Origin of the sequence: Neobacillus sp. 114 (assembly GCF_030127045.1) — a bacterium.
Classification (GTDB): Bacteria; Bacillota; Bacilli; order Bacillales; family Cytobacillaceae; genus Neobacillus; species Neobacillus rhizophilus.
Map to the genome: position 1 here is coordinate 302,501 of NZ_CP126144.1, position 57,671 is coordinate 360,171.

Below are 57,671 nucleotides of genomic sequence, written 5' to 3' on the forward strand. Positions count from 1 at the left end.
TAGGACGCTGCCGGGCAAGCAAAAAGACAACCTGAAAATGGTTGTCTTTTTTTGTTGGCAGTGATGCACAAGAACCGTCCCCATGTTTCAAAACCCGGTATATAAACTAAAAACCTCCCCCCAATTCCACTTTTCGTAGTAACTGCTTGGTAAAGTGATGTTTTTTATCCATTTCGTTTCTTTTATCTTACCCGTCCGTGAAACAAACGCGTCTGCTGTCTTCCGGTCAGTCCTTATCCAAATTAGCCTTCCTTTTTCAAATGTTGGTACAAAGTCACCAGTATTTTTAGGGGGTAAGCTAATTTGCTTTTGTTTCCCCGAATAAAGATTCACCTCATACAGCTGGGGCAAAGGACGTTCATCCAGCCTGCCCTCTTTGCTTTCCACTGACCGGGAAACCACCGTCACTCTATCACTTTTCCAATCGAAATCCCGATCGGCATAACCTTTGGGTGTTAATACTTCTTTTTGATAAACAGGGGTCTTTATCAGTCGCGTCTGTTTATTGTAGGTTGCTTCCCTACCGATTCCGCCAATATAAGCGAGAGGCCCTCCGGCGGGTGCCCACTGCATCCATTCCGCATAATTCAGCATCTCATCCACTTTTTTAAAAACCGCCCCGTCAGCAGACAGAAGACAAAGTGTATTCGCATCTGCCGACATGGAAGCAGTCGGAATTAATAAAAAGCTAATCCAGCCCTTATCAGATGACCACTTAAACGAGCTTGTGCTGACAAAGTATTCATCCTCCCCAACTGGTATTGTAAACAGGTTCTTTAAAATCGGCCTTTGCCTGTCCACCTCTAACATAACCCTTGATAAATTAATATCAGAATGAAGCTGTTCACTTTTTTTGGCGGAGATCAATAAACCATCCCCGTTAGGAAGCCAAGAAAAGTTCTCCACGCCTTGAGCCAGCGTCGAAGCCACCAAGGATTTAGAAGGTTTAGTATCTACTACATAAAGAGTCCTGTTGATAAGATAAGCAAGTTTATTATTCCGGCCGGACCATTGAAAGTTTCTGTTAACTTTTGAAGCCATCTTAAAATGTTTATTAGTATGAAGATTACAGAGCCATAGCTCGCCATCATAAACGATATTTCCATCCTGTTTAACGGCCTTTAAATAGGCAAGCCATTGTCCGTCATAGGACCACTTTGGGTACCTTACATATTCACCTTTAGTTAACCGTCCTTCTTTATTGTTGATTTTTATCCATAAATCATCATGGCGAATAAAAGCTGCCTTTTCCTGAACAGTGGCGAAAGCATTACTTAGGAATGTAAAAGTAAGCAAAATGGCAAGCAGAACGGTTCTAATCACGAAATCACCCCATTTAACCTGATGCAAAGGGCCGGTTCCAGACTCCTGAAAATTACGACTTCTTGCACCGGTTTTTTTAAGATAAAAAAATGGCTGAGTGGAAGTTGAGATATCCATTATTCCCCTTCTTAAAAGACCATCATAAGGTCTTGAAGACCAAAATGGCTCACGCCAAGTGAAAAAATGGTCTTCATAAGGTCAATGAGGACCAAAATGGTTCACGCCAAGGAGGAAAATGGTCCTCATAAGGTCAATGAAGACCAAAATGGCTCATGCCAAGGAGGAAAATGGTCCTCATAAGGTCAATGAAGACCAAAATGGCTCATGCCAAAGAGGAAAATGGTCTTCATAAGGTCAATGAAGACCAAAATGGCTCACGCCAAGGAGGAAAATGGTCTTCATAAGGTCAATGAAGACCAAGATGCCTCATACCAAGGAGGAAAATGGTCTTCATAGAATCAATGAATATCAAAACGGTTCATGCCAAAGGGAAAAATGGTCTTTCATCAGCCCTTCTTTGGGAAGTGTTTTTTATTGTCTTGAATGGTTCTTTTGCTTCAACTTCACGGCTTTTTAAACGAAAGAACCGTCCCCATGCTTCCCCATGTTTCAATATTTTCCCCCAAAAATAGTAAATCCTGCGATTCTTTGTAAAGAATAAGGATAGGCGGGGTGAAGTGATGCACAAGAACCGTCCCCATGCTTCACTGGAGGTGGAATGATGGCATGGTTTGATTGGCTTGATGAGTATAAATTGACGAGTATTTTTTTTGCTGCTGTGATTGCTTGGTTGGGTGTGTTTGTGATTAATCGGGTTATTCATAAGTTTTTTCAGCAGACGCATTTTATTGAGGAGCGGAAAGAGGAGACGATTGCGAGTATGGTCCGCTCCTTTACTAGGTATTTTGCGACGATTGGGGTTATTTTCTACGCTCTATCTCAATATGTCGATAACTTTGGGAGATTTCTGGCCGGGGCGGGGGTAGTCGGGGTTATTGTTGGTATTGGTGCGCAAAGCCTGATTAGAGACCTCCTCTCGGGGACCTTTTTAATTTATGAAAAACAGCTTCATAAAGGGGATTTTATCACTGTTAATAATACCTTTAGCGGTAATGTTGAGGAAATCGGCCTGCGGTTTATTAAAATCCGTGAGTGGAGCGGGAAGTTGTTAACGATCAGCAATGGGGAAATCAAACAAATTCATAATTATAATATTGAACAAATGCGCGTGATTGAAAACGTGGTGATCAGCTATCGGGAGAACCCCGAAGAGGTTTTATCGGTCTTGGAGCTGGCCTGTGAAAAAATAAATGAAGTTAATCAAGACTGCTTAAAGATGGACGGAGAAAATTGTATTGTAGAGCCCTTTAGTGTTTTTGGCATTACGGCTATCAACGCTAACTATCATGGGATTGAGTATACCATCACCGGACTGGTTGATGACGCTTTTTATTGGGAAGCCGGTATTAAGGCAAGAAGGATTATAGCCCAAACACTTTTTGACCACGACATCATGCTTGCGGAAGATACGCTGTTCATTAAACAGGCAGCGAATCGGCTTGCCAGGGAAAAAGCGAACGTCCCTTCTGACTGACCTTGATTTGATGAATATGTTAAAGTAGGGGAAGCACCGTTTAGGAGGGCATTCGTATGTTGGAAAATAGTTTTTTTATGGTGGCAATTATCCTCATCATTAATATTGTATATGTGTCTTTTTTTACTATAAGGATGATTCTAACTTTAAAAGGGCAGAGGTATTTGGCTGCGTTCCTTAGCATGATTGAGGTAGTCATTTATGTGATGGGGCTGGGCCTGGTTTTAAAAAATCTAAATGAGATTCAGAACCTGATAGCCTATGCAGTCGGTTATGGGATTGGCGTTATTGTCGGTATGAAAATTGAAGAGAAGCTAGCTCTCGGCTATATTACCGTCAATGTCATCACAGCAGAATATGATAAGAATTTACCGAAGCTGTTAAGGGAAAATGGCTATGGCGTGACCGACTGGGAGGCGCATGGGCTGGAAGGAAACCGGATGGCACTGCAGATTCTTACGCCAAGAAAGTTTGAGTTAAAATTATATGATACGATTAAAAATATTGACCCAAAAGCCTTCATCATTGCCTATGAGCCCAAAACCATTCATGGCGGTTTCTGGGTCAAATCCGTGAAACGAGGTAAATTATTTAAATGAGCAAAAAGAAAATGCAATTTGAGGTTCAGGATAATGAGAGTATTGAGGAGTGTTTAAATCGGATAAAGGAGCAGGGGTATACGCCTGTAAGCCGAATAGAGAAACCTATTTTTCAAGAGGTCAAGAAAGGCAATGAAACCGTTTACGAACCAGCAGGGAGAAAAATTATCTTTGAAGCAAGAATTATTGAGTAAAACACGAACATTATAGTAGTATTTAAAAATAATGTTCGATTATTGGTTGACAGCCTACTAAAATGCTTGGTAAGATAAGTTTAGAAATTATGAAATTATTCTTACCCTCATATATCCATGGGAATATGGCCCATAAGTCTCTACCCAATAACCGTAAATTATTGGACTATGAGGGAAAGTCAATATGTTCGGCACATAAGGGGCATCCCCCTTAGATTTGTGTTCTTGATTTTCCATGCCCGGACAAATGGCTTTCTCTTCTAGAGATACCATTTGTTCCGGGTATTTTATTTTTCTAAAAAAGTTTTATAGGGGGACCAGCGGAATGAAGAACTTGGTCGGCGTAATTATGGGAAGCAAGTCGGACTGGGAAACTATGAAGCATGCATGCGATATTTTGGAAGAGCTTGAAATCTCATATGAGAAGAAAGTCGTTTCTGCACATCGGACACCAGATTTGATGTTTTCATACGCAGAAGATGCCAGACAAAAAGGCTTAAAGGTAATTATCGCTGGAGCAGGTGGGGCAGCGCATTTGCCGGGGATGGTGGCTGCGAAAACAACCCTTCCTGTCATCGGTGTTCCTGTCCAGACAAAGGCTTTAAACGGACTCGACTCCTTGCTGTCAATTGTGCAAATGCCGGGCGGCGTACCGGTTGCGACAGTCGCGATTGGCAAGGCTGGTGCAATGAATGCCGGGCTTTTGGCGGCACAAATTCTCGCTGCCACTGACGTGGAGTTAGCGGACAGATTGGAAGCAAGACGGGAAGCTACTAAAAACGCAGTGTTAGAAAGCAGTGATGAACTTGAATAATAAAGTTATTTTACCAGGGGCGACAATCGGTATCATCGGCGGCGGCCAGCTTGGCAGAATGATGGCATTGGCAGCCAAGGCTCAAGGCTTTAGGATCGCCGTTTTAGAACCGACAGCGGACTCTCCTTGCGGGCAAGTGGCGGATGTGGAAGTCATCGGCGCTTATGATGACCGCGAGGCAATCAGCCGGTTAGCTGCGGTAAGTGACGTGATCACGTATGAATTTGAAAATATTGATGCAGATACATTAAGCTGGCTTTGCGAACAGGCCTATGTTCCGCAGGGACCAAAGCTATTGACCATCACCCAGAACCGGATTACTGAAAAGGCGGCGATTCGGCAGGCTGGGGTGGAAGTCGCTCCATATGAAGAGATTTACAGTATGGAAGATTTATTTTTAAAAATTGAGGCCATTGGTTATCCTGCTGTATTGAAAACGGCAAGAGGCGGCTATGACGGGAAAGGCCAGTTGGTTATAAAGGACCACAGTGACTTGGAAAAAGGGGCAGCCCTTATCAATCATGGTGATTGTGTGCTGGAGAAATGGGTGCCATTTGAAAAAGAAATTTCCGTGATTGTGACGCGCAGACTGGATGGGGAAACAGCGATTTTACCAGTAGCAGAAAACATTCACGTAGACAATATCTTGCATCAGACGATTGTCCCGGCGCGGATTTCGGAGGCAACACAGGCTTTGGCGATTCAAAAGGCAAAGCAGATTGCCGACTACCTAGGATTGGCAGGAACGCTGGCGGTGGAGATGTTCGTGACTGCTGACGGTGAAATTTATATTAACGAATTGGCGCCGCGGCCGCACAATTCCGGGCACTACTCCATTGAGGCCTGCGAAACATCGCAATTTGAGCAGCATATACGGGCAATCTGCAGCTGGCCATTAGGGAGCACTAAGCTATTAAAACCAGTTGTTATGGTCAACCTATTAGGGGAGCATCTTGAAAGCTTATATCAAGAAATACCGGCCATGAACGATTGGAAGGTTCACTTGTACGGAAAAAAAGAACCAAAGGTGAAGCGAAAAATGGGCCATGTTACTATCTTGCGTGATAATGTAGAAGATGCCCTTGTTGAAATCCAAAAGAGCAGCATTTGGGCGGCTGCCACAGTGAAGATCGGAGGATAAAAGATGATTGATCGTTATACTAGACCAGAAATGGGAGCCATTTGGACGGAGGAGAACCGCTATAACGCTTGGCTTGAGGTGGAAATTCTCGCATGTGAAGCGTGGGCCGAGTTAGGCGAGATTCCAAAAGAGGATGTTCAAAAGCTGCGCGAAAATGCTTCCTTTAATATTGACCGGATTAAGGAAATTGAGGAAGAAACAAGGCATGATGTTGTTGCCTTTACCCGTGCCGTATCTGAAACACTAGGCGAAGAGCGTAAATGGGTGCATTACGGCTTAACTTCTACAGATGTTGTTGATACAGCCCTCTCCTATGTTTTAAAGCAGGCCAATGCGATTTTATTAAAAGACATAGAAAACTTTATTGAGATTTTGCGAAATAAGGCAATCGAACATAAATATACGGTTATGATGGGCCGGACGCACGGCGTACATGCGGAGCCAACAACGTTTGGCTTAAAGCTTGCCCTTTGGTATGAAGAAATGAAGCGGAATCTTGAGCGTTTTAAGCAGGCTTCCCAAGGTGTGGAGTTTGGGAAAATCTCCGGTGCTGTTGGAACGTATGCCAACATCGACCCGTTTGTCGAACAGTACGTTTGTGAAAAATTAGGAATTCAACGAGCGCCGATTTCTACACAGACCTTGCAGCGTGATCGTCATGCTTATTACATGTCGACGCTTGCGTTAATTGCCACTTCTATTGAAAAATTTGCCGTAGAAGTCCGCGGCTTACAAAAAAGTGAAACGCGTGAGGTAGAAGAGTTTTTTGCAAAAGGACAAAAAGGGTCATCTGCGATGCCGCATAAGCGTAACCCGATTGGTTCCGAGAACATGACAGGGATGGCCCGCGTCATTCGTGGCTACATGATGACGGCTTATGAGAATGTTCCGTTATGGCATGAGCGCGATATCTCCCATTCTTCGGCTGAGCGGATTATTCTGCCGGATGCAACAATTGCATTGAATTACATGCTAAACCGCTTCGGCAATATTATTAAGAATTTGACGGTTTATCCGGAAAACATGAAGCGCAACATGGATCGCACGCTTGGCTTGATTTACTCCCAGCGCGTGCTGTTAGCACTGATTGATAAAGGCTTATCCCGCGAAGCGGCTTACGACACGGTCCAGCCAAAGGCAATGGAAGCATGGGAAAAACAGGTTCCCTTCCGCAGCTTAGTCGAAGCGGAAGAAAAAATCACCTCTAAGCTGTCTGCTGACGAAATTGCTGATTGCTTTGATTACAGCTATCATCTCCAGCATGTAGATACCATTTTTGATCGATTAGGATTAAATGTTTAAGGCGACAAGTTAACGCGAAAAAAAATTAAACAGGGGCATCACTAACATGGTTATGCCCCTTTACTTATTCCGAAGATTCCCAATATTGAAAATAAGGAGCGATCCATGATGAAAGAAATGCTATATGAAGGAAAAGCGAAGCGTATCTACACAACGGACGACCCGCAAATTGTCTTAATCGAATATAAAGACTCTGCCACCGCCTTTAACGGCCAAAAAAAGGCAGACATTACTGGCAAAGGCCGTTTGAATAACGAGATTACTAGTTCGCTATTTTTAAAGCTTAAAGAACAAGGAATAGACTCGCATTTCATCAAACGCGTATCCGAAACAGAGCAATTAGTTAAAAAGGTCTCCATAATCCCGCTTGAGGTCGTCGTCCGCAATACAGCTGCAGGATCCTTCTCAAAACGTTTGGGAGTCGAAGAAGGCCGCCCTCTATCAGCGCCGATCGTGGAATTTTATTTAAAAAACGATGACTTGGGTGACCCGCTCGTCACAAAAAGCCACATCCTCGAACTGAAAGCCGCGACTGCTGATGAAATCGGTATTTTACGTGATAAAGCACTGCAAATAAATGAAGTGTTAATAAACTTTTTCGATAATCTTGGTGTTAATCTTATCGACTTCAAGCTTGAATTTGGCAAAGACCAAGAAGGGCAAATTTTATTAGCCGACGAAATTTCTCCTGACACCTGCCGCCTGTGGGACCAGAAGACGAACGAAAAGCTTGATAAAGACGTATTCCGCCGCGATTTAGGAAGCTTAACCGAAGCCTATGAAACTATTCTTAAAAGACTTGGAGGACATCAGCATGTATAAAGTTAAGGTATTCGTCACATTAAGAGAGAGCGTATTGGACCCGCAGGGAAAGGCCGTTACCCATTCCCTCCACTCATTAAATTATCCAGAAGTAGCGGATGTCCGCATCGGTAAATACATGGAACTAACACTTGAAAAATCAGAACGCGATATCGATGAAGTCATCAACGAAATTTGCAGCAAGCTGCTCGCCAATCCGGTTATCGAAGACTACCGATACGAAGTAGAGGAGTGTGTCGCACAGTGAAATTTGCGGTCATCGTTTTTCCGGGATCCAACTGTGATATCGATATGTACCATGCTGTAAAAGATGAACTCGGTGAGGAAGTCGAATACGTTTGGCATGATACAGACAACTTAGATGAATTTGACGGAATCCTCCTCCCAGGCGGTTTCTCCTATGGGGATTACCTCCGCACAGGTGCGATTGCCCGCTTCAGCAAGGTCATGAAGGAAGTCATCAAAGCGGCCGAGGCCGGCAAGCCGGTAATGGGTGTATGCAACGGATTTCAAATACTCTTAGAAGCAGGCCTGCTGCCAGGGGCAATGAGACGAAACGAAAGTCTTTCATTTATATGCAAACCAGTCGAATTAAAGGTAGAAAATAACGAATCAATATTTACAGGTGAATACGCACAAGGGCAAACCATCACCATTCCAGTCGCCCACGGCGAAGGAAATTATTATTGCGACGAAGCAACACTCGAACAATTAAAGGCAAACAACCAAATCGTCTTTACCTATCAACAAAACCCGAACGGAAGCCTCGCTGATATCGCAGGAATCATCAATGAAAAAGGAAACGTGCTCGGAATGATGCCGCACCCTGAACGCGCTGTTGACAGCTTGCTCGGAAGCGCGGACGGTCTGAAAATGTTCCAATCAATCGTAAAGGCTTGGAGGGAAGCACATGTTGTTAAAGCTTGAACCAAATCCAGAACAGATTAAGCAAGAGAAACTATATCAGCAAATGGGTTTATCCGATGGGGAATTTGCCTTGGTTGAAAATATCCTGGGCAGGACACCGAATTATACCGAAACAGGCCTGTTCTCTGTCATGTGGTCTGAGCACTGCAGCTACAAAACCTCAAAGCCTGTATTGAAAAAGTTCCCAATCAGTGGCCCAAAGGTTCTTCAAGGTCCTGGCGAGGGTGCAGGTATCGTTGACATTGGCGATGGTCAGGCGGTTGTATTTAAGATTGAAAGCCACAACCATCCATCCGCGATTGAACCGTACCAGGGTGCGGCAACCGGAGTCGGGGGGATTATCCGTGATGTATTTTCGATGGGCGCACGTCCAATTGCCCTATTAAACTCGCTTCGTTTTGGCGAGCTGGATTCTTCCTCCAGAGTCAAATACCTTTTTAAAGAAGTCGTTGCCGGGATTGCCGGTTATGGAAACTGTATCGGAATCCCTACTGTTGGCGGCGAAATCCAATTCGAAGATTGTTATGAGGGCAACCCGCTCGTTAACGCAATGTGTGTCGGCCTAATTGATCATAAGGATATTAAAAAAGGCCAAGCGCACGGTGCCGGAAATACCGTTATGTATGTCGGCGCGAAAACAGGCCGCGATGGCATTCACGGGGCAACATTTGCCTCTGTAGAATTGACGGAGGAATCCGACAAAGACCGTCCAGCCGTACAAGTCGGCGACCCATTTATGGAAAAACTTCTTCTAGAAGCATGTCTTGAGTTGATCCAATCAGATGCACTTGTCGGCATTCAAGATATGGGTGCAGCCGGTCTTACCAGTTCTTCAGCGGAAATGGCCAGCAAAGCTGGAATGGGAATCGAGATGAACCTCGATCTTGTGCCACAGCGGGAAACAGGAATGACAGCTTACGAAATGATGCTTTCAGAATCACAGGAACGGATGCTGGTAGTGGTGAAAAAAGGCCGCGAACAGGAAATCGTCGAGCTTTTTGAAAAATATGATTTAGAGGCTGTTGCAATTGGAAAGGTAACGGATGACAAGAAACTTCGCTTGATTCATCACGGTGAAGTGGTAGCCGACGTTCCGGTCGATTCCTTAGCGGAGGACGCGCCTGTTTACAACATGCCATCCATGGAGCCTGCATATTTTGCAGAATTCCAGGCGATGGAGAACGAAATTCCACAAGTAGAAAACTTAAAAGAAACACTGGTAAAACTATTAAGCCAGCCAACTGTAGCCAGCAAGGAATGGGTTTATCAACAATACGATTATATGGTTCGCACCAATACAGTCATCGCTCCAGGCTCAGACGCTTCCGTAGTAAGAATCCGCGGTACCCGCAAAGCACTAGCGATGACAACAGACTGTAATTCCCGCTTCGTCTATTTAGACCCGGAAACAGGCGGGCAAATTGCTGTGGCGGAAGCAGCAAGAAATATCATCTGTTCTGGCGCGGAACCACTAGCGATTACCGATAACCTTAATTTCGGTAATCCGGAAAAGCCGGAAGTATTTTGGCAGATTGAAAAAGCGGCGGACGGTATCAGTGAGGCCTGCCGAGTGTTAGAGACACCAGTTATCGGTGGAAACGTCTCTTTATATAACGAAACAAGCGGTACTGCGATTTATCCGACACCTGTTATTGGGATGGTTGGACTCGTCGAAGACCTTGACCATATTACAACCCAGCACTTTAAAACCAGCGGTGACCTGATTTATTTAGTTGGTGAAACGAAGGGCGAATTTGGCGGCAGCGAGTTGCAAAAGCTCCTTAACAATGGCCGGATTTTTGGAAAGGCACCGGAATTAAATATTCAAATCGAAAAAAACAGACAACAGCAAGTTCTTGCGGCGATTCGTGCCGGAGTGGTTCAGTCTGCTCATGACTTGTCAGAAGGCGGCCTTTCAGTCGCTTTAGCAGAATGTCTGTTTGAAAATCCACAGCTTGGGGCGAGAGTGAATGTCGCTGGAAACCTAGTTTCTGCCTTATTCAGTGAAACGCAGTCCCGTTTCCTTTTATCTGTGAAAAAGGAACACCAAGCTGAGTTTGAAAGTTTAGTAGAAGCTGCCTTGATTGGCGAAGTGAATAATTCAGGAACAATGAGCGTGGTATCTGGAGAGCAAACAGTCCTTGAGTCGTCTGTGGAAGAATTAAAAGCTGCCTGGAAGGGGGCAATCCCATGCTTGCTGAAATCAAGGGATTAAACGAGGAGTGCGGAGTCTTTGGCGTTTGGGGCCATAAGGATGCAGCCCAGCTGACTTATTACGCGCTGCATGCCCTGCAGCACCGTGGCCAGGAAGGAACCGGCATTGTCGTTAATGACGGTAATACACTGAAAGTGGTCAAGGGCGAAGGACTGGTTACAGAAATTTTTACTGCTGATAGAATGGCAGAGTTAACTGGCAACACAGCGATTGGTCATGTCCGCTATGCAACAGCGGGAGGAGGGGGCTACGAGAATGTCCAGCCCCTCCTGTTTCATTCGCAAACAGGGAGTCTGGCACTTGCCCATAATGGCAATCTAGTAAATGCGAATTCTTTAAAACATCAGCTCGAAGCCCAGGGCAGCATTTTTCAAACGAGCTCAGATACAGAGGTTCTCGCCCACTTAATCAGAAGAAGCGGATTTCCGAACATGAACGACAAGGTGAAAAACGCTCTTTCGATGCTAAAAGGAGCCTATGCGTATTTGATTTTGACCGAAACCGAATTAATGGTGGCACTTGATCCGCATGGATTACGGCCGCTTTCGCTTGGCTGCCTTGGCGATGCTTATGTGGTCGCTTCGGAAACATGTGCGTTTGACGTAATTGGCGCCGAATATATTCGCGATGTTGAGCCAGGAGAGCTATTAATCATCAATGAAAATGGAATCAAGTCAGAAATGTTTTCGGTCAGTTCAACAAAAGCGATTTGTACGATGGAATATGTTTATTTTTCAAGACCGGACAGCAACATCCAAGGAATAAATGTCCATACGGCCCGCAAAAACATGGGCAAGCGATTGGCCATGGAGGCGCCGATAGAAGCAGATGTGGTGACTGGTGTCCCAGATTCCAGCATTTCAGCCGCGATTGGCTATGCGGAAGAATCGGGCATTCCTTACGAAATGGGCTTAATTAAAAATAAATATGTCGGCCGGACCTTTATCCAGCCGTCCCAGTCGCTCCGTGAGCAAGGGGTAAAAATGAAGCTGTCGGCTGTCCGGGGGGTAGTCGAAGGGAAGCGTGTCGTCATGGTCGATGACTCGATTGTCCGCGGAACAACGAGCAGAAGAATTGTCAAAATGCTAAAGGAAGCAGGGGCGACCGAGGTGCATGTTGTCATCAGCTCACCGCCAATCAAAAACCCATGCTACTACGGAATCGATACATCCTCAAAGGAAGAATTAATTGCTTCGGATAAATCGGTTGAGGAAATCAGACAGCTGATTGGCGCAGATTCCTTAACGTTCTTAAGCCTTGAAGGGATGCTTGTCTCCCTTGGTCAGTCGGAAGGAACAAACGGATTTTGCCTTGGCTGTTTTACCGGAAATTATCCGACTGAAATCTATCCAGATACACTTCAATACTACTACCAAAAGGGGTGACAGCTGTGGCTAATGCATACAAACAAGCTGGTGTTGATATCGAAGCAGGCTATGAAGCCGTAGCAAGAATGAAAAAGCATGTCCAAAAAACAGCCCGGGCCGGCGTCTTGGGCGGCCTCGGCGGTTTTGGCGGAATGTTTGACTTATCGACCCTAAACTTAAAAGAGCCGGTCTTGGTGTCAGGAACGGACGGGGTAGGAACTAAACTAAAGATTGCTTTTGCGATGGACCGACACGATACAATCGGCATTGATGCCGTGGCAATGTGCGTCAATGATATTGTCGTCCAAGGTGCAGAGCCATTGTATTTCCTTGATTACATTGCAACGGGCAAAGCGCTCCCTGAAAAGATTGAAGCAATTGTCAAAGGGATTGCCGATGGCTGCGAGAAGGCCGGCTGTGCCTTAATTGGCGGAGAGACAGCGGAAATGCCGGGACTCTACCGCGGAAATGAGTATGACCTGGCAGGTTTTGCGGTCGGAGCGTGTGAAAAGTCCAACTTGATTACCGGTGAATCGATTAAGGCAGGCGACGTCCTGATTGGTCTTGCGTCAAGCGGTATCCATAGCAATGGCTATTCCTTAGTACGGAAGGTATTTAACGATTGGTCATTGATTGAATTTGTGAATGAACTTGGCTGCACCTTGGGAGAAGAATTGCTGAAACCGACAAAAATCTATGTAAAGCCAATTTTATCAGCATTGAAAAAATTCAACATCAAAGGAATGGCCCACATCACTGGCGGCGGATTTATCGAGAATATCCCAAGGATGCTCACCCAAGGACTAGGGGCGGAGCTCGATGAGAAAAACTGGAATATTCCATATGTGTTTAAGCTGATCTCCGAGCTTGGACAAATTGACTATAAAGAGATGTATAATATTTTTAATATGGGAATTGGTATGGTAATAGCGGTGAATAAGGAAGATGCTGCGGATGTACTGGAACACTTCCGTCAAAGTGGCGAAACCCCTTATGAAATCGGAGTAGTAACTGATAGCGAAGGCATCAAAATTAATGGCAGGGGTGGACGTCGATGAAAAATATCGCAATTTTTGCATCCGGAAGCGGAAGTAATTTTCAAGCGATTGTCGACGCTGTCCAAGCGAAGCAGCTCTCTGCAAACATCTCCCTGCTTGTTTGCGACCAACCGGGTGCTTATGTGATTGAACGGGCGCGGGAGGCTGAAATCTCTACATTCGTTTTTAACGCCAAAGACTATCCAAACAAGGAAGCTTATGAAGCAGAAATCGTCATGTTATTGAAAAATAAACAAGTCGATTTGATTGTGCTGGCAGGCTATATGAGGCTGGTTGGCTCTACCTTGTTAAGTGAATATGAAGGACGGATTATCAATATCCATCCTTCATTGCTTCCTGACTTCCCGGGCAAGGATGCGATTGGCCAGGCATTAGCTGCACACGCCAAATGGAGCGGCGTGACCATCCATTTTGTCGATGAAGGAATGGATACAGGGCCGGTCATTGTCCGGGAACGGGTACGAATTGAGGAAAATGAAACGAGAGAAAGCCTACAGTGGAAGATTCAGGAGATTGAACACAAGCTATACCCATCCATTCTGCAGATGTTATTGACAAAAGGAGATGCATTACAAAATGAAAAAGCGCGCGCTAATTAGTGTATCAGACAAAAACGGGGTAAGCGAATTTGCAAAGGAATTGATCAATCTAGGATTTGAGATTGTTTCGACTGGCGGGACGAAAAAAATGCTCCAGGATCAGGGGCTGCCTGTTCTTAGTGTAACGGACGTTACCGGATTTCCGGAAATTTTGGAAGGCCGTGTTAAAACATTAAATCCATTTATTCACGGCGGCTTGCTGGCGAAACATGGCGAAGCAGACCATCAAAAGCAGCTAGAAGAGCATCACATCGATCCAATTCAGGTTGTTTGTGTCAATCTTTATCCATTCCAGCAGACAATTGAAAAGCCGGATGTGACGGTTGATGATGCGATTGAGAACATCGATATCGGCGGACCAGCAATGCTTCGCGCTTCTGCAAAAAACCATCAATATGTTACCGTGGTTGTCGATCCTGTTGACTATGAAACCGTGCTTGCAGAATTAAAAGCCAGCGGGGGAACAACGCTTGAAACAAGAAGAAAGCTTGCGGCTAAGGTATTCCGTCATACTGCCGCTTATGATGCGTTAATTGCGGAATATATGACTAACCTTGCGCAGGAAGAAAATCCGGAGAAATTAACGGTTACCTATGAATTAAAGCAATCGCTTCGTTACGGAGAAAACCCTCATCAAAAGGCTTCTTTTTACAAAAAGCCGCTTGGTTCCAAATTCTCGATTGCTTATGCCGACCAGCTTCATGGCAAAGAGCTTTCCTATAATAACATCAACGATGCTGATGCAGCGCTGCAAATCGTGAAAGAGTTCACCGAACCAGCGGCAGTTGCAGTTAAGCATATGAATCCGTGCGGAGTCGGCACGGGAAAAACTGTATTCGAAGCCTTTGAAAAGGCGTTTGCTGCGGACCCCGTTTCCATTTTCGGCGGAATTATTGCCTTAAACCAGGAAGTGGATGCAGAGACAGCCCGCAAGCTCCATGAAATTTTTCTGGAAATTATTATTGCCCCTTCTTTCTCGAAGGAAGCATTAGAAGTTTTAACCTCTAAAAAGAACTTGCGTCTTTTAACCATTCCATTTGAATTGGGGCAAAAAGCAGAACGGAAAATGACCACGATTGAAGGCGGACTGCTTGTACAGGATCAGGACCGATATAGTCTGGAAGATGCGAACATCACAATTCCAACGAAGAGACAGCCGACAGACGCTGAGTGGGCTGCGTTAAAGCTGGGCTGGAAGGTTGTTAAACATGTGAAATCCAATGCTATTGTCGTTTCTGACAAGGACATGACGCTTGGAATCGGTGCTGGACAGATGAACCGTGTCGGCTCTGCAGAAATTGCCCTTAAGCAGGCAGGTGCAAAGGCTGAAGGTGCGGCGCTTGCTTCCGATGCTTTCTTCCCAATGGACGATACCGTCGAAGCTGCAGCAAAAGCAGGGATTACAGCGATTATTCAGCCGGGCGGCTCCATCCGTGATGCGGATTCAATTAAAAAAGCGGACGAATATGGAATTGCCATGGTGTTTACTGGCGTCAGACATTTTAAACATTAATCGGGGTGAAGAACAGTGAAGATTATGGTAATTGGCCGCGGTGGTAGAGAGCATGCGATTTGCCGGAAAGCGAGCGAAAGCCTGCAGGTGGAGAAAGTGTTTGCTGCCCCCGGCAATGCTGGCATGACAGATGTGGCAGAACTTGTTGCGATTGAGGAATCCAGCCACGAACAACTGATCCAGTTCGCCAAGGAACAGGGCGTCGCTTTGACGATAATCGGTCCAGAGGTGCCGCTTCTTGAGGGATTGGCCGACAAGTTTTCTGAGGCAGGGCTAAGGGTATTTGGACCGCGTCAGGCGGCGGCTGAAATCGAAGGAAGCAAGTCATTCGCCAAGGAATTAATGGAGAAGTACCAAATTCCAACGGCTGATTATGCTGTCTTTACTTCTTATGACGAGGCCCGTCAGTATGTTGAAGAGAAGGGTGCTCCAATTGTCATAAAGGCGGATGGGCTGGCAGCAGGGAAAGGTGTTACCGTGGCCATGACCATGGAGGAAGCACTGGAAAGCCTCAAAAGCATGCTATTGGATAAACAGTTCGGCGCTGCTTCTGCCCGGGTAGTAGTTGAGGAATTTTTGGACGGAGAAGAATTTTCCTTAATGGCTTTCGTCAATGGCGAGGTAGTGGTTCCTCTTGAAATCGCCCAGGATCATAAACGGGCTTTTGACGGCGATAAAGGACCGAACACCGGCGGGATGGGTGCCTATTCACCGGTGCCGCAAATTGGCGCAGAAATTGTTCAGACAGCAGTTGAAACTATCCTGAAACCAGCGGCCAAAGCCATGGTTCAAGAAGGTAGAAGCTTCTGCGGGATTTTATATGCAGGTCTGATTAAAACGGAGAACGGTCCGAAGGTAATTGAGTTCAATGCCCGTTTTGGCGATCCGGAAACTCAGGTAATTTTACCGCGCTTGAGATCAGACTTAGTTCAAGTGGTGAATGAATTGTTGGATGGTGGCACTCCTGTTCTTGAGTGGGATGAAGAGGCTATGCTTGGAGTGGTGGTCGCTTCCAAAGGATATCCTGGGGATTACGTAAAAGGTGCTGTTTTGGAGGGCTTGGGCGAACTAGATCCTGAGAAGGTTTATGTATTTCATGCTGGAACCGCTAAAAAGGAAGCCGGTGAGTTTGTGACAACTGGAGGCCGCGTTCTTTTGGTTGGTGCTAAGGCTGGGAATTTGGCAGAAGCCCAGGAAAAAGTTTATGCTGAGCTTGAAAAATTAACGCCGGATGGTGTTTTTTACCGGAGGGATATAGGTTTTAAGGCTATCGCGCACGTCTTCTAGATTCAAGGGCTGCCGCACTTGCGGACAGCCCTTTTTTAAAACTTTACTAATTTAAAAATCAGGTCGGATTATACGGCATGGCATCCCCGGTCAACCCTTCAACCCCATCAGCGGCATCAATGTTTCCATCAACAGATCCGCCGAGTTTCCCTTCATCGACCATGCACTGACACTTTTCAAATAATGCCGTCATCGGACAGTAGCGGACAATTCCTTCCGCCACCTTCATGGCCCCGCAAAGAGCGACGAACAAGTAGGAATCTCTCCATGGCTGCTTCACCAATTTAGCAGTGCACCAAGAAAGCAAGGTAAGTCCAACGGTAATACGGATTAGGGCGTTTAAAATCCCTATGTTTGGTGTTATTTTCATTTTTGTTCACTCCTTCACAAAAATTTTACAATATTTATCATTTTCTTTACTGCTTTAAATTACAAAATATGATAGTATAATAACTAAGAAATTTGTAAGGGTTTTCTTTATTGTAAAATCAACCAATTTATAAATAGATACGTTTCATTTTAGGGAGGGATTTTGTATGCTGGAACAGCGCTACCGCTGGAAAAACAGACAATTACGCATGCATGTATCCGTTTTGGATGGGACAACAGCCCCCACCATTCTGTTAAAAAACGCCTTATACTTAAATCAGACGTTTAAGAAATGGATGCGTGCCAATATTTGGATATATGACGATCGGATTGTTTATGTTGGCGAGAACCTGCCTGCCAACACAGAAAACTGTGAAATCATTGATTGTACGGAACAAATCCTTGTTCCTGGTTATATTGAACCGCATGCCCATCCGTTTCAATTATATAATCCCCATACTCTTGCGGCCTATGCATCACAGTTTGGAACGACGACATTAATAAATGACAATATGGCCCTGGCTTTGAATTTGCCAAAAAGGGAAGCGTTTTCATTATTGCGCGATTTCCGCTCGATTCCATCCACGATGTTCTGGTGGTGCCGGTTTGATTCGCAAACAGAAATTTTGTATGAGGAAGAAACTTTTTCACACAGTAAGATTAAGTCCTGGCTAGAGCACGACGCGGTCCTTCAGGGCGGGGAGCTGACGGGTTGGCCTAAGCTTTTAAACGGCGATGATATGATGCTTCATTGGATTCAAGAAGCAAAACGGATGCGCAAGAAAATTGAGGGCCATTTTCCGGGCGCTTCGGAAAAAACCTTGGCAAAGATGATGCTTTTGGGGGCTGATTGTGACCATGAGGCAATGACGGGTGAGGAAATATATAACCGCCTCATGCAGGGCTATATGGTTTCCCTCCGCTATTCGTCAATTCGCCCTGATCTGCCTAAAATTCTTGATGACATGAAACGGATGGGAATTGACGCATATGATAGATTAATATTTAATACGGACGGGGCTACTTCGACTTTTTACGAGCAGGGAATAACCGATGCCATGATTCGAATTGCAATTGAAAAAGATGTTCCGGTTATTGATGCCTATAATATGGCCTCAGTTAATATTGCTAGATACTACGGTATCGACCACCTTCTCGGGAACATTGCCACAGGCAGGGTAGCAAATATTAACTTCTTATCAAGCGGTGAAAATCCGACACCGGTTTCTGTACTGGCTAAAGGAAAATGGGTAAAACGGAATGGAATGAAGGTTGAGGATGCCTACCCTTCTGTTGATTGGTCACAGTACGGTTTAAAGCCGATGGAATTAGACTGGGAATTAACAATGGACGACTTGCAATTTTCCATGCCGTTCGGAATCAAAATGGAGAATTCTGTTATCACGAAACCATATTCCATCGCCATTGATGTTTCAGGAGATGAATTGACAACTGATCATGATGAGTGTTTCTTTACCTTGATTGACCGCAAAGGAAAATGGCGGATTAACACGATGTTAAAGGGATTTGCCAATAATTTATCTGCACTGGCGAGTTCTTTTTCCAATACAGGCGATATCATTTTAATTGGAAAAAACAAGCAGGATATGCTTATGGCATTTAATAGAATGAAAGAATTGGACGGAGGAATCGTCCTGGTCGAAGACGGGGAGGTTATTTGCGAGCTGCAGCTGCCATTGGCTGGAATTATGTCAAATCTTCCGATGGAGGAGTTAATGGTCCAGGAGAAACGTCTGCTTGAGGAATTGAAAAATCGAGGCTACAGCTTTTCCGATCCGATTTATAGCTTGTTGTTTTTCTCAACCACTCATTTGCCGTATATTCGGATTACCCAGCAGGGGATGTATGATGTGATGAACAAAACAGTACTCTTTCCATCGATAATGCGTTAAACTATAATTAAGTTAATGATTTAACGCACGAAAGTAACTGGATGTATGGAGAGGAAACAGGGGTGTTGACTGGATGAAAAAATGGGCTGTTGCAGCAGCAGCGCTTCTTTTACTGTTCTCCGGATGCAGTAAGAAAGAAGAAACGGTAAAACCACTGGAACCAAAAGAAAAAGTGGTTGACAAGGTAGTGGAAAAAGAAGAAAAGAAGGAAGAAGCCGCCTACTATTTTCCTCTTACTGGCGTAAAATCAGAAACGAAAACAGATGGAAGAGCAGTCGCAGTCATGATTAATAATCACCCAAAAGCTAGGCCGCAATCAGGCTTGTCTAAGGCGGATATTGTTTATGAGCTTATTGCAGAAGGGGATATGACCCGTTTCTTAGCTGTCTTTCAAAGTGAAAAGCCGGCAAATATAGGTCCGGTAAGAAGTTCACGAGCCTATTATATTGAACTGGCAAAAGGTCTAAACGCTCTTTATATCGCCCACGGGTACAGTGAAGAAGCAAGGCAGATGCTTGAGAGCAACTATGTTGATAACTTAAATGGAATGCAATATGATGGTACATTGTTTAAGCGGTCCAGTGCCCGCCAAGCACCGCATAACTCGTACATTACGTACGAAAACATTTTAAAAGGTGTTGAACAAAAGCACTATACGATGGACAAAACACCACCAAGCTTTACATTTTTAAAAGAGGACGAAAAGAGTAAGGTCACAGGAAATGAAGCAAAATCTGTCATGATTTCCTACTCAAGAGGAGGCATCTCTGATTCGACCTTTACGTTTGATCCCCAGTCAGGTAAGTACAAACGCTTTTCTGGCGGTGAACAGACCGTGGATTTAGAAAATAATGAGCCAGTCCTACTGGATAATATTTTTATCATCGAAGCAGTTCACCAGGTTTATGATTCGGCAGGCCACCTGAAAGTGGATTTAAAATCCGGAGGCAAAGCCTACCTGCTGCAAATGGGAAAAGTAAACGAAGTGAATTGGGAGAACAAGGACGGACGAATTGTTCCGGTGAAGGATGGGCAAGAGGTTCCTCTCGTTCCAGGAAAAACGTGGGTCAATGTAGTGCCGGCTAAACCTGGCCTTTCTCAAAGCGTCTCATTTGATGTACAATGACTTATACGGTAAAGGGGAAATTATATGCAAATTAATAAACTACGTGGTAAAGAGCTAGACCAATTGTTTACAGCCATTCTTTCATTGAAGGATTTGGAGGAATGCTATCGTTTTTTTGATGATTTATGTACAATTAACGAAATTCAAGCTTTAGCCCAGCGCCTGGATGTAGCCAGAATGCTCCGTGAAGGAAACACGTACCACAAAATTGAATCGGAAACCGGAGCAAGCACAGCGACCATTTCACGCGTAAAACGATGCTTGAACTTTGGAAACGACACCTATGAAATGGTCTTAGAGCGGATAAAGGAAGAAAATAGCCAGGCATAACCTAAATATCAAAAGACCGGAGTGAGAGACTTTCCGGTTTTTTTCTTTTTTAGCTAATAGGAAAGTATAAATTCAACTACGTCTCTGTCTTCGTTCTATCGGACTCGCCAATCGGCGAGTTTTCATTTATCGTTCCGGTATTTTCCAAAAATAGTTTCATTGTATTGTTTTTGTATCGAATGCTCTAGTGCTATAATGGTTTAATGGAATTATGAATTGGGGGCCTAAATAGATGTATGATGTTCACGCGTGGCGCCACGTGTTTAAACTTGACCCAAATAAAGAAATATCCGATAAACAGCTTGAAAAAATTTGTGAATCTGGCACGGATGCTGTGATTGTTGGCGGAACGGACGGAGTCACACTTGAAAATGTTCTTGATTTGATGGCTAGAATCCGTCGTTATACTGTGCCTTGTGTACTTGAAATTTCAAACATCGAAACGGTAACCCCCGGCTTCGATCTTTATTTTATCCCAACCGTCCTAAATGGTACCGATACAAAATGGATTACCGGCCTCCATCATCAAGCGGTGAAGGAGTTTGGCGAAATTATGGATTGGGGAGAAATAGTCATGGAGGGCTACTGCATCCTTAATAGAGATTGCAAAGCAGCTAAACTTGCCTCCGCCAATGCCCAATTGACCATTGCTGATGTTAAGGGCTATGCGATGATGGCGGAAAAAATGTTTAATCTGCCCATTTTTTATCTAGAATACAGTGGCAAATACGGCGACGTGCAATTGGTTGCTGATGTGAAAAAGGTTCTTAATAACACGAAGCTGTTTTATGGCGGCGGCATTTCAACTCCTGAACAGGCTGCAGAAATGGCCAAGCACGCGGATGTAATTGTAGTAGGAAACGCTATTTATGATAACTTTGACCTAGCATTAGAAACCGTGAAGAGTGTCCGTTAAAATTTGCTTAAGGGCACAGAATCCGTTATGATAAAAATAAGAACAAACGTTTGTATTTGGTGGTGGATAGATTGCAATATTTAACTGATAAACTGCTAAACGGCTTGAACCCGGAACAGCAAAAGGCTGTAAAAGCCACGGACGGACCGCTGTTGATCATGGCCGGGGCCGGAAGCGGCAAGACAAGAGTGTTAACACATCGTATTGCTTATTTAATTGTGGAAAAACGGGTTAATCCCTATAATATTTTGGCTATTACATTTACGAACAAAGCTGCCCGAGAGATGAAAGAACGGATTGCGAAAATGATGGGCGGCGCTGCAGAAGAAATTTGGATTTCTACCTTTCACTCGATGTGTGTCCGCATTTTACGCCGTGACATTGACCGCATCGGGTTTAACCGAAATTTTACGATTTTGGATTCAAGCGACCAGCAATCCGTCATTAAAGGGATTTTAAAGGAAAAGAACATTGATCCAAAGAAATTTGACCCGCGGGCGATTTTGGGTTCCATCAGCTCGGCTAAAAACGAACTCATCGATCCGGAAGAATATGCAAAAACTGCTGGGGGCTATTTCGAACAGGTTGTCAGCGATGTGTACGAAGAATACCAGAAACGCCTCCGGAAAAATCAGGCCCTGGACTTTGATGATCTGATTATGAAGACGATTCAATTGTTCCAGCGTGTGCCGGAAGTATTGGAGTACTACCAGCGCAAGTTCCAGTATATTCACGTGGATGAGTATCAAGATACGAACAAAGCGCAATATTTACTGGTCAAACAGCTGGCAAACCGCTTCAAAAATCTTTGTGTTGTCGGTGACTCCGACCAGTCTATTTATCGCTGGAGAGGTGCGGATATTGCCAACATCCTTTCCTTTGAAAAAGATTATCCAAATGCTACAGTCATTCTTCTTGAACAAAACTACCGCTCTACCAAAAGGATTCTTCTGGCAGCCAATAAAGTGATTGAAAAAAACTTTAACCGTAAGGCGAAAAATTTATGGACGGAAAATCCTGAAGGAAACAAAATAGTTTATTACCGTGCCGACAGCGAGCAGGGCGAAGCACAGTTTGTTACAGGCAGAATTAAGGAACTGACCCGCGACGGGAAGTACAAGCTTTCGGACATCGCCATTTTGTACCGTACGAACGCCCAGTCCCGTGTAATGGAAGAAGTCCTGCTTAAATCAAACATTGGTTATGCCATTGTCGGCGGTACGAAGTTCTATGATCGAAAAGAAATCAAGGATATGCTTGCCTATTTGCGATTAATCTCCAATCCAGATGATGACATTAGCCTGCAGCGGGTGATCAATGTTCCGAAACGCGGCATCGGTTCAAGCTCGCTTGATAAAATTATTGATTTTGCCGCGATGCATGATATGTCGATTTTTCAAGCGCTTGAATCCATTGATTTAATTGGTTTAAGTCCAAAAATTACAAAAGCAGCAGCAGAATTCCGCGATTTAGTCAAAAATTATACGAACATGCAGGAGTTTCTATCCGTAACTGAATTAGTGGAGGAAGTCCTCGATAAAACCGGCTATAGCGAAATGCTAAAGGCAGAAAAATCCATAGAAGCGCAAAGCCGCTTGGAGAACCTTGAGGAATTGTTATCTGTTACGAAAAATTTTGAAGAAACAAATGAAGATAAAACCCTGGTTGCCTTTTTAACTGATTTAGCTCTTGTTGCTGACATTGATTCCATGGATGATGACGGGGAAAAGGCAGACTCAGTTGTTTTGATGACCCTGCATTCCGCAAAAGGACTCGAGTTCCCGATTGTATTCTTAATTGGTATGGAAGAAGGAGTTTTCCCGCATAGCCGCTCCCTGATGGAAGAGGTGGAAATGGAGGAGGAACGCCGTCTTGCCTATGTAGGAATTACAAGAGCAGAGCAAAATCTGTTCCTTACAAATGCCCAAATGAGAACCCTGTTTGGACGGACTAATATGAATCCAGCGTCAAGGTTTATTAGTGAAATTCCCGAAGACCTTTTGGAAGCCTTTGAACCGGAAAGGCGAAATTCGCCGTTTGGCTCAAGAGGTTCTTCCTTTTCATCGGGCGGCAGTTCATTTGGCTCGAGCCGTTCTTCCTTTGGAGGAGCCCGTCCTTCCTTCGAATCAGCCGGGGCATCAGGAACCGGCCGGAGTACATTTGGAACTCCATCATCACCACGTAAGCCAGTTATGCGCCCAGTTTCAGCTGCTTCTGGCGGTGAGGGAGCTGACTGGAAGGTTGGCGACAAAGCTGAACATGGAAAATGGGGCATTGGGACCGTTGTCAGTGTGAAAGGACAGGGAGAAGGCACCGAACTTGATATTGCTTTCCCGAGTCCAACTGGCATCAAACGCCTGCTTGCCAAATTTGCACCGATCAAAAAAGTGTAACGATTTTTCCTGAAAAATCGTCTTAAAATAAGTGAAAAATAGGTTTCCTCAGTTTTATTGGGGAACTTGCTGCAATTAGATGAGGAAAGGGTTGGATATATGGACCTTCAAACCGCTGAACAAAAAATATCCGGAGTGCGGACACTATTAAACCAATACGGTTATGAATACTATGTCTTAGACAAACCATCCGTACCGGATGCCGAATATGACCGATTGATGCAGGAGCTATTGGAGCTTGAAGAAAAGTTCCCCCAATTAAAAACACCTGACTCTCCGTCTGTAAGGGTAGGCGGAGAGGTTCTCGATGTTTTTGAAAAAGTCGAGCATCGAACACCGATGCTGAGCTTGGGCAACGCTTTTAACGAACAGGACTTAAGAGACTTTGATCGCCGCACCCGTCAGGCTGTAGGGGATGACTTTTCATATGTCTGCGAATTAAAGATTGACGGTCTTGCAGTTTCTTTACGTTACGAAGACGGTTTGTTTATCCAGGGGGCTACCCGCGGTGATGGTACGATTGGCGAAGATATAACTGCTAATCTAAGAACAATTAAATCCATTCCGCTCCGCCTCACAGAACCTGTGTCCTTGGAGGTCCGCGGTGAGGCCTTTATGCCGAAGCGTTCCTTTGAAGCGCTGAATGAGGCAAGGAAAGAGCGGGGCGAGGAGCTATTTGCCAACCCAAGAAATGCGGCGGCAGGCTCACTCCGCCAGCTTGACACGAAAATGGCGGCTTCCCGGAGACTGGATATCTTTTTATATGGAATTGGAAATCCAGGGGACCTCGGCGTCGTCTCGCATAGCGAAGGCTTAGATTACTTGGACAAACTTGGGTTTAAAACAAATAAAGAGCGGAGAAAGTGCGTCAAGATCGATGAGGTAATTGACTATGTAAATGGCTGGGTGGAAAAGCGCCCGCATCTGCCTTATGAAATCGATGGGATCGTTATTAAGATTGACTCCTTAGAACAGCAGGCTGCCCTTGGAACGACTGCCAAAAGCCCGCGCTGGGCAATAGCATATAAGTTCCCTGCTGAAGAAGTTGTAACGACATTGAAGGATATTGAATTAAGCGTCGGCCGCACTGGCGTTATTACACCTACAGCGATTTTAGAACCAGTTAAAGTGGCTGGAACAACTGTGCAGCGTGCTTCCTTGCACAATGAGGATCTAATCCGAGAGAAGGATATCAAAATTGGCGACAAGGTCGTCATTAAAAAAGCCGGCGACATAATCCCGGAAGTCGTCAATGTTTTGGCTGATCAGCGCACCGGAGAAGAGGTCGATTTTCATATGCCGACACACTGTCCGGAATGTGAAAGCGAACTAGTCCGACTAGAAGGTGAAGTGGCCCTTCGCTGCATTAATCCGAAATGTCCGGCGCAAATCCGTGAAGGTTTAATCCATTTCGTTTCACGGGATGCGATGAACATTGATGGCCTCGGGGAAAAGGTCATCAGCCAGTTGTTTGCCGAAAAATTAATCAGCGATGTGGCTGATATTTATAAGCTATCCTATGACCAGCTTATTGCCCTTGAAAGAATGGGAGATAAGTCGGTTTCCAATCTGTTAAAAGCGATTGAAGCCTCTAAGGAAAACTCGCTAGAAAAACTGCTTTTCGGGCTTGGCATCCGTCATGTCGGGGCAAAAGCGGCAAAAACATTGGCCCAGGAATTTGGGGCAATGGAAAGATTAGCGTCTGCTTCCAAAGAAGACTTGATTGCCATCAATGAAATCGGTGATAAAATGGCTGATTCCATCGTCAGCTTCTTCGAACAGGAAGAAGCAACGGAACTGCTTCAGGAATTAGCTTCTTTTGGAGTGAACATGGAGTTTAAAGGGGTAAGAAAGGTATCCGCCGAGGAATCCAATTCTATTTTTGCTGGCAAAACGGTGGTATTAACGGGTAAACTTGAACGCTTATCGAGAAATGAAGCAAAAGAAAAGATTGAGGCGTTAGGCGGAAATGTGGCGGGAAGTGTAAGCAAGAAAACCCACTTGGTCATTGCTGGTGAAGATGCAGGTTCCAAGCTCACAAAAGCACAGGAACTGGGAATTGAAGTGTGGGATGAAGAGAAGCTCCTTGAAGAATTAAATAAGTAAGAGGTGTCAGTTTTGAGAAAACTCTCATTGCTCGCGCTTTCCCTTGTCTTTTTGCTAAGTGCCTGCGCACCTACTTTTCAAAAGCAAAATGAAGAAGTGCAAACAAAGGAGAAGGATAAAGGGAAGGCAATTATTCCGAAATATAATATTTCAGATAAATATTACCGGACCATTCTGCCATTTGAGCCTGGGCAGGCCCGCGGATTGGTCGTCAATAATATCAATACAAGATATGATTTAAACGAGTTTGAAATGGGTTTAATGCGTATAGCCCAAAATAGCTTTGATACCGATAAATATTATTTCCGTGAAGGACAGGAAATCAAGGATAAAACGGTAAGACAATTGCTGAGCAGACAATATACAGAGGAGCAGCTAAAGGCAAAAAGCCTGAAAGCAACGGATAATATCGGATTAAACCCTGTTGATACAGGCCCTCCGGGTGAACCGAGCAGTCCGATTTATCTGGCCCATATTTTGGAGCATGATTATTTAACAAAAGATGATAAAGGTAACGTTTCACTTGGGGGAATTACCATTGGCCTCGCCCTTAATTCAACCTACTATTACAAGGTTCAAGTGGATGGCGGTACAGTTGAAAAAGAGCAGCATATTGACTTTGCAGACATGGATCGCGAAGGAAAGAAAATAGCAGAAGAAATGGTAAAACGAATTAGGACCATAAAAAATGTAACCGACGTTCCAATCACGATTGCATTATTCGCCCAGCAAAGCAAATCTTCGGTTGTACCAGGGAATTTCTTTGCTTATACAACCGTTGATAAAGGCAGCACAAGTCTAAACTCATGGGAAAAAATCGACGAAAAATATTATTTATTCCCATCTAGTGATGCCCAGGAAGCACACCGCGATGATACAATCGCATTTTTAAACTTTAAACAGGATGTTGAAGAATATTTTCCTAACTTCAACGGCGTTATTGGCAGGGCGTTTTACGTCGGCGATCAGCTGCAAAATTTAGATATCACGATTCCAATTCAATTTTACGGAAAGACAGAGGGAATTGGATTTACCCAATATGTCACAGGATTGGTCATGGAGCATTTTCCTGAATACATTTCGGTATCAGTAAATGTGTCCTCCGTGGACGGCCCTGAAGCATTGATTGTCCGTAAAGCCAATGAAAACGAACCGTTTGTGTATATCTACCAATAAGATTCGGCCGCTATAGCGGCCGGGTCTTTTTTTTGGTTAACATTCTAGTTTTCGAGGCAAAATAGGATTGTTTATCTGCGAAATTGGCCGCCTCCCGAATGAGGGGGTTTTCAGTGTATTTTTAGACAACCTATTATTTTTTCCGCAAGGATTAAATAATTGATTACATAGGAGGGGTTTTAGCATGGTACAACCATATAAACATGAGCCATTAACAGATTTTACTGTGGAAGAAAACCGCCAAGCCTATCTTCAAGCCTTAAAAACAGTTGAAGGCTATTTAGGACAGGATTATCCCTTAATCATCGGCGGTGAAAAACTGACTACCGAGGAAAAAATTGTTTCCTATAATCCCGCCAACAAAGAAGAAGTAGTCGGCAGTGTGTCAAAGGCCAATAAAGAGCTTGCAGAAAAAGCGATGCAGGCAGCTGTTGAGGCATTTAAAACATGGAGAAAAACCAAGCCGGAAATCCGAGCAGATGTACTTTTTAAAGCGGCTGCGATTATCCGTCGCCGCAAGCACGAGTTCTCTGCCTTGATGACGAAAGAAGCGGGTAAGCCTTGGAGAGAAGCAGATGCGGACACAGCCGAAGGAATAGACTTTTTAGAATTCTATGGCCGGCAAATGCTTGTCTTAAAAAATGGTGTGCCTGTTCAGAGCCGTCTCAATGAATTTAACCGTTATGATTATATTCCGCTTGGTGTAGGCATTATCATTTCACCATGGAATTTTCCATTTGCGATCATGGCTGGTACTACCGTTGCCGCGATTGTTTCTGGCAACACGGTCTTGTTGAAGCCGGCTTCCACTACACCAATTATTGCAGCTAAATTTGCGGAAGTAATGGAAGAAGCAGGACTGCCGAAGGGTGTGCTAAACTTCGTACCAGGCAGCGGCGCTGAGGTGGGCGACTACTTAGTTGATCATAAGGATACACGTTTCATCAGCTTCACTGGTTCCCGCGATGTCGGCCTGCGCATTTTCGACCGCTCTTCCAAAATCAGCGAAGGACAGCTTTGGATGAAGCGATTAATTGCCGAGATGGGCGGAAAGGATACGATTGTAGTTGATTCTGAAGCAGACCTTGAATTGGCTGCACAATCCATCATGGCATCGGCATTCGGATTCTCTGGTCAGAAGTGTTCTGCATGTTCTCGTGCCGTTATTGTTGAGGATGTATATGATCAAGTATTGAATCGAGTCGTGGAATTGACTAATCAAATAAAAGTCGGCGAGCCATCTGAACAAGATACTTTCATGGGCCCTGTTATTGATAATAATGCTTTCAAGAAAATCATGGAATACGTTGAAATCGGTAAGTCAGAAGGCAAATTGATGACTGGTGGCGAAGGAGATAGCTCCAAAGGTTACTTCATCAAGCCAACTGTATTTGCCGATTTAGATCCGAAGTCCCGCATCATGCAAGAGGAAATTTTCGGACCGGTGGTAGGTTTCTCAAAGGCGAAGGATTTTAATGAAGCACTTGAGATTGCCAACAATACTGAATATGGCTTAACTGGTGCGGTTATTACCAAAAACCGTGCCCATATGGAGCAGGCACGTGAGGACTTCCATGTTGGTAACCTATACTTCAACCGCGGCTGTACAGGTGCCATTGTCGGCTACCAGCCATTCGGCGGCTTCAACATGTCTGGAACCGACTCCAAAGCCGGCGGCCCAGACTACTTGCTTCTTCATATGCAAGGTAAAACAACATCGGAATTGTATTAATTATAAACGAGACCTCTTCCCCACAGATGGTGGGAGGAGGTCTTTGTTTTGTGAGGGACAAATTAGTTGTTTTAAGCTGGAAAAATGTCCTTCATCGGGGTTATGAAGGACAAAATTGAATGTGATAAAGCTGAAAATGTCTTTCATCGGGCTTATGAAGGACAAAATCGGGTGTAATAAAGGTGAAAATGTCCTTCATTCGGGCTTATGAAGGACAAAATCGGGTGTGATGAAGCTAAAATGTCCTTCATCGGGCTTATGAAGGACAAAATCGGGTGTGATGAAGCTAAAATGTCCTTCATCGGGCTTATGAAGGACAAAATTGAGTGTGATAAAGGTGAAAATGTCCTTCATCGGGCTTATGAAGGACAAAATTGAGTGTGATAAAGCTGAAAATGTCCTTCATCGGGCTTATGAAGGACAAAATCGGGTGTAATAGAGGTGAAAATGTCCTTCACTAACTATAATGCAATCTTAAAAACTCTTTTATTTTCTCATTAATTACTACCAACTGTTCCTCTGATGGGATATGCCCCATATTAAACACTTCATAGTTTGCTAGATTGGGGATGATTTCCTTAGCTGCCGGGCCTATTTTTTTCTCTGGAAAAAACACATCCTTATTGCCGGCGATAACCATGGTGGGAGCGGTGTAACGCAGCAACTCCCTCTTTTCCGTCAGCTTAGGCATATCCTGTTCAAGTTTTGTATAGTTGAAGATGCTGCCGATAATCTCTTTATCTATTTCTTTCATAAAGCCATCAGACATATTATCCGCTATTTTCTGCAGTTGGACTGCGGACTTTGTTCCCTTGAAAATTATTAACGGAACCAAGATTTTTGTAATCATCTCAAATTTTGAACCAAGCGCAATCCCAGCAGGACAAATCAAAACAGAACAAGCTATTTTCTGAGGCATAGAAGCAGCTAGCCTTAAAAGGATACCTGCACCGTAGGAAGGTCCTGCAAAAGCAGCTTTTTCTACACCGAAATAGGTCATTAACTCTGAAATCCAGTGGGCAAAACTATCATCTTTCGCCGAAATCCTGTTCTCTGCACTATACCCGGGATGACCAATCGTATCAGGTGCATAAACCCTGTAGTGTTCAAAAAGAGGTTTAAACCATGACAATGTCATCGGGTTGATGCAATTTCCCCCTTGATAAACAAATAACGGTTTCCCGTCTTTTGGGCCCGTAATCAATACATGTGTCCTGCCAAAAGAAGTCCCCACATAAGCTCTTTCCATTTCGAACCCAAATGAATTCAAGTAATTCTCATAGAATCTAAGAATATTTTGTTTACCTTCATCACTTTTATAAATCGTGTGTTCCGCCATTTCACACCTCAATCACCACAGATTATTCCAATATTATCCATCAACAAACGGTTTTATGACAATAATGTGAAATTATTCACAAACAACTACGGATTGTGACGAATCTCACAAATTTTCAAAAGACAGGAGTTTACAATTTAACTATAAATGAAACCTTAATAACCATTAAAAATAACTAAACAAAACATATAGGGAGCGACCCAACATGAAAAAATTGGTAATGATTGGTAACGGAATGGCTGGAGTCAGGACAATCGAAGAAATTCTTAAACTAGTACCTGAAAAATTTGAAATCACCATTTTTGGAGAAGAACCACATCCAAACTATAACAGAATTAAACTATCAAATATTCTCCAAGGCGATACCAGCTTTGATGAAATCATTATTAACCCGTTGGATTGGTACAGAGAAAACAATATTCAATTATATACTGGTGAGTCGGTTGTTAAAATTGATGCCAAAGCGAAACGGGTCATCAGTGACCAAGGCCGTGAAGTAGAGTACGATGAATTAATCATCGCAACAGGATCCAAGTCTTTTATTCTGCCAATTGCAGGTGCGGATAAACAGGGTGTGACCGGATTTCGTGATATCCATGATTGTGAAATGATGATCAAATCATCAAAGGAATACAAGAAAGCCGTTGTTATCGGCGGTGGTCTGCTTGGCCTTGAAGCTGCAAGAGGCTTGCTAAACCTCGGAATGAAAGTGGATGTCGTTCACTTAATGCCGGTGCTAATGGAACGCCAACTGGACCATATTGCAGCATCTATGCTTAAGGCAGAACTAGAAGCCCAAGGTATGAACTTTTTAATGGAGAAAGAAACCGTCGAAATTCTTGGAGATGAACGGGTAACCGGACTACGCTTTAAAGATGGTTTTGAAGTAGAAGCCGACCTAATCGTAATGGCAATAGGCATCAAATCAAACACAGAAGTGGCCAAAAACAGTGGCATCTATGTAAATAGAGGCATTGTCGTAAATGACTTTATGGAAACCAGCGTTCCCCACATTTACGCAGTCGGGGAATGTGCCGAACACAGGGAAATTGTCTATGGTTTAGTGGCGCCATTGTACGAACAAGGGAAGGTCCTGGCGAATCGCATCAGCGGTTTCGAAGCGGAGCCATATAAAGGTTCAGTAACAGGAACCCAGCTTAAGGTGGCAGGGGTTGACCTTTTCTCAGCGGGAGAAATTTTTGAAGACGGTACAACGAAATCAATCATGGCCTACAACGAATATGACGGCATTTATAAACGGATTCTAACAAGAGACAACAGGATTGTCGGGATTGTCCTTTACGGTGATACAAAAGACAGCACAAAACTGTTTCGGATGCTGACGAAACAAGAAGACATCAGCGGCATGACCAGCGTATCGATTCTTCAGTCAGAATGCAGTGCAAGCGGCACCTCCAGCGATGACATTGCCTCTATGCCCAACGATGAACTTGTGTGCGGGTGTAATGGCGTTACCAAAGGAGCCATTGTCGAGGCAATCAAAACACAAGGACTGACCACGCTTGACCAAGTCAGCCATTGCACAAATGCCGGCCGCTCATGCGGACGCTGCAAGCCGTTAGTCAGCAGCATCCTTGCCCATACTCTCGGCGACCAATTTGACGTATATGCAGCTCAAAAAACAAGCATTTGCGGTTGTACAACCTTAAGCCGGGAGGAATTGGTTGAAGAAATCAAGGCAAAGGGCTTAACAAGTGTCAAAGAAGTCATGAACGTTTTAGGATGGAACAACGAGGAAGGCTGTACCAAATGCCGCCCGGCCATCAACTATTACCTCGGCATGATTCACATGGACGAGTATAAGGATGACCGCGATTCCCGCCTTGTTAATGAAAAAATGCACGCCAACATCCAGAAGGACGGAACCTATTCTGTGGTGCCAAGAATGTACGGCGGGGTGACAACCCCACAGGATTTAATTAAAATTGCAAAAGTGGCCGAGAAATACAATGTTCCATTAGTAAAACTAACCGGTGGTCAGCGGATTGGCTTGTTTGGCATCAAAAAAGAAGACCTGCCAAACATTTGGGAAGAGCTTAATATGCCATCAGGGTATGCTTACGGAAAGACGCTTCGCACCGTAAAAACCTGCGTCGGTGCACAATTCTGCCGCTATGGTACACAAGACTCGATGGCACTTGGCATTGAGCTTGAAAAGAAATTTGAGCGTCTTGATACACCAAACAAAGTGAAGATGGGGGTATCTGCTTGCCCTAGAAACTGCTCTGAAGCAGGAATCAAGGATATCGGTTTCGTCGGCATTGATGGCGGCTGGGAGATCTATGTCGGAGGCAACGGAGGTGTTGATCTTCGCGCCGGCGACCTCTTCTGCACAGTGAAAAGCCAAGAAGAGGTTATGGAAATGACCGGGGCCTATCTGCAGTACTATCGTGAGACAGCAAACTATCTGGAGCGTACTTCCAAATGGTTAGAGCGCCTGGGCTTGGAACATATCCAAGGGGTCATGGCAAACGAGGAAACACGCAAAGCTCTAAACGAACGGATGGACAAAACTTTGAAAAAATATATCGAGCCATGGGATGAAGCCATTCATAGTGAAGAAATTCAAGAGAAATATTATACTAAACATACCATTAAGGTCGGGGAGTGAAGCAAAATGCTGCAAACAATAACTCGTATACCTGTTGCAAACTATTCAAACCTAAAAGCTAGAGCTGGTTATTCCATTAAAATCGATGACAAGGAAATTGCGCTCTTTAAAACAACTAATGGCATTGTTTATGCCTTGGAAAACCGCAGTCCCCATCCGAAGGGTGGTGTCCTTTCGGAAGGGCTTGTCAGTGGTGATTATGTTTTTTGCCCTGTCTATGATTGGAAAATCTCCTTAAAAGACGGGCTTGTGCAGGCTCCGGATACCGGCTATGTCAAAACATTTAACATAGAAATAGAAAAAGATATTATATTTGTCGTATTATAGAAGGAAAACATGGAAGGATGCTGCACGATGGGAACTGGAAAGGTTTTTTTAGTAGGAGCAGGGCCGGGCGACGTTGGTCTAATTACTGTGAAAGGGCTTGAAGCCATCAAGCAGGCCGAGGTTATTCTATATGACCGGCTAGCCAACCCGAAGCTTTTGGAGTTTGCTCCGGACAATTGCGAACTGATTTACGGGGGGAAATTGCCGGACCGCCATTTTTTAAGGCAAGAAAATATAAATGATGTTTTGGTCGCTAAAGCATTGGAAGGTAAAACTGTGATCAGGCTTAAAGGCGGCGACCCGGGTGTATTCGGCCGGGTTGGCGAGGAAGCGGAAGCCTTGGCGAACCACCAAATACCATTTGAAATTGTCCCAGGTATCACATCGGGAATGGCTGCCCCTCTTTATGCTGGAATCCCTGTTACCCATCGGGAACATGCGGAATCATTTACGGTCGTAACGGCCCACGATAAGTCACAGGAAGGCAAGCCGCTCCTTGATTGGGCAAGTCTTGCCCGCGGGATGGATACAATCGCTTTTTACATGGGAGTCCGGAACTTGCCATACATTTGTGAAAATTTGATTGCCCACGGAAAGCCAGCCGAAACCCCAGTCATTCTAATTCAATGGGGCACCTTCGGCCGTCAGAAGACATTGCAGGGGACATTGGCTGATATTGCCGCCAAGGCTGAAGAGGCGAAGTTTAGCAATCCGGCGATTATTTTGGTAGGATATGTGGCATCTCTCCGTGAAAAAATAAGCTGGTTTGAGAAAAAGCCATTACATGGCCGGCAGATTCTTCTGGCGCGCACGAGTGAAGGCGAGAGCGAGTTAGCGAAGGAACTGATGCGCCAAGGCGCGGACGTAATAGAATTTCCAAGGTGGAAAAGAATCGCAGCACCTGTCAACGAAGAGATTATGGGTACTATATCCAGTTATCAAAAAATCTTATTCACATCGCCTGAGAGTATCGAAGAATTTTTCACGGCGTTAAAGAATCATGGGGTGGATATTCGGAAAATTACAGCAGACCTTTTCGGTTTTTCTATCAAAACCATCAATGCCTTAAAAGAACGAGGATTTGTTCCAGGCTTGATCGATGAAATGTCCGATGGGGGAAAAATGCTTGTAGTTGGAGATGGCAGGGCCCAGGTACAAAAATATGAAAACGCTGATTTTTGGAAAACAAGCGACAAAAAAGTAGATGAACAGTTCTTTTCAATTTTTAAAAGAATGATGGACGATGCGGATGTAAATACAGTCGTTTTCCCTTCGAGCGCATCTGTTGAGCCATTTATAACAGCTTTGCAGAAATTCGGCATCGAAACAGAATCCTTTTTGAAAAATGTGCAAGTTGTCGGAATGGGCAAACAAACGATGGGCGAAGTGGCAAAACTAGGTCTCGCGGAAAGCGGTATGCCAAAAAAGGCCACTAAAGAGGCGCTAGTCGAGTATTTAACTGGTCCTTGGCCGGAAAAGACTCCTGCCAATAGGTAATGGAGGGGCAGTATGAACGGTTATTACCCAATTATGCTTAAGCTTGAAGGAAAAAAGGTAGTCGTGGCCGGCGGCGGCAAGGTAGCTGAGCGGAAGGTAAAAGGCTTGCTGGAAACGGGAGCAGCCATTACTGTCATTAGCCCGGAAAGTACGCCTGTTATACAACATTTGGCCCACGAAGGAAAAATAACCTGGAAGCAAAAGTCGTTTGCCAAGTTGGACATCCAGGAAGCGTTTCTCATCATAGCGGCCACGAATGACCCACACACCAACAATCTGGTGAAGGAAGAAGCGGCAGCGCATCAGCTTGTATCCATTGCGGATAATCCGGAGGAGTCAGACTTCCATCTGCCTTCTCATCTGAAGCGGGGCCGCTTAAGCATTGCGGTGTCCACGGGAGGGGCAAGCCCAATCCTAGCGAAACAGATCCGCAAGCAGCTTGAGCAGCAATTTGACTCCCGGTACGAGAATTATCTAGAATTTCTTTTTTCAAAACGGAAATGGATTTTGAAAAATGTTGAGGATGCGGATTTAAAAAGAAAATTGTTAACAGTCATAGTCAGCCCGGAATTTTTGAACAGCGGCGACTGGGATGAGATGTTTCAGCGTTTATATGAACAAATGATTTAAAGCAGGTACCTAAGTAAGAGGTATCTGCTTTTTTGTCGTGTTAAGAATCTAGTAATATTAAGGTTTTTTTATCTACATAGGGGAATTTTACCTATTTTTAAAAAATTTTCAGAAAAGTAGTTCCATTTTCTGAAAGTGTGTTATATAATACAAAACGAGGATAGTTACTGTATTATAACAAAAAGGTGATCAAGTTCGTGTCGACGCAAACAAGGGGGATGGAAGTGGTTGGGGCCTTGAAAGCCCAATACGACGGGATTTTAACACTAGATGCTTTGGAATTTATTGAAGAACTTGAAACCAAATTTGGCCCAAGACGGGTTGAACTGTTACAGTCCAGGCTTAAACGCCAAGAGGAAATTAATAACGGCAAGCTTCCTGCTTTCCTTCCAGAGACAAAGGAGATTCGAAATGGTGACTGGACCATTGCCTCCCTGCCGCAAGATCTTCAGGATCGCCGGGTGGAGATTACCGGGTCGACAGACCGAAAAATGGTCATCAATGCATTAAACTCTGGTGCCAAATTGTTCATGGCTGATTTCGAGGATGCCACTTCACCAACATGGGAGAACCTCGTTGAAGGGCAAATCAACTTACGGGATGCCGTTAATCGGACGATTAACTTTGAAAATCCAGACGGAAAAAAATACGAACTGAATGAAAAAACAGCTGTACTAATTGTCAGACCCCGCGGACTTCATCTCGAGGAAAAGCATGTGTTATTAGAAGGCAGAGCCATTTCAGGAAGCTTTTTCGATTTTGGATTGTATTTTTTCCATAACGTAAAGGAACTACTGGCAAGAGGAACTGGTCCTTACTTTTACCTGCCGAAGCTTGAAGGCCATTTGGAAGCACGGCTATGGAATGACGTATTTGTATACGCACAGGAAAGGCTCCGGATTGCCCAGGGCACCATCAAAGCAACTGTGTTGATTGAAACCATCCTGGCAGCTTTTGAAATGGAAGAGATCCTTTACGAATTAAGAGAACACTCAGCCGGATTAAACTGCGGCAGATGGGATTATATTTTTAGTTATTTGAAAAAATTGCGTGACCAAAAAGAAGTTATATTACCGGATCGTTCGCAGGTGGCGATGACAGTGCCGTTCATGCGTTCGTACTCCTTACTTACGATTCAAACCTGCCACCGCCGCAAGGCACCGGCAATAGGGGGAATGGCAGCACAGATTCCAATCAAGGATAATCCCCAGGCAAACGAAGAGGCATTTGCTAAGATTCGCGCTGACAAAGAGCGTGAGGCACGGGACGGCCACGATGGGACGTGGGTTGCCCACCCTGGACTTGTTCCGGTGGCGATGGAGGTTTTCAACCGCGAAATGCCGACTCCAAACCAAATCCATACGATGAAACAGCAGAAGATTACCATTACAGCTAGTGATTTATTGGAAGTGCCAACGGGTACGATTACTGAGGAAGGTGTCCGTACCAACATCAATGTTGGTATTCAATATGTGGCTTCCTGGCTTTCAGGCCGCGGTGCAGCACCGATTCATAATTTAATGGAGGATGCAGCAACCGCCGAAATATCACGGGCTCAGCTGTGGCAGTGGATCCGCCATCCGAAGGGTATCTTAAAAGACAACCGGAAGTTAACTACCGATTTGTATGACCAGTTTAAGGTGGAAGAACTTATCAAAATCAAGCGGGAAATTGGGGACCAAGCCTATTTGAACGGGCGGTTCGACGAAGCCGTTAAGCTGTTTGACAACTTAATCTTAAATGACGAATTTGCAGATTTCTTAACTATTCCAGGTTACGAGCAATTATAGGGATTTGAGAGTTTTTAACTCTTCAAAAATATATTTTTAAAAAATACTTTAATAGGTTGATAGGAGGATTTTAAAATGACTGATGTAAGAGTAGCGCAATTACAAGAAAGCTGGGAAATGGATGCACGTTGGAATGGGATTACACGTCCTTATACTGCCGAGGATGTGATCAAGCTTCGCGGTTCTATCGATATTGAACATACATTGGCACGCAAAGGTGCTGAAAAGCTTTGGAAACTAGTAAACGAAGAAGACTATATCAACGCTCTTGGCGCCTTAACTGGTAACCAAGCGGTTCAGCAGGTTAAAGCTGGTCTTAAGGCTATCTACTTAAGCGGCTGGCAGGTTGCTGCAGACGCTAACCTTTCCGGTAACATGTACCCTGACCAAAGCTTGTACCCTGCAAACAGCGTTCCGGCTGTTGTTAAGCGTATCAACCAAGCACTTCAGCGTGCTGACCAAATCACTCATGGAGAAGGCGACAATTCTATCGATTGGTTCGCTCCCATCGTGGCCGACGCAGAAGCAGGCTTCGGCGGCCAGCTCAACTGCTTCGAATTAATGAAAGGCATGATTGAAGCAGGTGCTGCCGGCGTTCACTTTGAAGACCAGCTTTCTTCTGAGAAGAAATGCGGCCACTTAGGCGGTAAAGTATTGCTTCCTACACAAACTGCGGTTCGCAACCTGATTGCTGCCCGTTTAGCAGCAGACGTAATGGGCGTTCCGACTGTACTAGTTGCCCGTACAGATGCTAACGCTGCAGACTTAATCACAAGTGATATCGATGAAAATGATGCTGAGTTTATCACTGGCGAACGTACAGCTGAAGGCTTCTTCCGTACAAAAGCAGGTCTTGACCAAGCAATCAGCCGCGGATTGGCTTACGCTCCATACGCTGACCTAATCTGGTGCGAAACTTCCGAGCCAAACCTTGAAGAAGCACGCCGCTTCGCAGAGGCAATTCATGAGAAGTTCCCTGGCAAACTGCTTGCCTACAACTGCTCACCTTCCTTCAACTGGAAGAAGAAGCTTGACGATGAAACGATTGCAAAGTTCCAACAAGAGCTTGGTAAAATGGGTTACAAGTTCCAATTTGTTACTCTGGCCGGCTTCCATGCTCTAAACCATAGCATGTTCGAACTTGCCCGCGGTTACAAAGAAAATGGCATGGCTGCTTACTCTGTCCTGCAACAGGCTGAGTTCGCCAGCGAGCAATACGGCTACACTGCAACACGCCACCAGCGCGAAGTTGGTACTGGTTACTTCGACCAAGTATCTATGGTAATCTCCGGCGGTACTTCTTCAACTACTGCGTTGAAAGGTTCTACTGAGGAAGAGCAGTTTACTGGTTCAAAATAATAATAGTTCGGGCGTGAATCCTTCTCTCCTTAATGGAGAGAGGGATTTTTTCTTTGTGGCTGGGGTTACTCTCGGATAAGGTGTGAATACTCTCGGATAAGGTGTGAATACTCTCGGATAAGGTGTGTTTACTCTCGGATAACGCGGGAATACTCTCGGATAACTGTGATTTACTCTCGTAACCGCAAATTACTCTCGGATAGGAGGGGAATACTCTCGGATAAAGTGAAAATACTCGCGGATGGCCATCATTTATTCTCAGATATGCTGAGATTGGAACGTTTTCTTTACAGAAATCATACAAAGTAAATAGCCCTTTAAATGGAGTTGATTCTTTTTGAAAAAGCCAACCGTTGACGAGGTCTTGCAGCAAGGCATCTATGGAACGATTGAAACCAAGCCTGAGGAAAGACGGAAATTTTTAGGATCTTTACGCGAACGAATTATTGTCGCTCTTACGAAAAAACAAGTAGGCGAAACCGACGTGTACCCTCAAGTAGGGCAGTTAATGAAGAAAAATCCTGGTGCACATCTTTTTCTAAACGGAAACATGGGCTACGCCCAATTATCCAAATATGTAAAAGTGGCATCCAAACACAATATTGGCCACACCATTGTCACCAACAAGGAGCATGACACCGACATCGGCTTAGTTTTAGCAATGAATCATGCTATTGATAAAGAAGATATTTACCTTACAAAAAAGGAAATTGTGATTCCAAAGCAAAATAAGAAGAAAGGACTTTTTTCAAAGTTATTTAAAAGAAAATGAAGCTTATCAGCTCATGGAATGAAGGTGCCATGGGTTTTTTTTATCCAAAAGTAAAATCGTGGTAATATTTAGAAGGGGGGCGAATCATGATTATTCATGGAATAAACCACATTTTGTTTTCCGTTTCCAATCTAGAAAAATCCATACAATTCTATCAAAGTGTTTTTGACGCAAAATTGCTAGTGAAAGGAAGGACCACAGCCTATTTTGATCTAAACGGCTTATGGCTTGCCCTTAATGAGGAGAAGGATATACCGAGAAATGAAATACAACAATCCTATACCCATCTGGCTTTTTCAATCGAGGAGGCAGACTTCCTTAAGATGTTTGAAAAACTGAAACAACTCCAGGTCAACATTCTGCCGGGCCGCCAAAGAGACGAAAGGGATAAACGATCACTATATTTTACCGACCCTGATGGACATAAATTTGAGTTTCACACAGGTACACTTCAAGACAGACTAGCTTACTATAAACAAGAAAAAAAGCATATGGAGTTTTTTAATTGAAAAAGGGGCCCAATAGCCCCTTTTAGTTTGCCGCCTCGACCGCAGCACGCAATTCAATCTCCACATTTCCCTGCACCGCTCTGCTGATCATACAGGAGGTTTCCGCTTTCTTGGCGAGCCTGTGCGCTAATGCAAAATCCTTTTCGGAAGCATCTGCTTTTAAAACGATATGCGGCCGATGGATAATTTTTTTATACGTAATAACCCCTTTGGTTACATCGACAATCCCTTCGGATTCCATCGTTAAGCCCGCCTTATCAAGCCCACTGCGCTGCATCATTGCGGCAAGCGTGATGATATAGCAAGTCGCAGCTGCACCCAGCAGCATTTCATCAGGGTTCGTCCCGACCCCCGGGCCGTCCATTTCCGGCGGGATCGATACCTTTGTTTTTAGGTTTGCGGTTTCAATCTCACCTACATCATTCCGAAGTCCAGGCCAGTTTGCCTTTAATAGAAATCGATGTTCAGCCATCCAAAAACCTCCAGTGAAATTATTTCTTGTTTAAAAACCCGATGATTTTTAAAATATGGTATGGTTAGTTTATTAATTATTATGGAGCAGCAAAAAACATGAACCTAATAAAAAAACTATTTCTGTTTTTAGTACTTTGCCTTTATCTGGCCATTCTAACAAAACTCGTATTATTTAAATATATCCCGCTATCACAGATTATCAATCATTTTAATTTCACCTATGACGGATACCACTGGCGCTCAAACAATTTTGTTCCCTTTAAAACCATTAACTTTTATTTGTTTATAGCCGATGTCAATTTCGATATTCGAGTGAAGAATCTAGCTGGAAATGTGATTGGATTTATCCCGCTCGGCTTTATCTTACCACTCTTGGCAAAAAAGTTTCAAAGACTTAGGACCGTTACGCTAGCCGCGTTCAGTTTAAGTCTGTCCTATGAAATACTGCAGTTGGTGTTTGAATTTGGCAGCTTCGATGTGGATGATTTGATTTTAAATACTTTTGGCGGAATTCTGGGTTATATCCCGTTTAAAATTTGGCAGTTGTTTTCACGCCCCAAAAGGAAAGTAAAAAGATAAGGCAAACCGAATTGAAATATGTTGAAATCTGCAACGTTTTTTAAAAATTTGCAGATTTTTTAGTTTAGTAGAAAAAAATGTGTTGTAAGGGTTTACAACGTATAGTAATATAAAAATTGAAATCACATACATGATATAGAATCACATATGTGATTTCGAGGAGGATCCGAGATGGCTGTTAAATCGGCAGAGCGTGTGTTAAAAGTGTTTGAGTTACTTGCGCAGCATCCAGAAGGATTAACAATCAAAGAAATAAGTGAGACACTTGCCTTTCCACAAAGCAGTACGTCAGGTTTGATTGAGACATTATTTCAAGCAAACTATTTGACGGTCGATTTTTCAAAAAAATATAAGCTGGGACCAAAGCTTATACCCCTGGGAAGTATAGCAATGAATTGTCTCGATGTTGCGGCCCAAGGTTTGCCTTTTCTAAAAAGATTAATGGAAGAGGTACAGGAAACTGTCTTTATGGCTGTTTTATCAGATTCTGAACTTATCTATGTGGCGAAGATCAACAGCAATCGATCAATTCGTACCACAGCGGAACCAGGGAAAAGCAAGCCATTGTATTGCACGGGATTGGGAAAAGCCTTCTTAACCTTTCTGCCAATTGAACACAGGGAGAAAGTTCTAAGAGACTTAACACTCAAGCCCATTACCTCCAAGACAATAACGGACAAAACATCTCTCAAGGAGCAATTGGACATGTTCGCCAAAATAGGCTATGCCATTGATGATGAAGAGAATGAGGATGGGTTATATTGTCTGGCTGCTCCTATATATGGAGTAGAATGTACGATTCAGGCCGCAATTAGCGTAGCAGGCCCTAAAGAAAGAATGTTAAAAAATAAAGAACGAATTGTTGAAAACTTGCTCCATACCTCAATGGGAATTTCCGACAGTATTGGGTACAGATAACCACAATGCTTTGTTTTATTAAACCTTTGAAAGGGGGACTTGCATGTAGGAAAAGGGTCATTATGATTCTATTCATTATATTAAGAATGCTGTTTATCTATAGGTTTTTTGAAAACGCTTTAAAACGATAACGCAACAATCGTGTAATTTAAATGCTTAAGGAAAATTGCATGCAAGAGAATTTTTAATTTTATTATTCTACCAAACTATTATGCGTATTATGGGTCTACAATTTAAAATGAAACCGTTATCACTTTTGTGAAAATAACAGCAAGGGGGAAAATTATGAAAAAGAATTTTGTAGGTTTTAAAAAAGCTGCTGGTGTTCTTGCTTTAGCTGTTGGTCTTAGCTCTGCACTTGCTGGCTGCAGCGGTTCAGATTCCTCAACAGGTTCAAAGGCACCTGAGAAGACTACTGAGAAAAAGGTTCAAGAAATCCGCTTGGTTGCTGCTAACCATCCTTGGACAGAAGCAATTAAAGCACAATTGCCAGAGTTTGAGAAAGAGACTGGCATTAAAGTAAAGATTGACAGCTATTTTGAAGACCAATTAACACAAAAAACTTCCGTTGAGTTTGCATCTAACTCTAAGAACATCGACGTTGTTATGTTCCGTCCGCTTCAAGACGGTAAGATGTTCCATAAGAGCGGCTACTTTGCAGACATGACAGGTTATATTTCTAAAGAAAAAGACTATACAAAGGATTTTATTCCTTCTTCCCTAGGAAGCGTGCAACAAGACAAAAAATACTTTGGATTACCGCTTGTAACAGAGACGGAAGTTCTTTACTACCGTAAAGACCTGTTAGAAAAAGCCGGCATCGAAGTTCCAAAGACATTAGAAGAGCTTGAAGCAGCGGCTAAGAAGTTAAACGACCCTGCAAATGGCGTTGCTGGATTTGTTGCCCGTGGTAAACGTGCTGCTGCAGTTACACAGTTCTCCAGCTTCCTATATGGTTTTGGCGGCGACTTTATGAAGGATGGAAAGTCCACCCTTACTTCACCTGAGGCATTAAAAGCATTTGAATATTATGGAAACCTATTAAACAAGTATGGCCCTAAAGGTACTTTAAACATGAGCTGGCCTGAAGCAATGGCTGTGTTCACTCAAGGAAAAGCTGCTTTCTATACTGATGCATCTTCCTTGTTCACAAACGCAACTGACCCATCAAAATCTGCTGTGGCTGACAAAGTTGGTTTTGCTCCGTTCCCAGCTGGTCCTAATGGTTCTAAGCCATACAATGTAACATCTTGGGCACTTGGTATTGGCGCTAACTCTGAGAAGAAAGATGCGGCATGGGAATTCATTAAGTGGGTAGAAAGCAAAGAAATGGTTACGAAGCTTCAAGCTGAAGGAAATCCTGGTGCGCGAATTTCTGTTTGGGATTCTGCAGAAGGAACGGCTAAATTCCCGAAAGATTTAGCAGAATCTATTGCTGAAAATGGTAAAACTGGTACTTCTTATGACCGTCCAGTCGTGATCAACGTAGGAAGCGCACGCGATTCCATCGGAGATATCATCATTGCTGGTATCGAAGGCAAAGATGTTAAGGCTGCTGCAGAAAAGGCTGACGGAGAATTCCAAAAAATTCTGGACAGTGAGAAGTAATCCGTTCTAATTAGCACAAATTTTTAATCGGCTTTCGGTCAGCAATCTAGGTTGTAATACTGGATCATGCCCGAAAGCCGTTTGTTTTAACAAAACCATAATCTTTTCCGGGAGGAACAAAAGAATGACAAATTGGATTGACCGTCACATCAAGTGGGTTTTTACCTTGCCGGCTGTGCTTTTTGTAGGATTAATGATGGTCATGCCTGTGGGCTATACGTTTTGGCTGAGTTTTCATGAGTGGAGCATGTCGAATGTGACTCCTCCGTTATGGGTGGCTTTGGATAATTATATTGCATTATTTAAAGATGAACTTTTTCTTAAATCACTTTGGTTAATGTTCTATTTTACAATTGTAGCTGTGTTGATTGAAACGGTATTAGGGGTTGGGATTGCGATTCTTATGAATCAGAATATCGTTGGAAAAGGCGTTGTCAAAACCTTATTCCTGCTCCCGATGGTAGCAACTCCAGTTGCGGTCGGCTTAATTTGGGTACTGATTTATGAACCGAATATCGGGATTGCCAACATATTCTTAAGCAAACTCGGAATTCCGGGTCAGGAATGGTTAACCTCACAAAGTCTCGTTATGCCTTCGTTAATTTTTATTGATGTTTGGGAATGGACCCCGATGATCGCCTTAATCGTTCTAGCAGGTCTTGTTTCCCTGCCGAAGGATCCTTACGAAGCAGCGATGATTGACGGGGCGACTCCTTGGCAGTCGTTTACAAAAATTACGCTTCCGTTGTTAAAACCGACGCTATATTCCGCTGTTTTATTAAGGATGATTGACGCGTTAAAAACATTTGATATTATTTATGCTACTACTCAGGGCGGACCGGGGACTTCATCCCAAACGACCAACATTTACGGGTACGTTTTAGGCTTTCAATACTTCAAGATTGGTCAAGCTTCCGCGTTATTGATGATCTTCTTTATCATCGTTCTATCGATTAGTATTTTCACGATTCTTTTACGGAAAAGGGCGGGTGTACAGCTATGAGTGAAAAGCAAAGTCCGATTAAATCCATTTTCACCCATTTCGGCGTTTATTTTGTACTGTTTTTGTTCTTACTCCCGTTCCTGTGGATGTTGCTCGCTTCATTTAAAACACAAGTACAAATTCTTAATACGGAAAAAATATTTGAAATTACAGCAAACTTTAATAACTATATTAATGTTTTTAAAGAATACAACTTTCTTAGTTTTATATGGAACAGCTTTGTTGTTGCAGCAGGGGCGACCCTATTTGGTCTCATCCTTGGCCTTCCTGCCGCTTATTCAATTGCAAAATTCAAGCAGCAAGGCTTTGGTCTTTTAATTCTTGTAGCAAGGATCGTACCAGGAATTTCTTTCCTTATCCCGTGGTTTATTATCTTTTCAAAACTTCAATTAATTGACACATACACATCGCTGATTCTCAGCCATATGCTTGTGACCATGCCGTTCATCATTTGGGTTATGATTCCGTTTTTTGAAGGACTACCACATGAGCTTGAGGAATCAGCACGCGTCGATGGCTGTTCCATTCCAGGGGCGTTTGTCAAAGTTATGCTGCCAATCTCAGGGCCAGGAATTGTGACATCATCCATTTTGGCGTTCATTTTCTCATGGAATAACTTTATGTTTTCACTGATTTTAGCAGGTGATAACACGAAAACCTTACCGATTGCCATCTTTAATTTCCTATCCTATTCGGAAATTAACTGGGGTGGTCTGATGGCTGCATCTGTCATCATTACGGCACCTGTACTAGTAATCGCACTATTTGCCCAACGTTATATCATTGCAGGGTTAACAGGCGGAAGTGTGAAGGGTTAATAGTCTTAGCATAAGCGTGATTTAAAAAATAATATAAACGAGGCGAATTTACTATGAAAATCACGAACCTAACATTATACAAAGTCCCACCACGCTGGCTCTTTCTAAAAATTGAAACGGATAATGGCTTAGAAGGCTGGGGCGAACCAATCGTTGAAGGCCGGGCGAGCACGGTTGAGGCTTGTGTAAAGGAACTTAGTGACTATTTAATTGGTCAGGACCCACGGAAGATTGAAGATCTTTTTCAGGTGATGTACCGTGGAGGGTTTTACCGCGGCGGTCCAATCATGATGAGTGCTATTTCGGGAATTGAGCAGGCACTGTGGGACATTAAAGGGAAATTCTACAATATGCCTGTTTATGAAATGCTTGGCGGGGCGGCACGTGATAAAATCCGCGTCTACTCTTGGATCGGCGGCGATCGCCCAAGCGATGTAGCCAGCGCGGCTAAGGAAAAGATTGATGCCGGCTTTACAGCAGTGAAAATGAACGCCACTGAAGAAATGGACTATATCGATAACTTCTCAAGTGTGGAAAGTGTCCTCAACCGGATTGCCGCTGTTCGTGAAGTAGTCGGTAAAGACATGGGCATCGGCATTGACTTCCACGGACGTGTCCATAAGACAATGGCCAAAATCCTTGCCAAGGAATTAGAGCCGTATCGACCAATGTTTATTGAAGAACCAGTCCTTCCGGAAAATAATGAGGCATTACGGGAAATCGCCCGATATACTTCAACGCCAATCGCAACTGGCGAAAGACAGTATACACGCTGGGGCTTTAAGCAGCTCTTGATGGATGGATATGTTGATATTATCCAGCCGGATGTTTCGCATGCTGGGGGAATTCTCGAGATGAAGAAAATCGCGGCTATGGCGGAAGCATTTGATGTAGCGGTTGCTCCTCATTGCCCGCTTGGTCCAATTGCTTTGGCTTCATGCTTACAGGTGGATTTCTGTACGCCAAATGCAATTATTCAGGAGCAAAGCCTAGGAATTCATTACAATCAAGGTAGTGATTTGCTTGATTACGTTAAGGATCGTTCAGTTTTCAAGTATGAAGATGGCTATGTGAAAATACTGGAGGGCCCAGGCTTAGGCATCGAGGTAGATGAAGAGCATGTAAAAGAAATGGCGAAGATTGGCCACGATTGGAAAAATCCAATTTGGCGCAACAAAGACGGCAGCATTGCAGAGTGGTAAAAGTTAGGGGGAGAAACAATGGATGTTCTTACATTTGGTGAAACAATGATCCTATTAAACCCCTCAAAAGCAGGGCCGCTAAGATATGTCAGTCAATTTGAAAAGACCATCGGCGGGGCAGAGTCCAATGTGGCCATCGCTCTCGCTAGACTTGGCCATCGGGTAAGCTGGGCGAGCCGTCTCGGTGAGGATGAATTCGGTCTATACATCCGTAACTTTATTCGCGGTGAAGGGGTCGATACCAGTTTGGTAGCCTTTGACCCTGCCTCCCCGACAGGAGTATTTTTTAAGGAACGGCAAGATGGAAGAGATCCGAAAGTAAACTATTTCCGGGCCGGATCGGCGGCAAGCAGAATGGGAAAAGCTCACTTGCAGGAAAGTGAAATTGCCAAAGCGAAAATCCTTCATATTTCAGGTATCACACCAGCGTTAAGTCCATCCTGCAGAGAGCTTGTCTATCATGCGATTGATGCAGCCAAACGAAATAAGGTGGCGATTGTTTTCGACCCAAATATACGCCTGAAGCTTTGGACAAAGGAAGAAGCGCGTGAAGTGTTAATGGATATTGCCGGTAAATGCGATATCGTTTTGCCGGGTATTGAAGAGGGTCTGATTCTTACAGGAGAAAAAACACCGGAGAAAATAGCTGAGCGATTAATTAAAAATGGATCAAAGGCGGTCGTTGTGAAACTCGGGGATTCCGGAGCCTATTACAATGATGGAGACAAGCAGGAATTCGTCGACGGGTACAGAGTTGAGAAGGTAGTCGACACTGTTGGTGCGGGCGATGGGTTTGCTGCCGGCTTCATATCGGGCTTGCTTCGCGGCTGGTCCTATAAGGATGCCGTTTCCCTAGGAAACCGGGTAGGCGCTTCTGCTGTAACAGTGGCGGGTGATGTGGAGGGTTATCCATATTGGGCTGAAATAGCTCCCGATCGCGCTGAAGAAATCTTGAGATAGTAGTGGGAAGGAGAGATTTTCGTGATACCGAAAGTACAGCTGCTGCAAAAATTAGTCGAAAGCGGCATTATCGCAGTCATCCGCAGGGTGCCCGAGGAGATCGTCGGACAGGTGATTGAAAGCCTTGTTGAGGGCGGAGTGACGGCACTCGAAGTTACTGTAGATTCACCACATGCATACCGAACAATTGAAAAATACTCGCAGATGTTTAAAGGTCAAGCTCTTATCGGAGCGGGAACGGTTATTGACCGTGAATCCGCTCATCGTGCTATCTCGGCAGGTGCAGATTTTGTTTTTAGCCCTAGCCTTTCTGAAGAGGTGATTAGAACTGCACTGCGTTATGGCAAAATAGCGATTCCGGGTGTGATGACCCCAACTGAAATGATTCAAGCGGTTGAATGGGGTGCGGATGCCGTGAAGGTTTTCCCAGCCGGGAATCTTGGACCAAAGTATATTAAGGATGTCGGGGCACCGTTTCCTCATATTCCTATTATCCCTACAGGCGGCGTCTCGTTAGAAAATATTGAGTCCTATATTAAAGCCGGCGCGGTAGCTTGTGGAATCGGAGGAAGCTTAGTCAATTCTAAATTAATAGAAGAACGCAACTTCAGCGAACTAAAAGAAAAAGGAAATGCATATGTCGAGGCAGTAAGAGCTGCGCGTAATATTATCAGTAACAAGGCACCCATCGCCTGAATAGGGTGCTTTTTCTTTTTGGAAAAGGCACTTTCAATGTCCGAATTGAACTAAAATTAAAAACTCTTGTCCATACTTAAAGAGTAATCATTGCGGTAAAGCGAAAAAGTTTGGTATCATCAATATTAAATGACAATAATCGGAGGTAACTTAGACATGTCGCGAATTTCAACCGACCAGGTGAAGCACGTGGCCAATTTGGCGCGTCTTGCGATTACCGAGGATGAGGCAGAAAAGTTCACCAAGCAGCTTGATGCCATCATCACATTTGCTGAACAGTTAAATGAACTGGATACGGACAATGTGGCTCCTACATACCATGTGCTTGATATGAAAAATGTTCTCCGCGAGGATATCCCAAAGCAAGGATTGCCGCGTGAGGAAGTATTGAAAAATGCGCCGGAGCATCAGGACGGCCAATTCAAAGTGCCATCTATTTTAGGGGAGTAGGAGGATTATTAGTGTGAGTTTATTTGACCATAAAGTTTCAGATCTTCATGAGCTTTTACATAAAAAAGAACTGAAAGTCTCTGACCTGGTTGACGAATCCTATAAGCGGATTGCCGAGGTCGATGATAAAGTTCAGGCGTTTTTAACATTAGATGAAGAGCGTGCCAGACAAGCTGCAAAGGCCCTGGATGACAAACTGGATGCCACAAAAGGGTTGCTGTACGGCATGCCAATCGGCGTGAAAGACAATATCGTCACAAAAGGTCTCAGGACAACCTGTGCAAGTAAAATATTAGAAAACTTTGATCCAATCTATGATGCTACAGTAGTTCAAAAACTGCAGCAGGCAGAAACGGTAACGATCGGTAAGTTAAACATGGACGAGTTCGCGATGGGGTCTTCTAACGAGAATTCCCGCTTCCAAAAGACTCGGAATCCATGGAATCTTGACCGAGTCCCAGGCGGTTCTTCAGGCGGTTCAGCGGCATCCGTTGCAGCTGGAGAAGTGCTATTTTCACTGGGCTCTGACACAGGCGGCTCCATCCGCCAGCCAGCTGCTTTTTGCGGTGTTGTCGGCATGAAGCCAACCTATGGCCGGGTTTCCCGCTTTGGGCTTGTCGCTTTTGCGTCATCGCTTGATCAAATCGGTCCAATCACACGGACAGTCGAGGATAATGCCTATTTATTACAGGCCATTTCCGGACTAGACCCAATGGACTCCACTTCAGCAAACGTGGATGTTCCAAACTTTGTTTCAGCCTTAACAGGTGATGTGAAGGGTCTAAAAATCGCTGTACCGAAAGAGTATCTTGGCGAAGGTGTGCAAGAATCCGTCCGCCAATCTGTATTGGATGCACTTAAGGTTCTTGAAGGTCTTGGTGCTGAGTGGGAAGAGGTTTCACTGCCGCATTCCAAATATGCCCTTGCTGCCTACTACTTAATTTCTTCATCAGAAGCATCTGCCAACCTGGCCCGCTTCGATGGTGTCCGCTACGGTTACCGAACACCTGACGCAGAAAATTTACTTGATTTATATAAAAAGACGCGGGCAGAAGGCTTCGGCGAGGAAGTAAAACGCCGGATTATGCTCGGAACCTTTGCATTAAGCTCCGGTTACTATGATGCCTACTATAAAAAGGCGCAAAAGGTACGAACATTGATTAAGCAGGACTTTGAAAATGTTTTTGAAAAATATGATGTAATTATTGGACCGACAACGCCAACTCCTGCCTTTAAAATTGGCGAGAACATTGATGATCCGTTAACGATGTATGTGAACGATATCCTGACAATACCAATGAACCTTGCCGGTGTGCCGGGAATCTCAGTTCCATGCGGCTTTGAAGGCGGACTGCCGTTAGGTCTGCAAATTATTGGCAAGCATTTTGACGAAGCAACTATTTATCGTGTTGCCCATGCGTTCGAGCAGGCAACCGACCATCATAAAAAGAAGCCGCAATTGTAGGGGGTGAATAGAATGGAATTCGAAACAGTGATTGGACTTGAGGTCCACGTAGAGCTAAAAACAGAATCAAAAATCTTCTCGTCCAGCCCAAACCACTTTGGTGCTGAGCCGAATACAAATACGACTGTCATCGACCTTGGTTACCCAGGGGTGCTGCCAGTTCTGAACAAAAAGGTAGTCGATTATGGGATGAAAGCAGCAATGGCGCTGAATTGCCAAGTTGCCACACATACGAAGTTTGACCGGAAAAACTATTTTTATCCGGACAACCCGAAGGCTTACCAAATCTCACAATTTGACCAGCCAATTGGCGAGCATGGCTGGATAGAAATTGAAGTGGACGGTTATACAAAACGGATTGGCATAACCCGGATTCATATGGAAGAGGATGCCGGCAAGCTGAACCATGAAAAAGGCTATTCATTAGTGGACATTAACCGTCAAGGAACGCCGCTGATTGAAATCGTTTCTGAGCCGGATATTCGAACTCCAAATGAAGCTTATGCCTATTTGGAAAAATTAAAGTCCATTATCCAATATACAGGCGTTTCCGATTGTAAAATGGAAGAGGGTTCACTGCGCTGTGATGCCAATATTTCGATTCGTCCAGTCGGGCAAGAGGAATTCGGAACAAAAACTGAGTTGAAAAACCTGAACTCGTTCAACTTTGTACGAAAAGGTCTTGAATATGAAGAAAAACGTCAGCGCGAGGTTGTCTTGGGCGGCGGAAAAATCGATCAGGAAACACGCCGCTTTGATGAGGCAACGGGTGCGACCATTCTGATGAGGGTAAAGGAAGGCTCCGATGACTATCGCTACTTCCCGGAACCTGACCTTCTCGAATTATATATTGACGAAGACTGGAAATCCCGGATTCGAGCCGAAATTCCTGAACTTCCAGATGAGCGTCAAAAGCGTTATATCGAAGAGCTTGGCCTCCCAGTTTATGATGCAAAAGTACTGACTGTAATTAAAGAAACCGCTGATTTCTTCGAAGCGGCAGTAGCAGCAGGTGCTGATGCAAAAATGGCGTCTAACTGGATCATGGGTGAGGTTTCCGCTTACCTGAATGCTGAGGGCAAGGAACTTCACGATGTTTCGCTAACGCCAGAAGGCCTAGCCGGTATGATCAAATTGATTAATAATGGCACAATATCCTCGAAGATTGCCAAGACTGTCTTTAAAGAGTTAATCGAAAACGGCGGAGATGCCGAGCAGATTGTCAAAGACAAAGGGCTTGTGCAAATTTCCGATGAAGGAACACTCTTGAAGATTATTGGTGAGATTCTTGATAACAATCCGAAATCGATTGAAGATTTCAAGGGTGGTAAGGCAAAGGCTACTGGCTTCCTTGTTGGGCAAATCATGAAAGCGACAAAGGGACAAGCCAACCCGCAATTGGTGAATCAGTTGTTAGTGCAGGAATTGAATAAGAGATAAGCTTGCAAGCCGGTAGAATTTTTCTGCCGGTTTTTGCATGTTGTAAAGGAGTTTCTTTGCAGATAATGTCGGGGCAATATTCGACAATCGCTGCACCATTTCCCGGGAAAAAATCCTTTGTTGAAAAGGCTTTGCTCTTGAAATAACCAAACGTTTGAATGATGTTGTAGATTGGAATTAAGTGTCGAAGGATGGGAAATAAGTCGAGATGCTTTATTTTTCGAGTTGATTTGAGATTTTCAAATGAAATACAAGGTATGTGATACGACATTGTTCCGCCCTTGTAGAAGAGAAAAAGCTATATTTTTCTAAGAAGAAGCGGTGATTCAATCAAATGTTTGATTTAAGGCATATTTTGGCAGATTTTTTAGGTGTTTTTTTTATTTAATCCTTATTTTAAAGGTGTTTAATGCTATTTAATTAAACGTTTGATTGACATGGAAATATCAAATTTAGATGAGTCTTAGGGAAATTTGAAAATACCATCTGCCAAAAGGCGACTGCTTTTTGAACAAGTCTTAGGGAAACATTGATTTACTGGTATTCATGGAATTTAATCAAACGTTTGATTGGGACGCATCTTTTCGACAAGAAATTAAGGTTAATTTTATCTGAATCCTTTAATTAATAAGGATTATTATCTTTTTAATTAAACGTTTGATTAGCAGGGGAGAGGGAGAGAATTTGTGGGTGATAGAAGTCTTATAATAGTGTTGCATTTATGGCTTGCTTAAAACAAATGCTAATAGTTGAGAGAGGGGTGTAATATGTTAATTCTCCAATTGGCTATCATTTTAATTGCTTCTAAAGTTGCCGGAAGTCTAAGTGTCAGACTTGGACAGCCATCCGTTCTCGGCACCCTTTTGATTGGCATTGTTTTGGGACCTTCCGTATTGGGGTTGGTCAATGAAACGGAGACCTTATCGGAATTCAGTGAAATTGGTGTTATCCTGCTTATGTTTATCGCTGGATTGGAAACGGATCTGGACGAATTTAAGAGGACAGGAAAAGCATCAACCTACGTGGGATTTGGCGGTATAATTTTTCCACTTGTTTTCGGGTATGGTGCTGGGTTTATGCTTGGAATGACAGCTTTACAATCTTGGTTCTTAGGCTTGGTGCTTTCAGCCACCAGCGTCAGCATCTCCGTACAAGCGCTAAAAGAAATGAATCAGCTAAAAACCCGGGAAGGCACTACTATCTTGGGAGCGGCAGTAATTGATGATGTAGTAGTCATTATAGCGTTGGCATTTTTAATGAGCCTTTCAGGCGGGGATGTTAATCTAACTGTTGTCATCTTAAAAAAGGTAGCATTTTTCGCAGGGGCGCTTTTAATTGGCTGGGCAGTCGTCCCGTTATTTTTAAAAAGATTCTCTGTTTTAAAGGAATCAGAAACGGTTATATCGTCAGCCCTGATAATTTGCTTTGTTTATGCTTATTTAGCGGAATTTACAGGAGTTGCGGCTATTATAGGTGCCTATATCGCAGGTGTTGCAATCAGTTTAACGGATTTCAAACATGAAATCTTTGAAAAGGTCGAAACCATCAGTTATTCCATCTTTGTACCAGTGTTCTTTACCTCAATTGGTGTGACCGCACAGTTCGGCGGCATTGGGGAAAACATTATTCCAATCGTATTATTGAGTATTTTAGCTGTTTTTACGAAATTAATTGGTGCATCTCTTGGTTCTGTTTTAGCGGGATTTTCTTGGGGCAGTGCTTTGGGAATTGGTGCTGCGATGGTATCCCGCGGCGAGGTGGCATTGATTATTGCCGATATTGGGTTGGAGACCAAGCTTCTAAGTCAGGACATGTTCGCCATAATTGTTGTTGTGACTTTGGTGTCCACATTGGTTACTCCGCCGATGATGAAATTATTTTTTAAGAGGAAGGCGGCAAGTCAGAATATTGGATAAGCAATGGCGGGGAAGGGCCAGCCACTAGCTCGACTGACTTTCGGGCGTTATGCCCGAGGTCCAGGTAGTTATGAAGAGTTCATAACGGCCGGAAGGCAGTCGAGCCCGAGGTCCAGGTAGTTATGAAGGGTTCATAACGCCCGAAAGGTAGTCGAAACCGTGGCTTAGGTAGTTATGAAGGGTTTATAACGCCCGAAAGGTAGTCGAACCCGTGGTTCGGGTAGTAATGGAGGGTTTATAACGACTGAAAGGCAGCTGAGCCTGAGGACTAGGTAGTTATGAAATTTTCATAACGCCCGAAGGAGCCCGGAATCCGATGCCAGGGAGTTATCAAGTGTTCATAAAGCCCTAAGTAGACTAGGCTCAGATTCCAGGTAGTTATGAAAATACCAAATCAAAATAATTAGAAAGAAATCATAGCCCCCCGCTCATCAAACACCGAGCTCGGGTTCCAGGCGACTTCCCAAAGGTTATTCTCAGGATCGGCGAAGTAGGCTGTCCGTCCGCCCCAAAAAGCATCGCTTGGCTCTCGTAAGATTTTTGCCCCTGCTTCACGAATTCTTCCCATCACTTCATCTACCTGTTCCTTATGGTCCACATTAATCGCCAAGGTAACAGGTCGATAATGTTCAACAGAGCCTCCAAATTCAATCCCGGCATCCTTCGCCAACTCCTCAATTGGAAACAGAGAAATAAGCACCCCAGCCGTCTTAAAAACAGCATACTGGTCAGAACTAAACTCGGTTTCCTCCCAGCCCAAAGACTTATAAAAAGCACGCAGTGCAGGCAGATTATAGGCACCAATAGTAACCAGGCTTACTCGTTGTGGAATCATCAATAAAACCTCCCAAAAATGTTTATTACTTATTTTTTCTCTAAACTTCCAAAAAACTCCTTCCCAAACCAGTTCAATTCGTTTATCCATGATAAGAAATGGTAAGATTGAAAGAAAAGCGGGAAAAAGTGAGGGGCTTAATATGACCATTTATATTGCACTGTTAAGAGGCATAAATGTTGGCGGGCACAATATTATTAAAATGGCAGACTTAAAAAGTCTATTGGAAGAGCTAGGGCTAAAAAAGGTCAAAACCTATATTCAAAGCGGGAACGTCCTATTTGAATCAAACGAGAAGCCGGAAAAGCTTACCCAACTGTTGGAAGATGAAATCGCCAAGAAATTTGGATTTCCGGTCCCCGTTGTTTTAAGGACAGCGGAGGGTTTTGAACGAATCATCCGGACATGCCCATTCCCGACGGAGTCTTTAAAAGAGGAAGAAAGTATACAGGTGGCATTTTTGGCAGGTCAACCTTCACAGGAGGGTGTTCAGCAATTGGGCTCCATCCAAAGTAATCAGGATGAATTTAAAATAGAGGGAAAAGATGTCTATTTGTATCTCCGTCAAAGCATTCGGACCTCCAAGCTGGCACAACAGCTTCCGAAGTTAGGTGTTCCTGCGACTGTGAGGAACTGGAAAACGGTAGTTAAACTCGATTCCCTAGCAAAAGCATTCAAAGAGTAAAAAAACGCCCGGATATTATTATCCGAGCGTTTTTAAATATCTATTCTATTACTGTTTCAACAACCGTACGCTTTCCTCAAACTCTTTCTCAACCACATCATTTTTCTTATACGTGATCATGCTGATAACAACAGATACGACAAGGTTGAAAACAAAGCCTGGGACGATTTCGTAAAGCGTATCGCCGAGTCCGGTATTTTTCCAAACGATAACTGTGACAGCCCCTACTATCATTCCAAACAGGGCGCCCCAGTTTGTCATCTTTTTCCAGAACAAGCTTAATAGGATGACTGGACCGAACGCGGCACCGAAGCCTGCCCATGCATAAGCAACAAGGTCAAGGATTGTGCTGTTTTGCTTAAAGGCAAGTGCAGAGGCAACAACAGCTACGATAAGTACTGCCATTCTCCCTAAGAAAACTAAATGTTTATCAGATGCCTTTTTGTTCACGACTACTTTGTACAAATCCTCAACCAGCGCACTGGAAGTAACGATCAACTGAGATGAAATTGTACTCATAATCGCTGCCAGAATCGCGGCTAAGGCAAATCCGGCAAATAACGGATGGAAGAAAATCTGGCTCAGCGAAATAAAGACTGCTTCTGGATTTTTTAACACATGCTCAGTATGCTCATGGAAATAAGCAAGTCCAATGAATCCAGTGAAAATCGTGCCAATTAGCGAGAAAATCATCCAGCCCATACCAATTCGGCGAGCGCTTTTTGTTTCTTTAACTGTTTTGATGGCCATAAAGCGGACAATGATATGCGGCTGGCCAAAGTAGCCAAGTCCCCAAGCCATTGCTGAAATAATTCCTAGAGTAGTAGTTCCTTTAAAAAAGTCAAGTAAGGTCGGATCGATGGCGCGAATCGTATCAAACGTTTCTGCTGGGCCACCTGTTTTAAAAATCCCAAGTGCAGGGACGAGAAGTAAAGCGATTAACATCATTAAGCCTTGAATGAAGTCGGTATAACTTACGGCTAAGAATCCGCCAAACAAGGTGTAGGCCACAACAACGCCGCCAACAATATAAAGTCCAGTATGATAGCTTGTACCGAAGGAATTTTCAAAAAAGACTGCTCCAGAAACCATCCCTGATGAAACATAGAAAGTAAAGAAAATAAGAATAACAATACCTGAAACAATGCGGAGCAATTTCGTGTTGTCTTTAAAGCGGTTTTCTAGATAGCTAGGAATTGTGATGGAGTCATTTGCTACTTGCGTATAAGAGCGAAGGCGCGGTGCAACTAATAACCAGTTCAGGTAAGCACCAATTGTTAAACCGATAGCAATCCAGGCATCGGCTAAACCGGTTACATAAATTCCCCCAGGCAGTCCCATTAAGAGCCATCCGCTCATGTCGGCAGCACCGGCACTTAAAGCGGTTACAGCAGGACCCAAAGAACGTCCTCCGAGCATGTAATCAGTTAAGTTACTTGTTTTTCGATAGGAATACCAGCCAATAAACAGCATCGCGGCCAAGTAAATTCCAATCGAAACAAGTTGTAAAGTTTCATTGGACATACATTTACCCCCTTTTTTTAAAAACAGAAAATATTTAGAATAATATTTTCTGCAGTATTTATATTTTATCTGTTTGCGGTATAAAATTCCACTACCAAAATATTGATTTACTAAAATAATGATTAATATTTTTAGAATAATATGATAGTCAGCTGCAAGCGGTGTTTTTGTAATTAATATTTAAAATGTTTATCATAAAAGAAAAAGGAAAGGTTGGGAAATGATGAATTTAAATGATTGGTTCGAAAAAGGAATGTCGGTCAATGAGTACATTGGCGCGATGACTCGAAATAAGGAACAAATGCTATCCATTTATGAGAAGTTTGCTTTAAAGGAAGAGGATTCAACCAGAATGGAAACGCTAAAGCCTCGGAAGTTGAGGGCAATTGTTTTGACAGAGGATTGGTGCGGGGATGCGCTGCTGAATAATCCGGTATTGCTGCGAATTGCCGAGGCAGCGGACATGGAAGTACGGATGGTCCTGCGCGATCAAAATCTGGAATTGATGGACCAATACTTGACCAATGGAACATCAAGGGCGATTCCAATCTTTATTTTTATCGACCAAGAAGGAAATGAAATAGGAGTCTGGGGTCCGCGCGCACCGGAAGTGCAGGCGAGGGTGGAAAGAGAACGTGCTGCCCTGCCGGACAAGGATGCAGAGGGTTTTCAGGAAAAACAGCTTGCTATGTATAAGCAGCTAGCTGCCTCGTATCAAACGGATGCCTCCATTTGGCAGACGGTTGCAAACAGCATCATGGCTGTCTTATTAAAGTAAAATGAAGGGCCCCGGCGACAAATACGGTCGATTCGGAGCCCTTTTTTAGCTAATGAGAAGAATAATTTCAACTACGCCTCATGAACCGTCCTAACGGACTCGCCAATCGGCGAGTTTCCATTTAAAATTTAATCCCGCCATTTTTAGGGGGAATCCGGTCTTTGCTTAAATTTTTGTCATTAATCTTTGGCTCAATCCCTAGAATGAAGTTTCTAATATTAGAACGGTGCAGGAAGATTAGCAAGAAGAAGAATAGGAGAAATATCAGTTCAAAATCCAGTTTCGGCGACATCAGATCAACGACCAGCAGGCTGAGTCCGACAGATATGGAACCGAAAAAAACATACTTGGTCAAAAAAATAACGGCAAAGAAGGTAATGTAAGCAATCGCGAGCAACGGAAGATTGGCAACCAACAAAGCGCCAGCGGTTGTGGCAATGGCCTTGCCTCCGCGAAAGCCGGCAAAGATGGGAAAGCAATGGCCAACTACTGCTGCGAGACCAAAGTAAAGCGGTTCTGCATCAAGCTGGAAAAAGTACGGGAGTGCCGCAGCCAATGCTCCCTTGGCTAGGTCGATCACCAGCACAAAGGCGGCGGACTTTTTACCTAAAACTCTCAGCGTATTGGTAGCGCCCGGGTTTTTACTACC

Annotated in this window: 52 protein-coding genes, 1 rRNA gene and 1 riboswitch (2 of these 54 running past the window's edge); of the genes, 46 read left to right on the forward strand and 7 right to left on the reverse strand. The window is 43.9% G+C overall.

All coding sequences use genetic code 11. From position 1 onward, the window contains the following. Positions 1 to 16 (forward strand): 5S ribosomal RNA (rrf, locus tag QNN06_RS01550); it begins 101 nt to the left of the window's first position. A gap of 71 nt (positions 17 to 87) precedes the next feature. On the opposite strand, the gene QNN06_RS01555 is transcribed toward rrf, so the two are convergent. Next, positions 88 to 1,440 (reverse strand): TolB-like translocation protein, encoded by a 1,353-nt coding sequence (locus tag QNN06_RS01555; protein WP_284036808.1) that lies wholly within the window; start codon positions 1,438 to 1,440, stop codon positions 88 to 90. A gap of 604 nt (positions 1,441 to 2,044) precedes the next feature. Here QNN06_RS01555 and QNN06_RS01560 point away from each other — a divergent pair. The 15 genes from QNN06_RS01560 (at position 2,045) to purD (ending at position 16,755) form a co-directional block, all read left to right on the forward strand. Further along, the gene (locus QNN06_RS01560; protein WP_254124575.1) at positions 2,045 to 2,917 is read left to right on the forward strand and encodes a mechanosensitive ion channel family protein; all 873 of its coding nucleotides are present in this window, start codon (positions 2,045 to 2,047) and stop codon (positions 2,915 to 2,917) included. Positions 2,918 to 2,973: 56 nt separating this feature from the next. Further along, on the forward strand, positions 2,974 to 3,516 hold the full coding sequence (locus QNN06_RS01565; RefSeq protein WP_213120915.1) for a DUF2179 domain-containing protein: 543 nt from the start codon (positions 2,974 to 2,976) through the stop codon (positions 3,514 to 3,516). Beyond that, entirely contained in the window at positions 3,513 to 3,710 is a 198-nt protein-coding gene (locus QNN06_RS01570) for an NETI motif-containing protein (RefSeq protein ID WP_217034203.1), read from the forward strand. The genes QNN06_RS01565 and QNN06_RS01570 overlap by 4 nt, the downstream gene beginning before the upstream one ends. Positions 3,711 to 3,797: 87 nt before the next feature. Continuing rightward, positions 3,798 to 3,899, forward strand: a riboswitch (purine riboswitch). Between the two features lie 136 nt (positions 3,900 to 4,035). Further along, positions 4,036 to 4,524: a 5-(carboxyamino)imidazole ribonucleotide mutase gene (gene purE / locus QNN06_RS01575; RefSeq protein WP_284036809.1), complete on the forward strand. Its 489-nt coding sequence runs from the start codon at positions 4,036 to 4,038 to the stop codon at positions 4,522 to 4,524. Then, on the forward strand, positions 4,511 to 5,665 hold the full coding sequence (purK, locus tag QNN06_RS01580; protein WP_217034207.1) for a 5-(carboxyamino)imidazole ribonucleotide synthase: 1,155 nt from the start codon (positions 4,511 to 4,513) through the stop codon (positions 5,663 to 5,665). Before purE ends, purK begins: the two co-directional genes overlap by 14 nt. Before the next feature lie 3 nt (positions 5,666 to 5,668). Beyond that, positions 5,669 to 6,967 (forward strand): adenylosuccinate lyase, encoded by a 1,299-nt coding sequence (purB, locus tag QNN06_RS01585; RefSeq protein WP_213120911.1) that lies wholly within the window; start codon positions 5,669 to 5,671, stop codon positions 6,965 to 6,967. Positions 6,968 to 7,075: 108 nt separating this feature from the next. Further along, on the forward strand, positions 7,076 to 7,789 hold the full coding sequence (purC, locus tag QNN06_RS01590) for a phosphoribosylaminoimidazolesuccinocarboxamide synthase (protein ID WP_372447645.1): 714 nt from the start codon (positions 7,076 to 7,078) through the stop codon (positions 7,787 to 7,789). Continuing rightward, entirely contained in the window at positions 7,782 to 8,036 is a 255-nt protein-coding gene (gene purS, locus QNN06_RS01595; protein ID WP_213120909.1) for a phosphoribosylformylglycinamidine synthase subunit PurS, read from the forward strand. The genes purC and purS overlap by 8 nt, the downstream gene beginning before the upstream one ends. Further along, positions 8,033 to 8,716: a phosphoribosylformylglycinamidine synthase subunit PurQ gene (gene purQ / locus QNN06_RS01600; protein WP_284036810.1), complete on the forward strand. Its 684-nt coding sequence runs from the start codon at positions 8,033 to 8,035 to the stop codon at positions 8,714 to 8,716. The genes purS and purQ overlap by 4 nt, the downstream gene beginning before the upstream one ends. Continuing rightward, the gene (purL, locus tag QNN06_RS01605) at positions 8,700 to 10,931 is read left to right on the forward strand and encodes a phosphoribosylformylglycinamidine synthase subunit PurL (RefSeq protein WP_284036811.1); all 2,232 of its coding nucleotides are present in this window, start codon (positions 8,700 to 8,702) and stop codon (positions 10,929 to 10,931) included. The genes purQ and purL overlap by 17 nt, the downstream gene beginning before the upstream one ends. Beyond that, entirely contained in the window at positions 10,907 to 12,316 is a 1,410-nt protein-coding gene (purF, locus tag QNN06_RS01610) for an amidophosphoribosyltransferase (RefSeq protein ID WP_284036812.1), read from the forward strand. The genes purL and purF overlap by 25 nt, the downstream gene beginning before the upstream one ends. 5 nt (positions 12,317 to 12,321) lie before the next feature. Then, positions 12,322 to 13,356 (forward strand): phosphoribosylformylglycinamidine cyclo-ligase, encoded by a 1,035-nt coding sequence (gene purM / locus QNN06_RS01615; protein ID WP_284036813.1) that lies wholly within the window; start codon positions 12,322 to 12,324, stop codon positions 13,354 to 13,356. Next, on the forward strand, positions 13,353 to 13,955 hold the full coding sequence (purN, locus tag QNN06_RS01620; protein WP_217034212.1) for a phosphoribosylglycinamide formyltransferase: 603 nt from the start codon (positions 13,353 to 13,355) through the stop codon (positions 13,953 to 13,955). The genes purM and purN overlap by 4 nt, the downstream gene beginning before the upstream one ends. Continuing rightward, complete coding sequence (gene purH, locus QNN06_RS01625; protein WP_284036814.1) at positions 13,933 to 15,468, forward strand: bifunctional phosphoribosylaminoimidazolecarboxamide formyltransferase/IMP cyclohydrolase; 1,536 nt, start codon at positions 13,933 to 13,935, stop codon at positions 15,466 to 15,468. Before purN ends, purH begins: the two co-directional genes overlap by 23 nt. 15 nt (positions 15,469 to 15,483) lie before the next feature. Then, positions 15,484 to 16,755 carry a phosphoribosylamine--glycine ligase gene (purD, locus tag QNN06_RS01630; protein ID WP_284036815.1) on the forward strand — a complete coding sequence of 424 codons (1,272 nt, stop codon included), beginning with the start codon at positions 15,484 to 15,486 and terminating at the stop codon, positions 16,753 to 16,755. 58 nt (positions 16,756 to 16,813) lie between these two features. Here purD and QNN06_RS01635 read toward each other — a convergent pair whose 3' ends face one another. Then, positions 16,814 to 17,125 carry a YgaP family membrane protein gene (locus QNN06_RS01635; RefSeq protein WP_213120901.1) on the reverse strand — a complete coding sequence of 104 codons (312 nt, stop codon included), beginning with the start codon at positions 17,123 to 17,125 and terminating at the stop codon, positions 16,814 to 16,816. A gap of 166 nt (positions 17,126 to 17,291) precedes the next feature. Between QNN06_RS01635 and QNN06_RS01640 the strand changes: the two genes are divergently transcribed. The 8 genes from QNN06_RS01640 (at position 17,292) to pruA (ending at position 28,816) form a co-directional block, all read left to right on the forward strand. Then, a complete protein-coding gene (locus QNN06_RS01640) occupies positions 17,292 to 19,037 on the forward strand; it encodes an adenine deaminase C-terminal domain-containing protein (RefSeq protein WP_284036816.1) in 1,746 nt (581 codons plus the stop codon). 73 nt (positions 19,038 to 19,110) lie between these two features. Continuing rightward, on the forward strand, positions 19,111 to 20,163 hold the full coding sequence (locus QNN06_RS01645) for a DUF3048 domain-containing protein (protein WP_284036817.1): 1,053 nt from the start codon (positions 19,111 to 19,113) through the stop codon (positions 20,161 to 20,163). A 24-nt stretch (positions 20,164 to 20,187) separates the two neighbouring features. Next, the gene (locus tag QNN06_RS01650) at positions 20,188 to 20,493 is read left to right on the forward strand and encodes a YerC/YecD family TrpR-related protein (RefSeq protein ID WP_213120898.1); all 306 of its coding nucleotides are present in this window, start codon (positions 20,188 to 20,190) and stop codon (positions 20,491 to 20,493) included. 232 nt (positions 20,494 to 20,725) lie between these two features. Further along, the gene (pcrB, locus tag QNN06_RS01655) at positions 20,726 to 21,409 is read left to right on the forward strand and encodes a heptaprenylglyceryl phosphate synthase (RefSeq protein WP_284036818.1); all 684 of its coding nucleotides are present in this window, start codon (positions 20,726 to 20,728) and stop codon (positions 21,407 to 21,409) included. A gap of 71 nt (positions 21,410 to 21,480) precedes the next feature. Further along, a complete protein-coding gene (pcrA, locus tag QNN06_RS01660; protein WP_217034216.1) occupies positions 21,481 to 23,802 on the forward strand; it encodes a DNA helicase PcrA in 2,322 nt (773 codons plus the stop codon). A gap of 99 nt (positions 23,803 to 23,901) precedes the next feature. Next, positions 23,902 to 25,908, forward strand: a complete 2,007-nt coding sequence (ligA, locus tag QNN06_RS01665) for an NAD-dependent DNA ligase LigA (protein ID WP_284036819.1) — start codon at positions 23,902 to 23,904, stop codon at positions 25,906 to 25,908. A 12-nt stretch (positions 25,909 to 25,920) separates the two neighbouring features. After that, positions 25,921 to 27,084, forward strand: a complete 1,164-nt coding sequence (locus QNN06_RS01670) for a CamS family sex pheromone protein (RefSeq protein WP_213120894.1) — start codon at positions 25,921 to 25,923, stop codon at positions 27,082 to 27,084. Positions 27,085 to 27,268: 184 nt separating this feature from the next. Beyond that, positions 27,269 to 28,816, forward strand: a complete 1,548-nt coding sequence (gene pruA, locus QNN06_RS01675; protein WP_284036820.1) for an L-glutamate gamma-semialdehyde dehydrogenase — start codon at positions 27,269 to 27,271, stop codon at positions 28,814 to 28,816. Positions 28,817 to 29,273: 457 nt separating this feature from the next. Here pruA and QNN06_RS01680 read toward each other — a convergent pair whose 3' ends face one another. Next, positions 29,274 to 30,155: an alpha/beta fold hydrolase gene (locus QNN06_RS01680; RefSeq protein WP_284036821.1), complete on the reverse strand. Its 882-nt coding sequence runs from the start codon at positions 30,153 to 30,155 to the stop codon at positions 29,274 to 29,276. Positions 30,156 to 30,360: 205 nt separating this feature from the next. Here QNN06_RS01680 and nirB point away from each other — a divergent pair, with 205 nt between their 5' ends. The 8 genes from nirB to fosM all read left to right on the forward strand — a co-directional run bounded on the left by nirB (position 30,361) and on the right by fosM (position 39,671). Then, on the forward strand, positions 30,361 to 32,787 hold the full coding sequence (gene nirB / locus QNN06_RS01685; protein WP_217034220.1) for a nitrite reductase large subunit NirB: 2,427 nt from the start codon (positions 30,361 to 30,363) through the stop codon (positions 32,785 to 32,787). Between the two features lie 6 nt (positions 32,788 to 32,793). Continuing rightward, positions 32,794 to 33,114, forward strand: coding sequence for a nitrite reductase small subunit NirD (nirD, locus tag QNN06_RS01690; RefSeq protein ID WP_213120890.1), 321 nt, complete (start codon positions 32,794 to 32,796; stop codon positions 33,112 to 33,114). A 27-nt stretch (positions 33,115 to 33,141) separates the two neighbouring features. Then, a complete protein-coding gene (gene cobA / locus QNN06_RS01695; RefSeq protein WP_284036822.1) occupies positions 33,142 to 34,611 on the forward strand; it encodes a uroporphyrinogen-III C-methyltransferase in 1,470 nt (489 codons plus the stop codon). Between the two features lie 12 nt (positions 34,612 to 34,623). Beyond that, positions 34,624 to 35,241 carry an NAD(P)-binding protein gene (locus QNN06_RS01700; protein WP_284036823.1) on the forward strand — a complete coding sequence of 206 codons (618 nt, stop codon included), beginning with the start codon at positions 34,624 to 34,626 and terminating at the stop codon, positions 35,239 to 35,241. 197 nt (positions 35,242 to 35,438) lie between these two features. Beyond that, on the forward strand, positions 35,439 to 37,031 hold the full coding sequence (gene aceB, locus QNN06_RS01705; RefSeq protein ID WP_481819237.1) for a malate synthase A: 1,593 nt from the start codon (positions 35,439 to 35,441) through the stop codon (positions 37,029 to 37,031). Positions 37,032 to 37,106: 75 nt separating this feature from the next. Next, positions 37,107 to 38,390, forward strand: coding sequence for an isocitrate lyase (gene aceA, locus QNN06_RS01710; RefSeq protein WP_284036824.1), 1,284 nt, complete (start codon positions 37,107 to 37,109; stop codon positions 38,388 to 38,390). A 337-nt stretch (positions 38,391 to 38,727) separates the two neighbouring features. Next, complete coding sequence (locus tag QNN06_RS01715; RefSeq protein ID WP_213120886.1) at positions 38,728 to 39,162, forward strand: YueI family protein; 435 nt, start codon at positions 38,728 to 38,730, stop codon at positions 39,160 to 39,162. Between the two features lie 89 nt (positions 39,163 to 39,251). Continuing rightward, positions 39,252 to 39,671, forward strand: a complete 420-nt coding sequence (gene fosM / locus QNN06_RS01720; RefSeq protein ID WP_372447647.1) for a FosM family fosfomycin resistance protein — start codon at positions 39,252 to 39,254, stop codon at positions 39,669 to 39,671. A 22-nt stretch (positions 39,672 to 39,693) separates the two neighbouring features. Here fosM and QNN06_RS01725 read toward each other — a convergent pair whose 3' ends face one another. Continuing rightward, the gene (locus QNN06_RS01725) at positions 39,694 to 40,143 is read right to left on the reverse strand and encodes an OsmC family protein (protein ID WP_213120884.1); all 450 of its coding nucleotides are present in this window, start codon (positions 40,141 to 40,143) and stop codon (positions 39,694 to 39,696) included. 98 nt (positions 40,144 to 40,241) lie between these two features. Here QNN06_RS01725 and QNN06_RS01730 point away from each other — a divergent pair, with 98 nt between their 5' ends. From QNN06_RS01730 to QNN06_RS01785, 12 genes are all read left to right on the forward strand, one after another. Further along, entirely contained in the window at positions 40,242 to 40,724 is a 483-nt protein-coding gene (locus QNN06_RS01730; protein ID WP_213120883.1) for a VanZ family protein, read from the forward strand. 171 nt (positions 40,725 to 40,895) lie between these two features. Further along, positions 40,896 to 41,642: an IclR family transcriptional regulator gene (locus QNN06_RS01735; RefSeq protein WP_213120882.1), complete on the forward strand. Its 747-nt coding sequence runs from the start codon at positions 40,896 to 40,898 to the stop codon at positions 41,640 to 41,642. Between the two features lie 285 nt (positions 41,643 to 41,927). Further along, positions 41,928 to 43,250, forward strand: coding sequence for an ABC transporter substrate-binding protein (locus QNN06_RS01740; protein WP_213120881.1), 1,323 nt, complete (start codon positions 41,928 to 41,930; stop codon positions 43,248 to 43,250). 124 nt (positions 43,251 to 43,374) lie between these two features. Continuing rightward, the gene (locus QNN06_RS01745; RefSeq protein ID WP_213120880.1) at positions 43,375 to 44,253 is read left to right on the forward strand and encodes a carbohydrate ABC transporter permease; all 879 of its coding nucleotides are present in this window, start codon (positions 43,375 to 43,377) and stop codon (positions 44,251 to 44,253) included. Continuing rightward, the gene (locus QNN06_RS01750) at positions 44,250 to 45,071 is read left to right on the forward strand and encodes a carbohydrate ABC transporter permease (RefSeq protein ID WP_213120879.1); all 822 of its coding nucleotides are present in this window, start codon (positions 44,250 to 44,252) and stop codon (positions 45,069 to 45,071) included. The genes QNN06_RS01745 and QNN06_RS01750 overlap by 4 nt, the downstream gene beginning before the upstream one ends. Positions 45,072 to 45,124: 53 nt before the next feature. Beyond that, complete coding sequence (gene dgoD / locus QNN06_RS01755) at positions 45,125 to 46,273, forward strand: galactonate dehydratase (RefSeq protein WP_284036825.1); 1,149 nt, start codon at positions 45,125 to 45,127, stop codon at positions 46,271 to 46,273. An 18-nt stretch (positions 46,274 to 46,291) separates the two neighbouring features. Next, a complete protein-coding gene (locus QNN06_RS01760) occupies positions 46,292 to 47,233 on the forward strand; it encodes a sugar kinase (protein ID WP_284036826.1) in 942 nt (313 codons plus the stop codon). 21 nt (positions 47,234 to 47,254) lie between these two features. Further along, positions 47,255 to 47,929: a bifunctional 4-hydroxy-2-oxoglutarate aldolase/2-dehydro-3-deoxy-phosphogluconate aldolase gene (locus QNN06_RS01765; RefSeq protein WP_213120876.1), complete on the forward strand. Its 675-nt coding sequence runs from the start codon at positions 47,255 to 47,257 to the stop codon at positions 47,927 to 47,929. Between the two features lie 156 nt (positions 47,930 to 48,085). Continuing rightward, the gene (gene gatC, locus QNN06_RS01770; RefSeq protein WP_213120875.1) at positions 48,086 to 48,379 is read left to right on the forward strand and encodes an Asp-tRNA(Asn)/Glu-tRNA(Gln) amidotransferase subunit GatC; all 294 of its coding nucleotides are present in this window, start codon (positions 48,086 to 48,088) and stop codon (positions 48,377 to 48,379) included. A gap of 13 nt (positions 48,380 to 48,392) precedes the next feature. Further along, a complete protein-coding gene (gene gatA, locus QNN06_RS01775; protein ID WP_217034224.1) occupies positions 48,393 to 49,844 on the forward strand; it encodes an Asp-tRNA(Asn)/Glu-tRNA(Gln) amidotransferase subunit GatA in 1,452 nt (483 codons plus the stop codon). Positions 49,845 to 49,856: 12 nt separating this feature from the next. Beyond that, the gene (gene gatB / locus QNN06_RS01780) at positions 49,857 to 51,284 is read left to right on the forward strand and encodes an Asp-tRNA(Asn)/Glu-tRNA(Gln) amidotransferase subunit GatB (protein WP_217034226.1); all 1,428 of its coding nucleotides are present in this window, start codon (positions 49,857 to 49,859) and stop codon (positions 51,282 to 51,284) included. Between the two features lie 767 nt (positions 51,285 to 52,051). Beyond that, complete coding sequence (locus QNN06_RS01785) at positions 52,052 to 53,200, forward strand: cation:proton antiporter (protein ID WP_213120872.1); 1,149 nt, start codon at positions 52,052 to 52,054, stop codon at positions 53,198 to 53,200. Positions 53,201 to 53,603: 403 nt separating this feature from the next. On the opposite strand, the gene QNN06_RS01790 is transcribed toward QNN06_RS01785, so the two are convergent. Further along, positions 53,604 to 54,035, reverse strand: a complete 432-nt coding sequence (locus tag QNN06_RS01790) for a VOC family protein (RefSeq protein ID WP_217034228.1) — start codon at positions 54,033 to 54,035, stop codon at positions 53,604 to 53,606. Positions 54,036 to 54,177: 142 nt separating this feature from the next. Here QNN06_RS01790 and QNN06_RS01795 point away from each other — a divergent pair, with 142 nt between their 5' ends. Continuing rightward, positions 54,178 to 54,720: a DUF1697 domain-containing protein gene (locus QNN06_RS01795; protein WP_213120870.1), complete on the forward strand. Its 543-nt coding sequence runs from the start codon at positions 54,178 to 54,180 to the stop codon at positions 54,718 to 54,720. A gap of 48 nt (positions 54,721 to 54,768) precedes the next feature. On the opposite strand, the gene putP is transcribed toward QNN06_RS01795, so the two are convergent. Next, positions 54,769 to 56,244 carry a sodium/proline symporter PutP gene (putP, locus tag QNN06_RS01800; RefSeq protein WP_213120869.1) on the reverse strand — a complete coding sequence of 492 codons (1,476 nt, stop codon included), beginning with the start codon at positions 56,242 to 56,244 and terminating at the stop codon, positions 54,769 to 54,771. A 223-nt stretch (positions 56,245 to 56,467) separates the two neighbouring features. Here putP and QNN06_RS01805 point away from each other — a divergent pair, with 223 nt between their 5' ends. Further along, positions 56,468 to 57,022 carry a thioredoxin family protein gene (locus QNN06_RS01805; protein WP_217034230.1) on the forward strand — a complete coding sequence of 185 codons (555 nt, stop codon included), beginning with the start codon at positions 56,468 to 56,470 and terminating at the stop codon, positions 57,020 to 57,022. Positions 57,023 to 57,143: 121 nt separating this feature from the next. Here the strand turns inward: QNN06_RS01805 and plsY are convergent, their stop codons facing one another. Further along, positions 57,144 to 57,671 carry the 3' portion of a glycerol-3-phosphate 1-O-acyltransferase PlsY gene (gene plsY, locus QNN06_RS01810; RefSeq protein ID WP_217034231.1) on the reverse strand. It continues 99 nt past the right edge of the window, so the window shows 528 of its 627 coding nt (coding positions 100-627); its start codon lies beyond the right edge, outside the window — the gene reads right to left on this strand; its stop codon occupies positions 57,144 to 57,146.

Bases quoted from the DNA above. Each gene is read 5' to 3' on its own strand.
- purL (WP_284036811.1), top strand. From the start codon at position 8,700: ATGTTGTTAAAGCTTGAACCAAATCCAGAACAGATTAAGCAAGAGAAA.
- QNN06_RS01635 (WP_213120901.1), bottom strand. From the start codon at position 17,125: ATGAAAATAACACCAAACATAGGGATTTTAAACGCCCTAATCCGTATT.
- purH (WP_284036814.1), top strand. From the start codon at position 13,933: ATGAAAAAGCGCGCGCTAATTAGTGTATCAGACAAAAACGGGGTAAGC.
- QNN06_RS01740 (WP_213120881.1), top strand. From the start codon at position 41,928: ATGAAAAAGAATTTTGTAGGTTTTAAAAAAGCTGCTGGTGTTCTTGCT.
- aceA (WP_284036824.1), top strand. From the start codon at position 37,107: ATGACTGATGTAAGAGTAGCGCAATTACAAGAAAGCTGGGAAATGGAT.
- QNN06_RS01730 (WP_213120883.1), top strand. From the start codon at position 40,242: ATGAACCTAATAAAAAAACTATTTCTGTTTTTAGTACTTTGCCTTTAT.
- ligA (WP_284036819.1), top strand. From the start codon at position 23,902: ATGGACCTTCAAACCGCTGAACAAAAAATATCCGGAGTGCGGACACTA.
- QNN06_RS01745 (WP_213120880.1), top strand. From the start codon at position 43,375: ATGACAAATTGGATTGACCGTCACATCAAGTGGGTTTTTACCTTGCCG.
- QNN06_RS01570 (WP_217034203.1), top strand. From the start codon at position 3,513: ATGAGCAAAAAGAAAATGCAATTTGAGGTTCAGGATAATGAGAGTATT.
- QNN06_RS01700 (WP_284036823.1), top strand. From the start codon at position 34,624: ATGAACGGTTATTACCCAATTATGCTTAAGCTTGAAGGAAAAAAGGTA.
- purE (WP_284036809.1), top strand. From the start codon at position 4,036: ATGAAGAACTTGGTCGGCGTAATTATGGGAAGCAAGTCGGACTGGGAA.
- QNN06_RS01760 (WP_284036826.1), top strand. From the start codon at position 46,292: ATGGATGTTCTTACATTTGGTGAAACAATGATCCTATTAAACCCCTCA.
- QNN06_RS01640 (WP_284036816.1), top strand. From the start codon at position 17,292: ATGCTGGAACAGCGCTACCGCTGGAAAAACAGACAATTACGCATGCAT.
- pcrB (WP_284036818.1), top strand. From the start codon at position 20,726: ATGTATGATGTTCACGCGTGGCGCCACGTGTTTAAACTTGACCCAAAT.
- QNN06_RS01750 (WP_213120879.1), top strand. From the start codon at position 44,250: ATGAGTGAAAAGCAAAGTCCGATTAAATCCATTTTCACCCATTTCGGC.
- QNN06_RS01735 (WP_213120882.1), top strand. From the start codon at position 40,896: ATGGCTGTTAAATCGGCAGAGCGTGTGTTAAAAGTGTTTGAGTTACTT.
- QNN06_RS01560 (WP_254124575.1), top strand. From the start codon at position 2,045: ATGGCATGGTTTGATTGGCTTGATGAGTATAAATTGACGAGTATTTTT.
- putP (WP_213120869.1), bottom strand. From the start codon at position 56,244: ATGTCCAATGAAACTTTACAACTTGTTTCGATTGGAATTTACTTGGCC.
- purF (WP_284036812.1), top strand. From the start codon at position 10,907: ATGCTTGCTGAAATCAAGGGATTAAACGAGGAGTGCGGAGTCTTTGGC.
- cobA (WP_284036822.1), top strand. From the start codon at position 33,142: ATGGGAACTGGAAAGGTTTTTTTAGTAGGAGCAGGGCCGGGCGACGTT.
- QNN06_RS01790 (WP_217034228.1), bottom strand. From the start codon at position 54,035: ATGATTCCACAACGAGTAAGCCTGGTTACTATTGGTGCCTATAATCTG.
- pruA (WP_284036820.1), top strand. From the start codon at position 27,269: ATGGTACAACCATATAAACATGAGCCATTAACAGATTTTACTGTGGAA.
- QNN06_RS01650 (WP_213120898.1), top strand. From the start codon at position 20,188: ATGCAAATTAATAAACTACGTGGTAAAGAGCTAGACCAATTGTTTACA.
- gatB (WP_217034226.1), top strand. From the start codon at position 49,857: ATGGAATTCGAAACAGTGATTGGACTTGAGGTCCACGTAGAGCTAAAA.
- nirB (WP_217034220.1), top strand. From the start codon at position 30,361: ATGAAAAAATTGGTAATGATTGGTAACGGAATGGCTGGAGTCAGGACA.
- QNN06_RS01555 (WP_284036808.1), bottom strand. From the start codon at position 1,440: ATGGATATCTCAACTTCCACTCAGCCATTTTTTTATCTTAAAAAAACC.
- dgoD (WP_284036825.1), top strand. From the start codon at position 45,125: ATGAAAATCACGAACCTAACATTATACAAAGTCCCACCACGCTGGCTC.
- QNN06_RS01645 (WP_284036817.1), top strand. From the start codon at position 19,111: ATGAAAAAATGGGCTGTTGCAGCAGCAGCGCTTCTTTTACTGTTCTCC.
- QNN06_RS01805 (WP_217034230.1), top strand. From the start codon at position 56,468: ATGAATTTAAATGATTGGTTCGAAAAAGGAATGTCGGTCAATGAGTAC.
- gatC (WP_213120875.1), top strand. From the start codon at position 48,086: ATGTCGCGAATTTCAACCGACCAGGTGAAGCACGTGGCCAATTTGGCG.
- purB (WP_213120911.1), top strand. From the start codon at position 5,669: ATGATTGATCGTTATACTAGACCAGAAATGGGAGCCATTTGGACGGAG.
- QNN06_RS01795 (WP_213120870.1), top strand. From the start codon at position 54,178: ATGACCATTTATATTGCACTGTTAAGAGGCATAAATGTTGGCGGGCAC.
- purC (WP_372447645.1), top strand. From the start codon at position 7,076: ATGAAAGAAATGCTATATGAAGGAAAAGCGAAGCGTATCTACACAACG.
- purK (WP_217034207.1), top strand. From the start codon at position 4,511: ATGAACTTGAATAATAAAGTTATTTTACCAGGGGCGACAATCGGTATC.
- QNN06_RS01725 (WP_213120884.1), bottom strand. From the start codon at position 40,143: ATGGCTGAACATCGATTTCTATTAAAGGCAAACTGGCCTGGACTTCGG.
- purN (WP_217034212.1), top strand. From the start codon at position 13,353: ATGAAAAATATCGCAATTTTTGCATCCGGAAGCGGAAGTAATTTTCAA.
- QNN06_RS01565 (WP_213120915.1), top strand. From the start codon at position 2,974: ATGTTGGAAAATAGTTTTTTTATGGTGGCAATTATCCTCATCATTAAT.
- nirD (WP_213120890.1), top strand. From the start codon at position 32,794: ATGCTGCAAACAATAACTCGTATACCTGTTGCAAACTATTCAAACCTA.
- QNN06_RS01680 (WP_284036821.1), bottom strand. From the start codon at position 30,155: ATGGCGGAACACACGATTTATAAAAGTGATGAAGGTAAACAAAATATT.
- QNN06_RS01785 (WP_213120872.1), top strand. From the start codon at position 52,052: ATGTTAATTCTCCAATTGGCTATCATTTTAATTGCTTCTAAAGTTGCC.
- purS (WP_213120909.1), top strand. From the start codon at position 7,782: ATGTATAAAGTTAAGGTATTCGTCACATTAAGAGAGAGCGTATTGGAC.